This is a genomic window from Kiloniella sp., from assembly GCF_048270245.1.
Taxonomy (GTDB): Bacteria; Pseudomonadota; Alphaproteobacteria; order Kiloniellales; family Kiloniellaceae; genus Kiloniella.
Genome location: NZ_JBLWTH010000010.1, coordinates 57672 through 115342 on the forward strand (window position 1 = coordinate 57672; position 57671 = coordinate 115342).

Below are 57671 nucleotides of genomic sequence, written 5' to 3' on the forward strand. Positions count from 1 at the left end.
ATCTTTTTTTACATCTACCTAATTTTATAGTTGATTAATTAATTGGTACTTAATAATATCATCTAATAAATTAGATAGATGAGTGTAAAAACGCTCTGCAGGGGGACATCGTGAAAAGATCGCAACTGGATTTGCATCGGTTTGAGAAAGTTTTGGCTTTGCTGGACTCAGCCGTCGAAGGAGAGGCTCTTGCCGCTCTGGGACGTGCCAAACATATGCTCGCGGGTGCAGATATTAGCTTTCGAGAGCTAAAGGTGGGGATCTCCAGTTCTCAAGGATCAGCTCAAGAACCTGCGCAAGGTGGTGATTCCACCCAAGTGCAAAGGCTGGAGCAGGAACTTGAATCTTTACGATGGTCCCTTGCTCGGCATGAGCTGCAGGTCGCAGCACTACGTCAGTCGGTGGAAGAAAAATCCGTCACAATCCAGAGTGAGCAAGCAAAACGCCATGCTCAGGAAGGAGAGTTGATGGGGTTGCGACAAGCTCATGCCGTGCAGATGGAAGAGGCCTTGAACCGCAAGGAAGAGGTTGAAAAGTTGACAAAACAGCTGGCGCAATATCAGGCCTTTGAAAAGGAAACCGGTGTTGGGCCAAGGGCTTCCTTGCGTCAGCGAATGAAAGCAACTGCTGATGCGCCACAGCATCCCCAGCAGGTTCGTTCATCTAAGTCGGATCGTCGAAAAGGTGGAACTCGACGTGATGATACGGCCAGGTTACGATCGTCAAAGGTGGCTTCGGATGCTGTAGAACAGGCGGCTTTTCAGTTTGTTGGTGGTAAAGATAGATCTGTCGGCAAAGAATACCGTTGGGCGCGTCTGGAAGACCGGCATCAGGTTATGGCGGTGGTAACAGAAGTCGGAAATGACGAGGCGGAACTCAACGCTTTAGAGCGTGCAATGGGCCTGCGGGCGGAAGCTTGAATACAGCGTGTAGATTAGAATTATGGCTTCCAAGGAAAAAGATGGCGGTTCGACGTCAGTAAAAACAAGTGGCAATAGAAGGGGCGATTTGGCGAAATCAAAAGGACAATTCGAATCTCTTCAAGAGAGCTTGCGCCAGAGTGTCGCCCAGATGGAACAATGGGGTAATTGGGCCCAGGGCCTGATCGAAAGCCGTGATGATGAAATTGCGGCTTTGCAGGCGCGCGTCGATGCGCTTGAGACACGTTTGTTACGAGAAACGGGTGATGAGCCCAGATTGACCAATGCGCAAAAACGCGAGGCGATAACGGCTTATTTGACCGATCCGGAGCGAACGAACTGGTCCGATCGAGAAATTGCAAGACAAGTGGGAACTTCACCACAAACGGTCGCAAATTGGCGACAGCGGTTGTCTGTAACCTCGCGCCGGGGGCAGGACCGTACGGTCATTCGCGGCGGTAAAGTTTTTAAAATGCGTACGGATAACATCGGGCAAAACAAGAGCTAGGTAATAAAGGCGAGGTAAAACTGCTTTGACCGCTAATTCCTTGAATCTTATCTTTGGGTAGTTGCAGTTCATCTATGGCGGTAAAAGAATTGAAATCACCCGGGATACCCTGTTGATCTATTGCAGTTTTTAGTGACAATCAATGGTCTGATAGCCAGTTGTTTGCCAGATGTTCAGCCTGTCTGATTTGTTCAGAAGTAAGTTCGGCAGCTATCTCTTTCATCTTTTGTGCCGCTGTTTCATGCCCGTTAATATCGGCAAGCTGAAACCATTTATAGGCTTCGACAAGCGAAGGCTCTACGCCAGTTCCAGATATATACTTTTCTCCGATCTCAATCATGGCTTTTGTATATCGTTGTTTTGCGGCCTTGAAGAACCAGTCCAATGCTTTGTCTGGGTTAACGGGGGTTCCGCGGCCCTGACTGTGCATAACCCCTAGATTGTGTTGTGCTTGGGCGACGCCTTGTCGGGCGGCCAAAAGGTACCATCGAATAGCTTCGCGGTGATCAAAGGTGGTGTCTTTCTCTTTGTCTAGTAAAATGCCCAGACGTAATTGCCCGGTTAAGTCCCCCTGGCTGGCGGCGCGTTGATACCAATAGATCGCCTGATCAATATCATCGTCAGGGTCATCCACACCATCGTGATAAAAGACGCCCAGATTGCGTTGGGCTTCGACCATACCGCCTTCTGCTGCGCGTTGAAGCCAGTTGAGAGAGGCTTCCATGTCCTTGTCTATGCCAGATCCGCCCTCGTAAAGGACGCTGAGATAGTACTGGGCCTTTGCATTTCCTTGTTCGCCAGCCTTTATCAAAAGCTCTATGGCTTTTTCGTATTCTCCGGCGCGGTAAGCTGCAATCCCGTCTTCGTAAACACCTGCTGCCGATATTTGAGGCGCGATCAAAAGCACGCCCGCTAGCAGAGGGATGCATAAAATTAGACCGAGAGGGGAGGAGAGGTCTGGTTTCGGGATCATCGGCTTTTTTAATCCAACTTGTCCTTTTGCTCTAGTATCTATCCTGTCTTAAAGCGCGGTTAAATGTGGTGCAGTCTTCTTTGGTGTGAAGTGAGTATAGCAATTGTTTTTCTTCTTTTTGCATTAATTTTAACTGGTTCGGGGCAATTTGTTTTTACGCGGTTCGATAGGTGCTTTTGTCTGTATTGATCCTTGCTGGGTGCGGTCGGTCGATTGCGAGAGGCAAAAAGTTATTTAGATGATATTTGACAATGATCGAATTTAGGAATATTTCTCATATATGGGAAATGTCGAAGGAAATAATCAAGACAGACTTCTTGCTGATCGGTTAAAGGTCTTGAGAGTTGAGCGAGATTGGTCTTTGGATGAACTTGCCGAACGAAGCGATGTCAGCCGGGCAACACTGTCCCGCATGGAAAAGGGTGATGTCAGTCCTACTGCTGCGGTATTGGGGCGGTTGTGTGCGGCATATGGCATGACGATGTCGCGGTTGATGATTATGGTTGAGGATGATTTTCAACCGTTAATTCGGCGAGATGATCAGATAGTTTGGCATGATGCGGTAACAGGATTTGAACGTCGTTCAGTCTCGCCACCATCGGAACGTTTGAATTGCGAAGTTCTTGAATGCCGGCTATTGCCCGGTGCCGAGATTGCCTATCCTGATTTTTCAAAAAATAATCCAGCCCACCAGGCGTTAGAACACCATCTGGTTTTAAGGGAAGGGGCGCTTGAGATAACCGTAAATGAACAATTTCATTTGCTAGAGCCTGGGGATTGCCTGCGCTACAAATTACAAGGGCCTAACCAATTTCGCGCCGATGAAGCAAAAGGGGCCTTATATACACTCGTCATTTTGTAGGGCTTGTTTTCATGGGGTTTTCTTCGGTGGGAAATTCTATCAACGATATCTTAATTCTAGAAATGGTGTTGGAAATAATGAAGAGTGAAAATGCTTTACTGTGTCTCGACCTTGAGGGGTTTGACCTTCACGTTGAAGGGCTTGCTGAATTGCTGAAGACCTGTGTTCTTGACGGGGCCAGTGTTGGTTTTGTTTTACCATTTTCGCAAAACGAAAGTCTGAGTTTTTGGAACGATCATGTACGTCCGGGGGTTGCCAGCGGTCAGACAGTTTTGATGGTTTATTTTGTCGAGGGGCAGGTGGTCGGAACGGTACAACTGTGTAGCAGTGCGATGCCCAATCAGCTTCACCGGGCTGATGTGTCAAAGCTTTTGGTTTCTCCGTTGTTCAGAAAAAGGGGCATCGCAAAAGCATTGATGGCAGAGCTTGAGACACAGGCCGTAGCGCGTGGGAAAAGCCTGATTACGTTGGATACACGAACAGGGGATAATGCCGAGCCGCTTTATCATCAGCTTGGCTATGAAACTGCTGGGGTTATACCAGGTTATTGTCGGGATACACATGATGCAGATCGCTATGACCCTACGACCTATATGTATAAACGTTTAAAAATATAGTTTATTTATCGTCGCGGGTACTCTGGGGCGGTAAAATGAGTCGTTAATGAGGTGAATAATACAGCCATGGGGGGAAGATATTTGGATCTGACTGATTGTTAAATAGGACAGTTTTGTGTGCTCTGTTGAGAAGTTGATCCCATATTTTGTTGTGTATCATAAATATAATAAAAATAATTTCTTTTTAAAATAATATGTTAGGGGATGGTTTTTTTAATTGAGAATCATTCTCATTGCATTGTCATAATTACGTCTTATATTCCCTGTAGATATACCTGCGCTGGTAATGAGGTAAAAGAGTTCTCAAAGGCTTTTACGGTTACTAGCAGTCAATAAACAAATTGATGTTTATAGTCACCTTGCTGAATGGGGGATTAAATGAGTAAGCGTAAACCGCCGAGGATTTTGACGGTTGTTCGTAAAGAACAGCTTTCACCGCATATGTTGCGTGTGACACTTGGTGGAGTTGGCCTACATGGCTTTCCTGAAAATCAGGAAGGGGCACATGTAAAGGTATTGATTCCACAAGACGATATAGATCCTGCCGAGTTCGTGGCGCAGGTAGAGGATGGGCAGCGCCCCGTGATGAGAACCTATACTGTGCGTCAGCATCGTGTTGAGGAAAATGAACTCGACATTGATTTCGTTATTCATGGTGATGGTGGCCCGGCAAGTAATTGGGCACAAGGCGCATTGCCAGGGGACTATATCGGTCTTTTTGGACCTGGCCCTAAAAAAATGACTTACCTGGATGCGGATTGGTTCTTGCTCGCGGCGGATATGACCGCAATTCCGGCTGCCGCTGCTGCTCTTGAAGCGCTTCCCAAAGATGCTGTGGGTACAGCTGTTTTTGAGGTAACTTCAGAGAGTGATCGCCAGAAGATCGACGCACCTGATGGTATTGATATTCATTGGTTGGTTCATGATAACCCGACCGTAAGAAGTTATCAGCAAAGTGATTTTATCAGAAAAATGCGATGGCGCCCAGGATATCCCAGTGTTTTTGTCGCAGGGGAGTCTGGTGTGGTTAAGGAATTGCGTAATCATCTTTATCAAGAACGCGGCATTCCAAAAGAAGATACCTATATGTCCGCCTATTGGAAAATTGGTCTGGAAGAGGATGCACACCAAATTCAAAAGCGAATGGCTGCGGCTTAACTATAGATTATAATACAATAGAAAGCCCGAAGCAGAATTTGTTTCGGGCTTTTTTGTGTCTGTTAAAGAGGGACACGTTTTGATCTTTAGCTGGTTGGTTTAGTTTCTGGAATTGCCGTTGTGAGGGGGACGATACTCGGACTTAAGGCGGGGAAGTGGTAGATGCGATGCCACTTTTTCGAGTATCAGGTTTGGCTGGAAAAAGGATTGTTTACTCAAAAAAATGGCTCTTGTTGAAATTGTCCCCCTGACAAAATCAACAAGAGCCAAAAGGCTGGCAAATAAATGCCGGCTGGGTAAGGCAAATACAGGGTGTACCGATAAATGCTATCGGTGATGTACTAAAATAGATCGCTAAGTCAGCGAGCAATAGATTATTTGCAAACAAGCCATGAATATAATTGGCCATAAAGAATCAGGCTGAATATGTGCCTTAATACGACCCCCGAACTGACAGGCGTGGTGCAATAAAACGCGTTGTCAGTCCGGGGGAAGTTGCTTGCATGAGTATTAAAACCTGATTGGCCTGAAAGGTGTGAGTGAAAAGAGCGTGAAAAAGTATTCACGGGTAAATTTAGCCGGGGTAAATTTAACAGAGGTAAATCTAGAAGGAGTGTTCTCAAGATAATTCCAGAAAGCTTACCTGCCGGGCAGCTTACCCAAATGCCCCAGTCATATAGACCGTTTAATGGGTGTATAATGAAAGGTCATGCAGTAAATCTCCCTGTAATAGAAGTATGGGTAATAGAAGTATGGGTAATAGAAGTATGGGTAATAGAAGTATGTTGAGCATATTCGCTTTTTTGCGATGTGGTCGTTAACCATAGGTGTGGTGAACTTCATCGTAAGATCTGAGTAACGTGTGAAAATCTTCAAGCGTTAAGGTGGTCAATCTGGAACAAGGTCAAACCAGGCTGCGATAACGATGTGGTGAGAAGACCTGCTTTTACAGAAAGAAAAGTTGGGTTTGGAAAAATAGCGAAGAAACGGGGAGAAAAAGCAAATCCCGATTTCTGAGATAGATGGTGCGCAGTGCGAGCGCTTCAGAAATCGGGATAAGTTGCTTGCGTGAATGTATTGAACACTTTTCTGATTGAAATGTGGAGTGAAAAAAACGTGAAAAAAATCAATACACTTATAGGGTGTGCATGGGGGCGACTATCTGGTTGATTCAAAGACAGGATCTTGTTTTATGATAAACAATTATATTGTATTAAATGCTCGTAATACAACAGTGTAGTGTGTAGTTTTTATGCTAGATTTGTGTGGAATCGGTTTGATATATGTGAAGTATTTGCCTTGATACTATTTAATGTGTTTGATTTTGTGGTTTTGTGAGGCAGGGATACCTTTCCAAGTTTGCTTTGTCTTCGCTAATTATGTCCAGAACATTACGCCTTGTGGAACTCTTAACTTCTTCTCTCTAGATATATACGCGGGCTTTGTCGAGGGTAAGGCCCAACCAAGTCGAACCTGATAATATGTTGTTGCTGTCGACACTGGGCACCCTTTGACCCTTTATATGATGAATTATTCTGATCAAAATCCTCCTGACACAATGTTGTCAGTAGGGGTGGGGTATCATCTGTCTGTACAATAAGATTTCGTGAGATTTTGTAAAATTTTTTCCTGATAAGGCATAGGATATAGGCCTAATCAGGAAGGGTTATTAATAAGAACCAAGAGGGGAAAAGTATGTCAGATACAACAAATGAAAATGGTCAAGCCATGACGGGCGGATGTTTGTGTGGCTCTGTAAAGTTTACGGCAACAGGTGTCGGTGGAGATCACGGTGTTTGCCATTGCGGTACCTGCCGAAAATGGTCAGGTGGCCCAACCATGGCGATCCATGTCGAGGGCATGGAGTTCGAAAACGAAGATAACGTAAAGTCCTATGTTTCTTCTGATTGGGCAGAGCGTGGATTTTGCCAGAACTGTGGCACACATCTGTTCTATCGCTTGCGTGATGGCAGTATGACTGTTGTATGGGCGGGGGCCTTTGATAAAAATGATGGCTTTTCACTCGCCAACGAAATCTATATCGACAGCAAGCCGGCAGGATACAACTTTGCAGGTGACCATCCCCGCATGACAGAGCATGAATTCCTGAAATCCCTCGGTATGGTTGAATAGGGATATGCTTGAATAAGCTGCATGCAAAAGGGCTGGTGACTTCTAGGTAGTTGCAGATAATTTATTAAATAAAATTTTGGAGAGGGGCCTATGTCTCCTCTCTATTTTTATTCGTCTTTTACCGAGATATCGAAAAAGTCGTCGTCTTCAGTTTTAGATGGGTTCTTAAGTAAGGTTTTGGGCTTGGCACGCCCCGTTTCTTCGCTTAATGGCAGACGGTTCTTGAATATGCCTTCGATACGCTGACGCAAGAGTTTGGGCGATACCGGCTTAACCAGATAATCGTTGGCGCCAGCCTGTACGGCTTGTTCTACGTATTCGCGCTCTGAATGGGCTGTGAGCATGATAATCGGAATGTCAGCTATGTTCTGGTCATTGGAGGAGCGAATTTTTTTGACGAGATCTATTCCGGAAATAGGTTTCATCGTCCAGTCAATAAAAATCAGGTCCGCTGGCTTCCGTTGCAAGAGTTTGTAACCGCCGGCCCCATCACTTGCCATGCGGATATCCCGTACTCCTAAAGATGTCAGGATCGATTTTACAATGCGTTGGATAAAGGGTTCATCATCTACGATACAGCATTCCAAGTTCTTAAAATCCAGTTTGTAACCCACGTTTTAGCCTCTTATCAGGATTGAACGGTCATCGTATGTTATTATCTATGGTAGTGTAATTCCAGTGCTTTATGTTTTTCTTTTTTTTAGATCTGGAGTGGGGCGCTTTCATGTTATGAGCCTGCGCTTTAACAGGGTTGTTTCGCCAGCCGTCACGATCAAAACCATTTTAGTTTTTTGAATATATAGATCTGTATCGAAACGATTAAAATCAGCAGACCACTGAAAAGCCAAAAAGCATTTTCGTCTCCTCCGCCAGGTATTCCCCCGACGTTGATCCCCAAAAGCCCGGTTAAGAAGCCCAGAGGCATAAAAATCGCTGCGATGACAGACAGGGTATACATGTTTTTATTTAATTTATCTGACAGATTATTGATAAGCTCGTCTTTGATGACCTGTGCGCGTTCGCGAAGTGCGTCAAGATCTTCGACAAAACGGGTGACGTGGTTATAGCTTTCTTGAATAAGGCGTTTATCTTGGTTATTTAGCCAGCCAAGATCTGATCCGCGTAACTGTAAAATGGCATCTCGTTGTGGGGATATATAACGGCGGAGCATGATGATTTGCTTGCGTATGCTTACGACCGTTCCACGCAAAGATTTATCCGCCTGTTCCATGATGACTTCTTCCAGATCATCGACCTGTTCATCCAGATCAATCAGGATTGGTTCCATCCGTTCCGATAAACGGGCAATTAAAAAGGCGATGAATTGCCCAGCGCTTTTTGGGCCTTTGCCAAGTTTGATTTTCTCTTGGATATCTTGAACGGCCTTAAGCTGTCGTTTCTGGGCGCTGATAATGCGATGGCTATCAATCCATAACCGGATAGAGATCATATCGGTCGGATCTGCATTTTCATGTAGGTTTACACCCCGTAAAATCACCAGTGCGCCTTCGCCAATTTCCGTAATCCGGGGACGAGTTTCTTCTGCGGTAAGGCTATCGACGATGAAAGGGTCAAGATAAGAAATTTCTTTTTCCAGCCACGGTTGCGTATCGGGGTGGTTAAGGTCCAGATGTATCCAGGCAAGCTTGTCATCCCTCAACTTTTGGCTGATGACATCAGTATCAAATATTTCCTGACCACCACCTTTACCGTCAAAATCGTAAGACATCAGGATATGTTCATTCATGTCGTTGCCTTGTTTGTTGCATACAAAGTACCGGATATGCTGTTCTATCTGATGACACGCGGGTAGATTCTGCCGCAAAAAAAGATATCTTTAGTCTTATGTTATTAGAGTAAAAAGACAATAAATATCTAACGTCGAAGATCAAATTGGCTTTATAGCTTCTCTTTTCCTTCACGTTCTCTTTTACGTACGGCGGAACGGTGGACGGTGTAAAAGGTTGAGCCGACGATGATGCTGGCGCCGAGAAGTGTCCAGAGGGTGGGGATTTCTGCGAAAAAGAGAATACCGATCCCGGTGGCAAATAGTAGGCGTACGTATTCGACTTGGGCAACAGTCACGGCTTCTGCAACGCGATAGGCTTGAATGTAAAACCACTGCATGGCCGATAGTAAAGATGCGATCAGAATAATAACCAGGACTTCGTTTAGGGTCGGGGTGGTCCAGTACCACCAAGCAGGACCAGCCATAAACAAGGTCACAAGCAGGGACTGATAGACCATGATTGTTGAGGGTTTATCTATCTGAGAAACTTTGCGTAGGATAATCATAATCGCGGCGACAAAAAAGGCCGAAATGATTGCCAAAATCGCGTAGATATTGAACTCCCCTGTGTCGGGACGAACAATAACGAGTACACCGATAAAGCCGATAATGGTGACCGACCAACGGCGAATGCCGACCACTTCGCGCAGGAACACAATGGCAAGCAAGGTCGTGAACAGGGTGCGAACAAAGCCAATGGCTGTTACCTCAGCCAAGGGCATGTAGACGACAGCGGTGAACCCGGCACTCATGGCGATAAAGGAAAAGGCCCCGCGTAAGAGATAGAGCTTCCAGACGCTGGTCTTAAATGCTTTGGGGCCTGACTTTATGATGATTGGTGCAACCATCATCAGGGCAAAGAGTTGGCGGATGAAAAGGATTTCAAAAACAGGCACCCGCTGCCCGATAACCTTGATCAAAGCCCCCATAATAGAGCCGCTTAGGGTCGCGAGAAGAACAAGAATGGCCCCGCGAATATTACCGGGAATTTTCTTCCATCGTCCCGAACATTCAGGAAGGAGATCTTCTACCCAATAGGTTGATATGCGTTCGGGTACGAACTGCATGGTGACAAAAATCCTTTGCTATCCAGTCCCGTCAATACAGAACGGCGGGGTGGACGTGGTGGCCTGTAATACACAGGTCTTGGTGGATTGACAGCCTGTAAGGTGAACAATGTCAGATCTTTGTTAATCAAAAGTTGGCTCTGGTAATTGTGGGGCAATCGTAGGGACAACAGTTGGGTTTGACAAAGACTGGTTCTGATCAAGCGGATTAGAAAGAACCAGTACAGGCGCCAGTAGGGGCGTATGGACAAGATGGTCTGTTTCTTAAGTAAACAAACAAAAACTCTGCATGGGGGGCAGAGCTTAATGACGCCATAGCTTGCGCCTCTTTTGATGGGGATGCAATGGCGATTTATTTATGGTTGAGAATTTTAAATCAAGCCGGGGATTGTTCTACGCAAATCTTGTCGCTCTCGGTATGGCTTAAGGGCTCTTTGAGCAGATCACAAAAATTTGGCGTGCCAAGGGGAGAGTTTGTTTTAAAGTGTCGGCAAGTATTACAAATGCCAAAAGGCTTGTTCCCGTCGCTTCTGAGTTTGACCAGTAGAAGTTTTTCCAGCGCGTTTCTTATGTTGTTCTGATCATTGGCGGGAAGAGTGGTTAGCACGTCTTGAAAGGGCAGAAGGGCATCTTCCTGAACAAGGTTTTCGCCTTTTCCTGTTAGTTCTAAGGTTACAGATCGTTTATCTTGTGGGTGTTGGGTTTTAACAACAAGCCCCTTTTTTTCGAGTGACATCAAGGTCTGTGATATTGTGCCTTTTGTTGCGCCCAAATAGGACGTCAAGGCGCTGGGATTGCGAGAAAAGCAATTTGCTTGATCCAGATAACGTAAAGCATCCCACTGTGCGGGTTTGAGTCCCCCTGCGTGACCATCGTGATTAATCAAACGGGAAAGGCGGGATAATAAGCTGATAAATTGTCTCGGTTTACTCATTCCTTAATAGTATCGACTAAAAACAATTGTTGCAAGTGGAGAGAGGTGTGTTATATGTTTTGTTGTATCGAGTCGATACTATTTGTGATGGAGAAGAAAATCATGACAAACCTTATTGTAAAAAAATTCACTTATCTGGCATCTCTTACATTCGTGGCGGGGACGTTTATGGGGACAGAGGTAATTTTCGGCACTGAAGCAAGGGCACACGATATCAAAAGCCCTGTAAGTCAGGATATCACACCACCCTTTGATATCATTAAGGCCTCTGCTAATACGGACGGACGTTGGGCGACTTTCTTGATGGAGTTGGCTGGAAAGACCGGAACAATCACACCAGAAGCGACAGGTGCGTTTCGTGGTTCATCTGTTTTTGCATATGTCTGGCCGACCAAAATTGATCCTTCAGGTGTCGGATTTACACCGAGTTCGGGTATTTTGGCACTGGCGATTACATCACATCCTGATTTTGATGATACCCCACTTTATGATGAAAATAATGATGGCGACCCGGCAAATGATGGCAAAACCTGGCACGCCCATTGGGCCGTTTTGACCCAAGACAACGACTGTGGAGCCGGGTTCAAGGTACGAGAAATTTCGCCAGGGCAAGATATTGTACCTGCAACTATGCCCGATCTACCGATCGCCTTGGATGCACCCGGACAAAGCCCGATCCTTTTTGATAATCAGCTCAAGGTAACTTTGCCTGTAAAAGGTGCCGAAGGGGCACAATTCGACGCAATGACGGCTATCCTCAACGTATCGGAAGAGAATAGTGATCATCCCTTGCTCTGTGTAAATCAGGCGCATGATGTGGCATCCGGTGATTTGTCATTCCCCGGTATCATCATGAAAGAGGGAGAGGCAAAACTGGTTTCCAATTAAAGCAACTTGGATTGAACATCGAGAGTTTATCGCACATACCCTGCCAGAAAAGGAGAATCGCGTTTTCTGCGCAGGGACTGCGATATAAGAAAAACATGAGGCTTAGAGGGCAATTTTGGTACAGGTGGGTTGGTCATATACAGCAAAACTAAAATAAAAGCCGGAATTAGAAATTAGGAGACAAAATGCAAAATATATTGCGGAAAGCACCGGAGCTAGAGATATCGCAATGGATGAACACGGCATCTGATATTACGCTAGAGGGTTGTTTGGGAAAAGTTGTTTTGATCGAAGCTTTTCAAATGCTTTGTCCTGGGTGTGTAGAACATGGCCTGCCTCAGGCTCAAAAAGCTTATCAATTATTCTCTTCAGACGACCTTGTCGTTTTAGGGATACATACTGTTTTTGAGCATCATGCTGCGATGGGGCCAGAAAGTCTTAAGGCCTTTTTGCATGAATATCGGATTACTTTTCCTGTTGGGATTGATGAGCCTTCAAAAAGTGGTCCTATCCCTAAAACCATGGCGTGTTATCAGTTACAGGGGACGCCAAGTTTAATCTTAATTGATCGTCAGGGACGGCTTCGACGTCAAAAATTTGGCGCGATGTCAGACTTACAACTTGGGGCGGAAATCATGGCCTTGATCCAAGAAAAACCAACTAAAACTGATCAAAGAGAGCGTCAAAGCCACGACCATAGTCAGCGTAAAAAATTAAAGGGATCGGGTGAACAAAAAGGCACCTGTGATGAAACAGGGTGCCCTGTATGATGCCCCGATCCTATTGAGTGTTATAAGTATTTGAAAGGTAATGTAAAAGTAGAATTATATAATTTCATCCTCATCAAATAGGGGGTCTTGTTCCAGTTGGGTGGTCAGGCTGTCGATTGTCGCCACGGCGTCAGCATTGTGGTTGATCTTGGCAATGTGGACGATGCCGTCTCCTTCGTTGATGACGGGCAAATTTGTTCGTCCGATAATCAAGCCTTCTTCCGATGACAGAACTTCGGTTTCTATCTCGCCAAAGGGGTCGGATACAACGCCCAGAATATCGCCTTTTTTGATCTCTTCGCCCGCACTTTTGAACAGACGTAAAAGACCGCCAGCAGGGGCGCGAACCCACGAACTGGACGAGGACAGGATTGGTTTAACCTTTGCTTTGGCCGAGCTTTTTGCCGGGAGCATTTCCAAATGTCGCATAACCCTGATAATACCAGCGGTGCCGACACGCGCCGCCATTTCGTCAAAGCGCAAGCCTTCACCAGCCTCGTAGACCAGGATGTCGACACCTTGTTCTTGTGCGGATTGACGCAGAGAGTTTGGGCGAATTTTTGAGGTCAGAATAAGCGGCGCGGCAAAGGCCTTGGCCAAGGCCATGGTTTCTGGCTTAGAGGGCGTAAGGCGAATTTGAGGCAGGTTAGTTCGGTGAAAAGATGCGGAATGCAGGTCAATACCCACATCTGATCGGGCGACAATCTCTTCCATAAAAATATTGGCCAGACGGCCAGCCAATGATCCTTTGGGCGACCCGGGAAATGATCGGTTCAAATCGCGCCTGTCTGGCAGATAGCGCGAATGGTTCATAAAGCCAAAGGAATTGACGATGGGGATCGCCAACAAAGTGCCCCGTAGTTTATTCAGCCCGTTAGTCCGAAGTAATCGCCTGACAACCTCTACGCCAATGACTTCGTCGCCATGAATTGCCGCGCTGACAAACATTGTTGGTCCCGGTTTTCTACCATGAATGACATGTACAGACATGGAAACAGGGGTGTGATCAGAAAGGGTGCTGACCGGAAGATCGATAGTTTGGCGCGTGCCTGCGGCGATGGTGTATTTGCCAATCTGAAAAGGGGGGCGTATTGGCATTATCCTTTGCCTTTTGTTTTTGTCTGACCGGGTTTTGCTTTCTTTTCAAGAAATTCGATCACCTTGCCAGCAATATCAATTCCCGTTGCTTTTTCGACGCCTTCCAGACCGGGGGACGAATTGACTTCCATAACAACAGGCCCATGGTTGGCACGCAGCATATCAACGCCACAGACATTGAGGCCCATGGCCTTTGCTGCACGAATGGCTGTCGAGCGTTCTTCCGGGGAAATCTTGATCGGTTTTGCACTGCCTCCGCGATGAAGGTTGGATCTGAAATCGCCTTCGGCACCTGTACGTTTCATCGCGGCGACAACCTTGCCCCCAACAACGAGTGCGCGAATGTCTGTACCGCCTGCTTCTTTGATGAATTCCTGAACCAGTATGTTCACTTTAACACCACGGAAAGCCTCAATAACAGAGGTTGCAGAGCGATCACTGTCGGCAAGAACTACACCGATGCCCTGTGTTCCTTCGAGAAGCTTGATGACCAAGGGGGCGCCGCCTGCGAGCTTTAAGACTTCGTCGGTTTGTTTAGGGTCATGGGCAAATGTTGTTACGGGCAGACCGATGCCATCACGCGCTAATAGCTGCATGGAGCGCAATTTGTCTCTGGATCGTCCGATCGCAACTGATTCGTTCAGGGGGAAAACGCCCATCATTTCGAATTGGCGTAAAACAGCGGTTCCGTAAAAGGTGACTGAGGCACCAATACGGGGAATTACCGCATCGTATCCTGTTAGCTTTTCGCCGTTGTAGTATATTTCAGGGCGGCGAGAGGCGATATTCATATAACACCGCAGGGTATTGATAATATCGAGTTGATGCCCTCGTTCTTCAGCGGCTGCTTTCAAGCGCTGGTGCGTATAGAGGTTGGCGTTCCGTGCCAACATCGCAATTTTCATGATTTTACTCCATTTTTAATGATATGGATTTTGTGTCTATCTATGGCCATACCTGATAGGGGGGCCTTGTTTTTTCTTACTCTTGTCTGGGCAATATGTAGCCGGGGCGTCCCGAGAGATAAGAGCGCCCGGCGTTTAACAGAAAGCCTTTATCCCTTATCGCTGTACGCCCGATAATGACCGGAAACCGCATGGATTGCCGACTGGTGAGAGAAACTTCTACAGGCCAGCGCATTTCCCCCAAGGTCAGGGTTGTTTTAACGATGTATCGTTCTTCTGCCACGCCACCAGTGTTTTTAATTGGGCGTCGATCAACGATTTTTGCAGAGCACCGAATTCCTTTTTCACAGCCAATGAAGGGGATAAGGAAAGAAACATAATCGATCCCATTTTCATCAAAGGGTGTGATTTCTTCTGCATGAAGTGCAGAAGTTCGGGCGCCCGAATCAATCTTGGCTTTTACATGTTCTATATGAAATTCTGGCAGTCCAACATACTCGCGCCAACCAATTTCAGTAATTCTACGTTCTTTAGATTTCATAGCTCTGCATTTCACTACCAGCTTAACAGATTATTGACAGCCAAGAAAGTTTCCTGAATAAATTCTTATGCTAACTCCGTAGTGTAAAGACGTGGGGTTGTATAGCTATTTTATGTTCCTGAGTGAAATATACCCATGTTTTATGAAACAAAATCTGGGCTTCATGAAATAAACGTGGGTTTCATAAAATAAAAGCGGGCGACGTTCTCGCCACCCGCTTCGTAAATTCCCCGCTTCGTAAATTCAGGCATGTTACAGCCTGATTTTATTCAGCAGCGTTTGTGCGCTTACTCCGCGGCGCTTTTTTCGGCCTGACCAGGGAACTTTTTTATTTCCCCAGATTTTAGACGGGACAAGTAACTGTTGAGTTCCCGCTTCACGATTGGCATCAAGAAATAAAGCCCCGTGATGTTCACCACGGCCATTGCAAAGATTGCTGCATCAGAGAAATCGATAACCGGGCCAAGGCTTGCTGCGGCACCGATAATGATAAAGATACAGAAAATAACCTTAAAGGTCAGCTCTGCGCCTTTGCTTTCACCAAACATATAGGTCCAGGCTTTCAAGCCATAGTAAGACCAGGAAAGCATGGTCGAGAAGGCAAAGAGAATAACCGCAAGAGCAAGGACATATGGGAACCAGCTAAAGGCTGATTCAAATGCAGCAGAGGTCAGTGCAACACCGGAAACGCCCGTCGCTGTGACGATTTTTCCACCCTCGACAATATAGTTGCCTGTTTCCGGATTTACGGTGAGCTGGCCTGTAATGATGATCACAAGCGCCGTCATTGTACAGATAACAACTGTATCAATGAAAGGTTCCAGCAAAGAAACGACACCCTCTGTCACTGGTTCTTTTGTCCGTACAGCAGAGTGTGCAATCGCGGCAGAACCAACACCAGCTTCGTTCGAGAAAGCTGCCCGTTTAAAGCCCTGAATCAAAGCACCGACAAAGCCGCCAGCGACACCTAGCCCGGTGAATGCGCCTTCAAAGATCTGGCCAAAAGCCCAACCGATCTGGCCTGCGTTCATAATAAGGATGATCACGGCTGCACCGACGTAGAGCACGCCCATAAAGGGAACAATTTTTTCGGTTACGTTCGCGATGGATTTGATGCCGCCAACGATAACTGCAAAGACCACACCGGCAAAAATAAGGCCTGTAATCCAGCCGGGGTAATCGCCGACAATGCCTGCAATTTGTGCATGTGCCTGGTTAGCCTGGAACATATTTCCGCCACCCAGTGCACCGAGGATACAGAAGACGGAAAAGAGAATAGCCAGAAACTTGCCGCCGGGAAGACCGCGTTCGGTAAAGCCCTTTGAAATATAATACATGGGGCCGCCAGATACGGTGCCGTCTTCGTACTCGTTTCTGTATTTCACCCCAAGTGTACATTCGGTGAATTTTGATGCCATGCCCAAAAGCCCGGCAAGGATCATCCAGAAGGTTGCGCCGGGGCCACCAATACCGACTGCGACCGCAACGCCCGCGATATTACCAAGACCGACGGTCCCGGACAGGGCTGTTGCTAATGCCTGAAAGTGACTGACTTCCCCTGCGTCATTGGGATCGGAATAATCCCCTTTGACAAGCGAAATCGCATGACCAAAAAGTCTGAATTGGACAAAGATAAAATAGAGACTAAAAACGGATGCCGCAATAACAAGCCACATCACAATCCACGGAAAACTTGTGCCTGGGAACGGCGCAAAGATGAAGTTAACAAACCATCCAGTTGCTGCGGCAAAGCCTGTGTTGATCGCAGCGTCTAATCCCCCACCTTCTTGTGCAAAGGCGGTCGTTGTTGTGCTCATAAGGGCGAACACAGGCATGAGAATTTTAAAAATTTTATTCATAAGTGCTCTCCTTATCCGACGACTGTTACGGGAACGCTGGCGTGCATAACAAGGTTGGCCGTTGCTGTGCCAAAGACACGTTTAACAAAGCCACCTTCTGATGAACGAGCGACAATAATTTGTTCAGCCTTTTCTTCGACGGCAACAGCATCGATAAGTTCAGCAACGTCACCATGACGCACAATGCCCCGTGCGTTAATGCCGTCGGCTTTTAAGGATGTTACAGCAGGATCGATAACGCGTTCCATCGCCATTGATATTTCTTCTTCGCGGCGTTTATGCCGTTGGGAATTTTCTTCGGCGGTTTGGAATGTATAAGGTGACCATTCAATCACATAGACCACAAGTAATTCACAGCCACCAATAAGATTAGCGAGCTTTTTAGCATAGGCGAGGGCACGGTTACCGGACTCTGTGCCATCAAGTCCTACAATTAATGTAGCGGACATTTGATTCCCCTCTGGTTTTTACTGTTCTATTTGGGGCTTTTACTATTCTGCGAAGCCCCCCTGTTTAATGTTTTTGTTTTTGGATCCTAAGATCACTTGCTACCTTTTTTAGGTAACAATTTGGTAACCATAACCTAAAGGTGAAAAAAATGCGATAGTTTTACAATCGATTGTTAAAGAGGGGTGTCGGGAGGTTTGTTTTAATACTTCGTTCTTAATCGAAGCATTTTGAGATTGAAGCACCTATAATTAAATAATTCGGGCGAAAAGATGTTGTTCAATTATTTGAAAATAAAGGCCAATTATTGTGGTAAAACAAAAACAACCTGTTCTCTTTATCGAACTGGGCTTTCTTTGTCTCTTGGCATTGTTGTGGGGATCATCTTACTTATTCGCGAAGATCGCGGTAACGGAGATTCCGCCATTGACGCTGGTGGTTGTTCGTGTCGGGGGCGCCGCAATTTTTCTGGTGATTTTACTTGCTTTGAAACGAGAACGGTTGCCAAGGGATAGCCGAAGCTGGCGCATGTTGTTTGTTCAATCATTTCTTAGCTCTATCGCAGCATGGACGATTTTGGCGTGGGGACAGCAATATGTGGATAGTGCCCTTGCCAGTGTGTTAAATTCGACCTCTCCTATCTTCGTCTTTTTTATCACTTTATTGTTTACCCGCCATGAAAAGATAACGGGGTTAAAGCTTTTTGGAGCAACCCTTGGGCTGTTTGGCGTTCTGTTTATCGTTGGGGTTGATGCTTTAGACGGTTTGGGGCAAGAAGTTCTTGGGCAAATTTGTGCCGTTGGGGGCGCCTTTCTTTATGGCTGTGCCGCAATTTATGGAAAACGCTTTACCCATCTTAGTTCCTCGGTCATTGCCACGGGGACAATGCTGTGGGCGACGATTGTTTTGGTGCCTGCCAGTCTGATTGTGGATAAGCCATGGTCTTTGACACCTTCAGTGGAAGCTATTGGATCGTTAGCCATCCTGTCTATTTTTTGTACCGGCGTTGCGCTTCTGATTTATTTTCGGTTGATCAAAACCTTGGGTTCTTTAGGTGTCGCCAGTCAGGCATATTTACGTGCTGGTTTCGGGGTTATGCTCGGAGTGGTTTTTCTAGGGGAAGAAATTTCTTTTATTGTGGCCATTGGAATTCTGGCCGCCGTTGTTGGTGTGGCGGCAATTAACATGCCGGTAACATGCCGCCAAAAATCACGACTATAAAAATCATGCGGGCAAAAGCTGCGAAATTAGGGGGGCAGACCCTAAGCTCTAGAGGCTTGAAAGGCATCGCGTATCGCCTGAGCCATCCCTGCTTTGGTGTTGCATTCGCGTTGTGTGTTTTGCCGGAGGACAATATTTGTGCTCTGAAGTCTTGGAAAGCCTTCTTCTGCGGTTAATTCTCGACAATCTGGCGGTATTTGGCCTTCGGCGACAATCCCGACTGCAATGCCTGATGATACCGCAGCTTGTAAGCCAAATGTACTGCTGCTGACATAGGTGATTTTATAATCTTTATTTTGTTGATCCAGACAGGCCAATGCCCATTCACGCCACCAACATTCACTATCGTACACAGCCACAGGCATGGGAGTACATTCGTGTTGGCGATATGTATCTGATGTAATCCAAACGATCGGATTGTTCAGAAGAATTTCACCGCCAGTTTTGGTGGCTTCTTCGTGAAGAATAATAAGGTCAAGTTCCCCCTTTTCCATCCCCTTGTTAAGTGCTTCTGATTGTGCGCAGCGCACGGTTACTTCTGCTTGGGGGTGTGTTTTTGCAAATCGAGATAGAACAGAGGGGAGAAACGTACCGCCATATTCTTCTGGGATACCAATTCTGACGGTGCCCTTCAGAGGATCTGTTTGTAATGATGCCGCGGCCTGGTCTAATAACGACAGTATGCGTTTGGCATCTTTAACCAGATGTTCACCAGAAGGGGTAAGGGTAACGCCCCGTGGACCACGATCGAATAATTTCTCGTTGACGATTTCTTCCAATTTTTTCATCTGAATGCTAACGGCAGACTGTGTTCTGCTGACAATTTCTGATGCTCGGGTGAAGTTTTTTGTTTCCGCAATCGCAACAAAGGTGCGGAGTAAATCGCTTTCAAGGTGAGGAGGCATAGCGTATATCTCGGAAATACAGTTATGATAATTTTAAATGCCTATCATATTAACTATGAATTTCAAAAATGTCTATTGCGGTCTTATATTCAGTAGTAATTGATATAAGGAATAGGTTCGATGGTACATAAACTTGAAAATACTTTTGGGTCTCAATGCGTGCCAGTGGAAAGTTTATGGGGATCACGGTTTCGGTCTTGGTTCCTTGCACGGCGCAAGAGAAATGCACGAAAACGAGAAATTCATAGACTCTTGAGCTGTGACGAGAAGTGGTTGAAGGATATTGGGGTGTCTCGTGTTCAGCTGGTTGGTGAACTTGGCTATGACCCCAGAGAATTACCAAGCTTGGCAGGTGCCGGCGAATACAGGTTCATGCATCCGTCACATAGCCATAATTCGCGTCGGACAGTATAAATCGCTCTGTCTTTATAAAATACGTCCATAGTCTGTTCTGGTCAGGCCAGTGTTTGATTTCCAAGGTTTGGAAAGTAAACTGGATATCGATCTTCTCTGGATGGCTTTTACCAAAGTTGAAGACGGCTGTTCAGTTCTGAAAAAGCATCTGCTATCGATCTTTTTAAGGCGCGTTCTGTCTCTGAATTTTGTAACCAGGGAGAGACGGCGAAATAGAAGTTAGTCTTTTGGTCGAATTCTTTAATTTCACGCCAGCAAAGGTTTCGATTTTTTTGACAGAACAGCTCTGCAATCAGGACGTTCCCAATATAGAGTGCATCAAAATCTTCGGCCATCTGCATGGCAAGGGTGGAATAGGGTGTTTCCAAAAGGTTTTGTACCTCAAGGTTATAGCGACGCATGATTTCCTGATGCTCTGGATAGCAAGGGTCCGTTTTGGGGACCGAGATCATTCTTTGTGTGTCCAGATCAACGGGGCTGAGAGCGTTATGGACAGCCAGTGGATGCGTCTTTGGCATGACACAGACTTGCCGAGCGGAAAGAAAGCGTTGGTTTTCTATCGATCCATGATCCAGTGGTTTTGTATGAAACGCAACATCGGCCCGGTTTTCAACGAGGGCTGAAACGGACTCTTCAATCGATGCCGAGGTAACCTGAAAATGCATTGTATTTTGCCCGGATAAGCGGGTCAAAAGATGCGGCAACACTAATGAACAGTTGGAAAAGGACGCGCAGATGCGTAAATGGCTTAGCTGTTTGGTTTGTCCTCTTCGCCACTTGCGAAAGGTTTTATCAATCCCAGCCAGCAGGCTTTCTACGTCATCCAACAGGATTTTTGCTCGTTCAGTGGGAAAGATGCGTCCGTTCTGGCGAATGAAAAGCTCGGTTTCAAAAGCGCTTTCCAGTCGTTGTATGTGCTGACTGACAGAAGGCTGCGTTACCCCTAGTTTTTCGGCGGCTTTGGTAATACTTCCTCCTTCCATTACAGCGGCAAAAGCCTCTAGAGATTTTAGGTGTGCGAGTTTGCTTTCTTTTAGGTTTTGCATTTTTGTTTACTGTCTTCGTCGATTATCTTGTTTGATTTTTCAAGGTGTGTTGGGCTTTTGATGATATAAAAATTTGCCTGTGACAAAATTATTGGCGACATTGCCAAAGGAAATCAAAGGGCGCTATGCTATTAAAACAACCTATAAGGTTATAAAATTAATTTATAAGATTGTCGGCCATAGTGCAAAGCTGTAGCCGTTATCTATTATGAAAACAGAACGTATTGGCAAAGTTATTTGTTGGTGATCTGTTTTCGTAACCTTGTTGCTGACCCCAAAGTCTATAAATTAAAGCTATGATATCGGCTTTATAATATTTTGGATAACATCTTGGATTATATTCGGGATAATATTTGGGGCAGTATCAGGGCGTTATGCACAAGACCTGTTTATTGCAGAAAATAAATATAATCACAGGGAAGAAATTTATGTCGATTAGTCCGAAAAAGGTCGCACTGGCATTTGCCACTACCTTACCTCTCTATAGCGTTATTGGCGCCTCTGTCGCTCAGGAAGCTGTGCAACCCGAGGCGACCCACGCTGTTGTAGAAAAACAGTCCGTGAAATCCCAAAAGTTCATGGTAGCATCGGCCAATCCGATTGCAACACAAGCCGGTTATGAGGTGCTGGAACGCGGTGGGTCCGCTGCGGATGCCGCAGTTGCTGTGCAGTTGATGCTTAACCTTGTAGAGCCACAAAGCTCTGGCATCGGGGGCGGTGCCTTTATGGTCTATTGGGATGCCAAAGCAAAAAGCCTGACGACCTTTGACGGCCGTGAAAAAGCACCAATGGCCGCAACGCCAGACTATTGGTTGGGGGCTGATGGACAGCCTGTTGGCTGGTTTGATGCGGTTGTTGGCGGTCGTTCTGCTGGAGTGCCGGGCACGCTTAAACTGATAGAAACGGTACACCAGCGTTATGGTAATCAGGATTGGGCTGAATTGATTGAACCAACCCGTGCGCTGGCACAGGGTGGGTTCCAGATTTCGCACCGCATGGCCAATTCTATTGCTAACGCTGTTGGCAAACGCAAGCTGGAAGCTATGCCCCATACGCGGGCTTATTTCTTTGATAAAAATGGTGAGCCCTTAAAAGAAGGGACATTATTACGTAACCCTAAATTTGCGGCTGCGCTTGCGATGATCCAGAAAGAAGGTTCGAAAGCTTTCTATGAAGGTCAGATTGCCAAAGACATTGTCGAGGCGGTGAAAACAGAAGAAAACGGCGGCATTCTTACCTTGGAAGATATGAAGGCTTATAGCGTTGTAGAGCGTAAACCTGCCTGTGCGTCATATCGTGGGTATGAAGTATGTGGCATGGGGCCACCGTCATCCGGTGCGCTGACCGTTGGACAAATTCTATCCATTCTTTCTAACTATGACATTCCGGCCATGGGACCGGGTGCTGAAAGTACTCATCTATATCTGGAAGCAGCCAAATTGGCCTATGCTGACCGTGGGCTTTATATGGCGGACAGTGATTTTGTGAAGATGCCCGAAGGGTTATTGGACCAGAGCTATCTAAAAGAACGTGCTGCTTTGATCGATCCGGCAAAAACAATGGGCAAGGCAGATGCCGGGACGCCGCCGTGGAAAGAAGCAAGTATTTATGCACCGGATACGCAACTGGAACGTCCGGGAACCAGTCACTTTTCCATTGTTGATGCCGACGGTAATGTTATTTCGATGACCACAACCATTGAAACTGGTTTTGGATCTCGCGTGATGAGCAACGGCTTTCTTTTGAACAACGAGTTGACCGATTTCTCTCGTGCTCCAGAAAAAGATGGCAAGCCGATTGCCAACCGTGTTGAAGGGGGCAAACGTCCAAGATCTTCTATGGCACCAACCATTGTTCTAAAAGATGGCAAGCCTGTTCTGGCTATCGGATCACCCGGTGGATCGCGGATTATCAACTATGTGGCTCAATCCATCATTGGCATTCTGGACTTTGGCATGGACCCACAGGTTGCCATCAGCCAGCCACATATCGTCAACCGTAATGGGGCAACAGACGTGGAAGAAGGCACAGATGCTGTTGCGATGGTCCCCGCGCTGGAAGCCATGGGGCACGAGGTTAACGTGCGTGATCTGAATTCTGGTCTTCATGCAATCCAAATTCTTGATGGAGAGCTTGTCGGTGGTGCGGATACCCGTCGTGAAGGCACCGTTCTCGGGGATTAAGTTTTCTCGGGGATTAAGTTTTTCTGTAGTGTGGTATAGATCAGGCCCACAGTCTATTGCTGCGGGCCTGATTTTTGTCGTTAAATAAGTCAAAATTGATATATATTATTGAAATAAATATTACTCCTCGTTGAAATTAACCTTTTACTTACCTCCTCTGTTCATTATGCAGCTAACAGGTGAAAAAGTACTTTATAAAAGTACGTAATAATAAGAGCGTAATGTTCAGGTAAATAACTGAACTGCTTTGTTTTAAGCGGTTTGGCGGGGGTAAATAGTATTTATATGAGTTGGTTCAAAGCACTTTGTTCTATTGGGTGTTTTCTTGTTTGTTTGGGGGGGAGTAATGTTTCCAATGCAACCCATTCTGCGAGTGGTCAATCTAATCTAAGATGCTTTTCCGTAGGGGAAGGTCTGTCTTCGAGCTTAGTGTCAGAGCAAACTTTTGATCACGACGGTTATTTATGGGTTGCCAGTTCAAATGGCTTAAATCGTTATGATGGCTATGACTTTAAGGTTTTCACGCACGACATAGAAGATCCCAATAGTTTGGGCAGCACGTTTGCGCAGAGCACAATGACAGATCGTGAGGGGTTTATCTGGGTCGGGTCTCATAAGCTTAGCCGATATGATCATAAAAAAGGGACCTTTAAGAATTTTGATGTTTCCAGTCAAAATAGTATTCATGCAATTCATCAGGATCGTTCGGGGCACCTTTGGATTGGTGGTGTCGGGTTTGGTCTGCGACAAGTTAATCCTGATACTGGTGAACTGCTTCAGGTTTTTATAAATGAACCGGATAATACAGATTCTATCGTAAGCAATACAATTCATCGTATCATTAATGGGCAAAACAATGATTTATGGCTGGCGACAGATAAAGGTCTGGAACATTTAAGTATTGATACTGGTGCGTTTACTCACTTCTCTTTAAGCAATTCTCTTGCCAGTGTTTCAGATAATTATGTACGTGATCTTCTTTTGGGATCCAATGGCAAACTTTGGCTAGCAACAACTCAAGGTGTTGTTGTTTTTGATCCTGAAATAAATAACTGGGCTCATTATCAATATTCAAAATTAGCTTCCAATTCGATCGCGACAAATGATGTATGGTCTGTGTTTGAGGATAGTCAGGGCAATATCTGGATTGGTACAGATAAAAACGGGGTGAACAAGTATGTTCCTGCAACAGACAGTTTTGAACATTATCAGGCTGGTACAGGGCGAAATCTGATACCCAATGGGGCTATCTTTGATATCAAAGAAGATATGAACGGGGCTTTATGGTTAAGTATTTTTAATAATGGAGTGTGTCGTTTTAGCGTGCATGACCTTAAGTTTCAGATTTATCAGTCAAAGCCTACAGCACCTGAAAAAGGACCTGCTTTTGATAATCTTCTTGATATACATGAAGATAAAAATGGTCTGATCTGGATCGCGACAGATGGTGGTGGGATAAGTATTTTTGACCCCGAAAACCAGTCATTTCGCCATTTGAAACATAATCCAGATGATCGCAATAGCCTAAGCAGTGATTCTGTTATCAGCATAGCAGAAAGTAACGATGGCATTCTATGGTTTGGCACATGGGGTGGGGGACTTAATAAATACGATCCTGTTCATGAAAGGTTCATTCACTATAAAAGTGACGGCCTGAACAAAGGTGGTCTTTTAGGAAATAATATTTTTGATATTCGAATAGATGATCAGGGAACTTTATGGCTTAGCGTTTGGGATAAGGGATTACAGCGCTTTGATCCTGTTCTTGAAGCATTCACTGATTATAGCCTTGATAATGACAAAGCACCTTTCAACCTAAAAAATCGGCATATTAATCTGCAACACAAGGATAAAAAGGGACGGTTATGGGTTGGAGGGCATGACGGGTTGGAGATGTTTGACCCAGGCAAGATGCAAGTCAGCTCAGTTAAGCTCAATGAACAAAATGACATTTATGCCGTCAGCGAAACGGATGATGGCGTTTTATGGTTTGCAACTTCCACGGGGTTGGTTGGGTATAATCCAGAGACCAGTTGGAAAGAGACCTATGGCATGAAACAAGGCCTGCCAGATAACTTTATCACAGGGATAGAAAAGGATGATAAGGGATTTTTCTGGTTAGGTACTCGAAAAGGTCTGAGCAAGTTTGATCCAAAAACAAAACGGGTTGAAAGTTTTGGTATTTCTGACGGGCTTCAAGGCTGGGAATTCAACCGCTTTAGCCATCTTAAATCCAAAGACGGTACCCTCTACTTTGGCGGAACTAAGGGTCTGAATATCTTTAACCCAGGGTACTATTATAAAAATAACAGAATTCCCAAGGTTGACATTACTGACTTGGAACTCTTTCAAAAATCTGTCCCTGTTTCGAATGAAGGAATTCTTCCTGAAAAGGTCAGCTTTATGACAGAAGTACAATTGTCGCATGAACAGCGGGATGTTACCTTTAAGTTCACGGCATTGGATTTTAGTGCGCCAGAGAAAAACCAATTTAAATACATGCTGGAAGGGGTTGATCAAGACTGGAACTTGGTCGGGAGTGATCATCGACGAGCGCGTTATAGAAACTTAAATCCCGGTGATTATGTGTTCAAGGTTAAGGCTTCGAATAATGATGGGGTTTGGAATGATCAAGCTACGTCATTGGCTGTTGTTATCTCGCCGCCATGGTGGGATACGGCTTTTGCAAAAATGTTTTTTGTGCTTCTTGTCGCTGCGCTTGGGTATACCTTTCATTGGGTAAGGTGTTCACGTAATTTAAAACGCGAGAAAAAACTGGAAAACCTTGTTCAGGAAAAAACAGAAGAGCTTGAGAACTTTAACCGCTTTTTGGAAGACCGTGTTGTTGAGCGAACAAAAGAACTGGTTTCTGCAAAAGAAAAAGCAGAGATTGCAGATTCATCAAAAAGTGCTTTTTTGGCAAATATGAGTCACGAACTAAGAACGCCTCTGAACGCAATTATTGGATTTTCTCAAATGATGCAGTCAGAAGTTTTTGGGACATTGGGGAATGATAAATACCGTGAATATATAGAAGACATTCATCAGTCAGGCTCACATTTATTGGGGTTGATTAATAATATTCTGGATGTGTCTCAAATAGAGACAAAAGATATTATCCTGCATGAAGAACCTGTCAGATTAGACGATATTTTGAACGACGTTTTTTCAATGCTGTCGTTTTCGGCAAATAGGAAGAAACTGAATTTAATTTCCGAGTTATCCCCTAATTTACCGCTGCTGTATGCGGATAAGGTGCGTGTTAAGCAGATTTTATCAAATTTGGTTTCGAACGCTATAAAGTTTAATCATGATGCCGGTGTTGTCCGGGTTTTCATAAGCGGTGCCGCGCAAGAACAAATTGTAATTAAGGTTGAAGACACTGGCATCGGTATTGAAGAGAGCAGAATATCCGATGTAATAAAAAGATTTGGACAGGTTGAGTCCAGCTTAAGTCGGGTAAATGACGGTATTGGTCTTGGGCTTTCTATTGTGAATGACTTGTGTAGCCTTCATCAAGCTCGATTTACTTTGAAAAGTAAGCTCGGGGAAGGGACTATTGCGAGTGTTATTTTTCCAAAAGAACGAACTGTACAAGTGAAAGATCCAGAAAAAGCGGGATCTTTAACACAGCTAAAGAAAAGATTTTCTTGATCCGTGTCATTGATGAGGCCCTATAGTCCCTGATAAAATAGTTGTCATGGGCTATAGGGTCTTTGTTTATGTAAAAACATCCAAGCTGTTTTGAAATGCTGGGTATCTATTATTGCCTCGCATATGGACAGTTCAGGGTTACACAAAAAGCGATAGCCCGAAGGGGAATGTTTTTTTAGCGATTAACCCGTGTTTTTAGAGTTCAACCAGGGGAGTGTTATGGAAAGTTTTACACCTGTATCCGCATTGATCGGGGGGATTCTTATCGGTTGTGCAGCCATTGTCTTGATGCTGTTCAATGGTCGTGTTGCGGGTATCAGCGGCATCCTGGGCGGGTGTTTTCCCATAAAATCGGGGGAAACGTCCTGGCGGATTTCTTTTCTCGTTGGTCTGATCGTTTCACCGCTTTTATATAGTTTATTCATGGGGGAAATCCCCGAAATAACTTTTTCTATTTCTACACCGCTTTTAATTGTTGGTGGTCTGTTGGTTGGTGTCGGTACGCAATTGGGAAGTGGTTGCACCAGCGGGCATGGGGTTTGCGGTATTTCTCGTTTCTCTGTTCGTTCGATTGTTGCGACGTTGATTTTTATGGTGACAGCGGGCCTAACTGTTTTCTTTATCCGTCATGTTCTAGGCGGCTGATTATTAGCTTGTTGATGCGGGAGTAAATTATGAAACAAAGTTTAGTCGCCTTGATCGCCGGGCTCATTTTTGGCCTTGGATTAATGGTTTCGCAGATGATTAACCCCGCTAAGGTGTTGGCATTCTTGGATGTTGCTGGGAATTGGGACCCAAGTCTTGTAATTGTCATGGGGAGTGCGCTTTTGACGACAGGAATTGGTTATAGGTTAGCTTTTTCCAGAAAAGGCCCTTTATTCGCGATGGATTTTAAACTGCCAGCAAAGACGGACATTGATGTGAAACTTATTCTTGGTGCTGGGTTGTTTGGTGTTGGTTGGGGAATTGTGGGCCTTTGCCCGGGGCCGGCTATAACCGGGCTCTTGCTTGGTGGGTCTGAGATTTATTTGTTTTTGCTATCCATGATTGTGGGTGTTTTTAGCTTCAAAGCCATCAAGCGATCCATGATTGGCAATTAATTTTGTTTATATTGTGGGGCGTTTATAGTCTACCGCATCAAAATCCACATTGACTATCTGTTCATGATTTTCCACTGATGTTTTATCGAATAGTGAGCTTTCAGATGCTTTTTTCTAATTAATTCGTTAGGAAAAAATAAAATAGTCTTTATATTTTCTAGCTGGTTCCTTTGCGAGCTAGATGATGTCCTGTAAGGTTACTTTCTGTTGGTGTGTGAATTGATTTGAGTGTTGTTTATGGTCTTATAAATAGTATTTTGAATTTGTATTATTTAGGGCTTCATGTGGCAGGAAAATCGACCAGGAAACAGTCTGTTTATGAATATTTATCATAATCAAAGTTTTCTAATTGAGAACATATGCGTTTGTATGATGTTATTTGAGGTAATTAACACTCTGTGAAGTATTAAAACCTATAATAGTGAAGAAGTGTGGTTTGGTCTTAGTCTTAATTATATGAAAGAGACGTCAAATTAACACTGTAAAAACGAAATCCTTTTGTTGTTTGATTTGCAGTATCTTGTTCTTGTTGTGGAACGGGACCTGTAAAGCAACGGAATTATACGTCAGTGTTTTTGATTTTGCCCCCTTTGGTGAGCGCGATGATCAGGGAAATATTGTTGGTGTTATTCCTGATATTTTAACAGAAATCGAAAAAGAAACAGGACTGGTTATTAAAAGAAAAATTGTGCCCTATAAGCGGATGATACACGAGCTAAAAACAGGTGATTGTGATTTTTCAATATTTTATCGATCACCTTCCAGTGATGAGATTGCATCCGCAGAAGTACGCGTTTTTGCCCTACGTAATGTTGTGGTCGGGAAGGTTGGTACGGATTTGCTGTGGTACCAAGACCTATTTGAGCACACAATCGCAGTTCCATCTGGTGCGCGGTATTTTCCTAAATTCGACAACGATCCAAGATTAAAGAAAAGCTATACGCGTGGTTTTTCTTCTGCAATAAAACAGTTTTTGACTGGTCGTGTTAGCTTGATTGTAGGTCCCGATGCCTTAATTAATTATCATCTTCAGAAAGAAGGAAAAAAAACTGATATATTGGGGGAGGCATTATTTCTGAATTATCGTGCCGCGTGGATGCAAATTTCTCATCAATCGCCAAATATGACGCCAGAGATCCGTGAAAAAATTATAAACGGAATCAAAACCCTACACAATAAAGGGATAATAACTGCGATTATGAAGAAACATAAGGTATATAATCGAAAATACCTAACAGAGTGATATGGTGGCGGAGCCTAGTCGTTGGGTATAAAGCCGGATCTCTGCCAAATGACAGGCTATGAGATCCGGCTTTTTTTTAGTTGCTCAACAGATGGTTCCCGTGGGGATTGTCGATGACCATTTTCCACTCTCCATTTGCCTGTTGGCGGAGGACCGCGACAGACAATCCGGTTTCGATAATATCCTGACCATCAGGTGTTTGGCCGTGCATGGACCACGGGGCAATATGCAAGGCGATGTTGCCGGAAACGATAACTTCGTGACCGCTATAGGAAAATTTTGGGTTCAGGGCTTTAAATTCGGCAAAGATCTGTTTGGACACATTGCTGTCGGTAACGGCCGTGCCCGGCTCAAACATAATGGCGGCGTCTTTTTCATAGGTGGACATAACGATGTCCAGATTTCCCAGTTCAAAGTTTGACGTCATTTTCTGAATGAGGGAGAGGACATTTTGTTCCTGATTGGTCATTTCCTGATTTGAAGCATTGAGGCTCGTCATTGTTTTTAATCCTTTGGTTTGGTTTTTTGGTTCCGCGATAAGCGGGGAAGAAAGCAAGCTGAGACACAGGGCTGTGACAAAGAATAACTTTGTGCGCAGGGCATGCGAACAGGCTGCCTGAAGAAAGGGTTTCTTCAACATGGGAACTCCTGAAGGTTGAGCGTAAACTTGGTCTAGTTGTTAATGGGGGATATCGTGTCTTGGGTTGTTTAGGGTAAGCACAGTTGTAAGTTTGTCAGCAAAATCTTGAGGACTTGAAAAGGTCGGTGTGGCGCGCTGTAGCTTGATAGTTTGCAGTTCTGCTTCCAATGCCTGTACATCTTCGATAACAGCGATGTAATCGGGGGCATTTTGCAAGGCGTAGGCTGGGGAGCTTCCTGATCCTTTTTCCGGAATACGTCCCAGTTTTCTCGCCGCGGGCAGGCGGCGGGGGCAACTGCACTTTGCTTTGCTGTTGGCAATTCCGCAATTCCGAGAGGTAAAGTCGACAACTTCATTGCGCGCTCGGGAAAGGCGCTTTCGATAGTTTGCTGTGCTGAGGTCCAGTATCTCGGCAGCTTCTGACTGTGGGAAATCCAGAATGTCGCCAAGAACATAGGCAAGGCGGTGTTTTAGATCCAGACAGAGCAGCATAGCCATTGTGCATGAAACCCGTAACTCGTTAAGCCATATTCTGTCTTCACCAGATGCCATATTCGGAGAGAGGGTATCTGAAGATGAGCTCTTGGGATCAAGGCCACTTTCCAAATCTTGTTTGAAAATGTCAAAGGTCAGGCCAAGTTCTTTGTCGCGAATCTTTTTGGCATTGATCAGATAGTTGGCTGCAACCCGATAGACCCACGTTTTAAAGGCGCTGTTCCCTTCAAAGGTTGAAAGTTTGGTGATGACAAGGATAAGGATTTCCTGTGTGGCTTCCTGGGCATCATCTGGGTTGACCATCATACGCATGGCTAAATGATGGATTTGATCCTGTATTTCTTGCACCAGATTTTTTAAAGCTGCCCGATCCCCCGCTTGCGCGGCAGATACTAATTGTTCCAAAGTCGTTTGCATCTCGCCAGTGTCTCTTTTTTGTTGCTCTATTTAATTAGACAGCAAAACAAACCAAGGTGTGACAAATTATTTTTCTTTTTTTGAATTCTTATAGATTTAGCCAGAGTCAATTTCTATTTGTAATTTTTAAAAATATATATTTATCAGTTGGTTAGTGTGTAGATATGTTAATGTGATTTGTCATGTTTTGACATATTAGGTCAAATGTCCTATATGATTAGGGCAATCGTCCTAATATGTGGTTTGTCGAGAAGTAAGCAGGTTGACCCAATCGCGTTATGATGTGGAATAAGGCTTTTTAAATATGAAAAAACTAAAAACACGGGATCATATTGTCGAGGCTGCGGACCAACTGTTTTATCAACAGGGTTATGAGCATACGTCTTTTGCCGATATTGCCGATGCGGTGCAAATTTCGCGGGGTAATTTTTATTACCACTTCAAGACAAAGGATGACATTCTCGAGGCTGTGATCAAGGCACGCATGGATAAAACCGGGGCGATGATGGCTTTGTGGCAACAGAATGGTTCTTCGCCCCAAGATCGTATCAAGTGCTTTATTCGAATTCTCATAACTAATAGAGATAAAATTCTGAACTACGGATGCCCTGTGGGAACGCTGACGACAGAGTTGGCAAAGCTTAATCATGCTTCCCGGCCCGAAGCCAATGCCTTGTTCACTCTCTTTCGTGTTTGGTTAAAAGACCAGTTTGTCCAGATGGGGTGTGAGGATGAAGAAGCAGACGAACAGGCGATGCATCTACTCGCTAGATCGCAAGGGGTGGCAACACTAGCCAGTGCTTTTCATGATGCAAAATTTATCGGTCAGGAAGTCACACAGATGTGTAAATGGGTGGAAGATTATATGCCTGCCTGAAAGAGCCAGATTGTCCATGGTCCAGAAAAATAAAACGATGATGAGAGAAAGCGATCAAAAATGTTTATCGTGTTACTGAAATTTTCAACCGAAAAAGCCAAAGCGAGCCAGTTTATGGATGAGCATAAAGCCTGGATCAAACGGGGCTTTGACGAGGGGGTGTTTCTGATGGTGGGTAGTTTGAAACCGGGCGCTGGCGGTGTCGTGCTTGCCCATAACTGTTCGTTGGAAGAGCTGGAAAGGCGGGCTCAGGAAGATCCCTTTGTTGTTGAAAAGATCGTTAGCGCAGAAATATTGGAAATTGATCCTGCAAAGGCAGATGACAGATTGAGCTTTCTTTTAGCGTGAGGAGATGGCGGTATGAGTGAAACAACTATAGGGCCTGATGGAAAGAGCCGTTGTCGGTGGAGTGATGCTGCGCCAGAGTTTATCGACTACCACGATAACGAGTGGGGTTTTCCCGTCGGGGATGATCACAAGCTATTCGAAAAGATCTGTCTAGAGGGATTTCAGTCTGGTCTGAGTTGGCGTACCATATTGGCCAAGCGCGAGAATTTTCGCAAAGCGTTCCACAACTTTGATTATGACAAAGTTGCGCAGTTTACGAATGAAGATCGAGATCGCTTGTTACAAGACGCAGGGATCATTCGTCACCGCGGCAAGATAGAGGCCGCGATCAATAATGCAAAGCGTGCTCAAGAACTTGTAAAGGCCGAAGGATCATTAGCTGCTTTTATCTGGCGGTATGAACCACAGGAAGATGATCTCGCTGAACCTCAAACCCTCACGACATCACCTGCGTCGATTGCGTTATCAAAGGATCTCAAAAAACGGGGATGGAAATTCGTGGGGCCGACAACGATGTTTGCTTTGATGCAGGCCATGGGGTTAATCAACGATCATGTGAAAGGCTGTACAACGCGAGAGAAGGTAACAGAAGCCAGGAGGGCTTTTAAACGGCCGACTTAATGAGTATTTACTATCAGAAACGATGATCTTTTTAAAAGACATAACAGATATAAATAAACCTATCTTGTCGGGTTAATGTTGGGAATGCTTTGTGACGTTATGTTTTATTTAATGCTGCAAGTACCATGTTCTTAGCGGCATCACCTGCGGCTTCGATGTAGCTGGGATCGCGGTGAATAAGCATCGTTGAAAAAGCGCCATCCATTATTAATATAATGTGACGTGCTAATTGGTTAGGGTGCTTAATTGAGGTTTCGGTAAATTGCTCTGCCAACCATGCTTCAAATTTTTTCTTATGCGCTGCACCAATTTTTATCGCAGGATGTCCGGGCATATTGGCGAGTTCGGCAGCGGTACGTAAAAAACCGCAACCTTTCCATTTCGGGTGCCGAGAATTTTTTGCGAGATTGATAAAAATGGCTTCAATCTTATCGGATAAATCTCCTTCGGTTTCTTCAAACCACTTTGCGAATATTTTTAAATTTGGCTGATCGCGAGATGCCAAATATCCGGTGACCAATTCATCCTTGCTTTTGAAGTGATAATAAAGAGTTCTCTTTGTTATCCCGGCTTTCTCTGCAATGGCATCAACACTAACAGCACGAATACCTTCGCCATAGAACAGTGAATTTGCAGCGTTTAATATACGGTCTTTTGTTGTTGGAATATCTTGTTTCATATCATGTATACTAACCAGTGAGTGTACATGATTGTGTGAGACAACTAACCTTATGTCAACAGTTATGAAAAGAGAGGTTAGTGGTGATGACAGATAGTGTTTTATATGAATTGAAAGGCAGAGTAGCTCTTTTAACGCTTAATCGGCCAGATAAACTCAATGCGCTGAATTATGAAATGATTGATCGCTTAATGGTGTTATTAGATGGCATAGAAGATAATGATCATGTTCAGGCTGTGATTATCACGGGAGCCGGCGACAAGGCTTTCTCAGCCGGAGGAGATATCCATGAATTTTCTCAATCAATAAAGCTGGGACCTGAAATTGCTGTTAAGGAGTTTGTCAGGCGAGGACAATCGATGACGGGGCGCCTTGAGGCGTTCAGGAAGCCAATTATTGCTGCTGTGAACGGTATTGCATTTGGTGGTGGATGTGAGATTACAGAAGCTGTGCATATCGCAATTGCCAGTGATCAAAGTGTTTTTGCAAAGCCGGAAATAAATATAGGTATTCCTCCGACTTTCGGTGGTACGCAACGTTTACCTCGATTAGCTGGGCGAAAACGTGCGCTTGAACTTCTTCTGACTGGTGATAGCTTTAGTGTCGAACATGCGTATCAGATGGGGTTAGTTAATGAAATTGTGCCTCATGAGGATTTATTAGCATCAGCCTATAGTATGGCTGAGCGCATTATTCGACATTCTCCGCTTGCTGTATCTCGGATCATTACGGCTGTTACTCGCGGTATCAATTCTACGATTACAGAAGGGCTACAAATCGAAAGTGAACAATTTGCGAGGATGGCAGTAACTGAGGATGTTCATGAAGGTTTAAGCGCTTGGATAGATCGGCGTGTTCCCGAATATAGTGGTCATTAAAAAAAAAGGGTAGAGTGCAAGTGTTTATATTTTTTTACTATTATTAGAGTATACCCTTATGAGGGAAAAAGATACCGTTGCCCTATTGAAGTTTTTACGTGCAAGTGAGCCGCTGAAATCCACCTTACGAAGTGGATTTACAGCGTCAGGGCGCAGGGAAAGTACGGCGGAACATACTTGGCGACTTTGCCTTATGGCGATGTTGCTGGAAGATGAGTATCCAGAACTGGATATGCTCAAGCTTTTGAAAACTTGTATTATTCATGATCTGGGGGAAGTCATAAATGGTGATATCCCTGCTATCGAACAATCCGCAGAACACAATAAAAACGAACAAGAGCGTCGCGACCTTGATGAACTTACTTCTGTATTGCCAGTGCGCTTGAAAACTAAAATCATGGCCATGTGGGATGACTATGACCAGGGGGGATCAAAGGAAGCTCAGCTGGCGAAAGCACTGGATAAGCAAGAAACTATGTTGCAACATCTGGAAGGGAAAAATTCGAAAAATTTTGATTACAGGTTTAATTTGACCTATGGGAAGAAACAGACGAATTTCTATGAAACAACCCGCGCGTTTCGGAGGCTTATTGATGAAGATACCGAACAGGTGATTAACAGGAATGGAACCTGAATATCTCCTGTCCGTGCCAATCGAATTCTCTCTCTTCTTTAAGTTTAACAGGTTTCAAACTGACACTTATGGCAAGCTATTATAATGCTCGATTAATTTAGGCATTTTTTCCTGCCTTACTTGTTCAAGTGTCGTCCAGATTTTATCAGCCATTTGAGGGTCCGTATTATAGAACTGATGGCTGATCATCATATACCAGTCATAACTGGCAAAGGGTTGTTCTATTTTGATTAATTTATCATTTAGGCCATGTTTTTTTACAAGATTATTTCCAACTGTACTTTCCACAATATAGGCATCCAGATGAGCCTTTGCGACGAGTGCTAATCCCTTGGTGGGTAAGTGGCGTGTGTTCGCTGTTATGTTGTGGTCTTCTTTTAGCTTTTTGACGACAGCATAGCCGATGGGGGCGCCGATTGATTGGTTAAAATTACTGAATCTTGTGCCGTCCCAATCAAATTCACTCCCTTTCCTTTTGAATAGGCTATAGGTCACGCGACGGAGACGCCGTTTGGGATCAGGCTTGTTACTGATACTTACCCTGACGGGCAAATAGGGATATCGGCCGATAATTTCGCGTTCTTTCAAGTGAATGGAGGGAAAGATAGCATCAACTTTGTTCTGTTCAATAAGCTTGAGACAGCGTTTCCATGGGCGTCGAATAAATTGGGCCTTAAACCCGTTTTTTTTGAGTGACGCATCAATGATTTCAACGAGGATGCCTGGGTTTTTCATGGGAAAGGTTGTTTTGTCACCCATAGAGTATGGCGGGTAGCTTTGGTTTTCAGCGCAGACAACAAAAGGTTGGTCTTTTGCCCAAGCAGTTGTTTTAAGCGGGACGATGAGAAGACTTGTGACAACGGCCAGTTTGGCAGCTAATGCCAAAAATATTTTGCAATTCACTTTTCACCCCCTTTCTGCCCCCGCTAAAAGGTACTGTATAGATACTAGCAGATAAGAAGTTTAAAAACTATAGGAAGCAAGAAGAAAGCTGATCTTAGAGTGAAGGTAAAAAGGTAAGTGTGGCTGAGTTCGATTGTTCTCTTTAACTGACTAAGATTTGATGGTTAACCGGTATAGGCAGCGCCCAGCATGCACTTATCGTATAGATTTTCTATATTTGCCAGATATCTGGTGACTGGGCAATAAAATGGAGAGCGGGATAGATGAATGGGCTCTCCATAAAAACAACCCTATCAATAATATATATCTGCTAGAGAAAATACTTCTGGGGTTAAATATTTTAGGTCCAAATATTATGAAGCAAGTAATATCCCATGGGTTAGAGCGGGGTTACATCAACATAAATCTGATAATCCTGAATAAGATCGTTTCTTATTTCTAAAACCGTTGCAAAGGGAAGTGAGAGTTTGCTTTGGTCCAACCGTTTGTAATGCACTTCGCCCTTGCAGATAATATCATTGCTTTGTGCCCATATGCGGTCAATTCTATGGGTCATTGTATCAATTATTTGAAAGAAATTATCATTCACTTCAAGTACGGCTTTCTTGCCCCGGACAGGATCAAAATTACCAAGCTGAAACCGAAGATCCTCAGCCAAAAAGGTACTCAGTTTCGATGTGCTTTTTGCATCCACAGCCTGATACAGTTCGGTGATTAGATTAGTGGCTTCTAATGTCGAGATTTCTGTGGCCGACAAAGGTGTTTCTAATACGAGGCTTGTCATTGTTTTCTCTTTTGCTTTTGCTTTTGCTTTTGCTTTTGCTGTTGCTGTTGGTGTGGGCCGAGGCCGATTTTAATAATTATTTTTGATCCTATTCAGGGTACTTAAGGCGTGTCATAGAGGTTTCGTTCAGCAGGATCGTTGCTGTAATATTGGATGAATTCGAATTGGAAACCTTCGGGATCGACAAAATAGACCGTCTTGCGAAATGGGTGGTCTCCGCCCAGAATGTCGATTTCAAATCCCTTGTTCTGAAGGCGTTCGATAATACCCTCGACGTCATCAACTTCAAAACCCAGATGAGCGAGGCCGGGGGTATGCCCAGATAGTTCGCGGTTTTCACCTTCGCCGTTATCGTTCAGTGTGATGTAGGTGGTATCGTCCCCCACATGTAACCAGCGACGGGGCTTTCCCTTCCATTTCATTTCGCCTTGGCCGCGCACAGCCCATTTTGGAAAGGCTGTTTGGATGAATTCCAGAGTAGCTGCCAAGTCGGTTACAACTAGATTGGCGTGTTCAAAGCGTACCATGGGGTCTCCTTTGTTTTTAAGTTTATGATTTTAATTTCTTTGGTCGCTAAATGTGACCATGAAAAGGAAAGTCTGTTGTATCTGAATTTAAAATAGGGAGTTTCTTTTAGTGATATAATGGGTGTTTTTGGAAACTGACTGGTGAGTTTAAGTTGACAATTTTTATGTATTCTTGGAATAACGATGGGCGAAATGACAACCGGTGGAATGAAGATGGAAAGCATGAATGCGATACCTGTGTTTGTGGCAGTAGTTGAGGAGGGGAGCTTTGCCGCTGCTGCCCGACGTCTTGGGGTTACAAAATCGGCGGTGAGCAAACGAATTTCCCTGCTTGAAGCCCATTTGGGCGTACAGCTGTTGCATCGATCAACGCGCAAATTGAGTCTTAGCGAAGCTGGGGAGCAATATTTTGCACATGCAATTCAGTCATTGGCAGCGGCACAGGATGCCGCAGATGCCGTTGCACAGCTTCAAGGGGCGCCACAGGGGCGATTGAGGATCAATACGCCAATGTCTTTTGGTCGCTTGCATATCGCCCCGCTTATCCCAGATTTTCTTGCTGCTTATCCCGGGGTTGGCGTTGATATGGTCATGGATGACCGAGTTGTTGATATGGTCGAGGGCGGCTTTGATCTGGCTATCAGGGTACGAACTTTGGAAGACAGTGCCTTAATTGCGCGAAAACTTGCGCCTTGCCACAATCTTTTGTGTGCTGCGCCTAGTTATCTGAAAAAGCATGGGACCCCAAAACACCCACATGATTTACAGAAACATAATTGTTTACAATATGCCTATGCCAATAAAATCCACACTTGGCGGTTTGAGGAAACAAATAATGGGGATGTTATTAATCTGGATGTAACCGGCAGTTATCAGGTTAATAATTCAGAAGCTCTTCGTGAAGCACTTGTCGCAGGTGTTGGCATTGCACGCCTTCCGACCTTTATTGCCGGTGCTGATATTACTGCGGGACGCTTGGTGCCGCTGTTACCCGACTACAAACTTCCCAGCCAAATTATATACGCGGTCTTTCCTGAACGTCGTCATCTTCCTGCTAAAGTCAGGGTTTTTATTGATTACCTCGTTGAAAAAATTGGTGGAGATCAGCCATACTGGGAAACATATTTTAATTTATATTGAAAAGATTAACTCTTATAGTGCTCTATGAAACGAAGCTTGGTGTCGTTCAAATGCAATGAATTTTCTTTGGAGATAATTTTTAGTGAATTTCTTTCGTATCATACTGGCGATTATATTTTTGGGTGCCTTTTCACCGGCAACCGCGTCAGAAAATACAGGTTCACTTCGATTGTGTTATGAAAATCGAGCTCAACCACCCTATTATATGGGGGATGATGCAGTTGTGCCACTGCATCAACGAGGCGTTTATGTTGATATACTCGCCAAAGTAGCGGCTGAGCTCGGTATTTGGATGCAATTGGTACGGCGTCCTTGGAAGCGTTGCCTGCGATTACTTGAATTGAACGAAGTCGATGGTGTTCTGGGAGTATCTTATCTGGCGGAGCGAGAAGCTATAGGACGTTATCCGCGAGTGAATGGCGCACTTGATCATAATGCGAGATTGGCGATGAAGAGCTATTCTTTTTATGTTCGAAGAGATCACCAGATACCATGGAAGGGCGTGCTGAGCGAGGTTGAGGGATATTCTGTCGGAGTGCCTCTTGGTTACGCAATCAGTTCAAGATTAGTAAAAGCAGGTGTGAAGGTTTCAGAGCAGTCTCATACGGAATTTCTTCTGGAAATGCTGAAACATAAAAGGATTGAAGCTGTTACGACCTTGGCCGGAGCGGGGGACTTTCAGATACGTGAAGATCCTGAAAGATATAAAGATATTGTCAAGTTATCACCAAGTTTACAGGCCCAATCGTATCATTTGTTGATTGGATATGAGTTTTATGCCGATAATCGGGAAATGGTCGAAAGAATATGGGATCTTATTCCTTCCTATAGAACAGAAATTAATGCGAAATATGGAATAACGGATTAGTTAAGGGCATATGGGTTAGTTCTCAAGGGCTTTCACATAGCGTGTGACCGATCGTTCCTCCGCGAGCTTTCCGTCTTTACCAATTGTCCGGCCCTCAAAGGCGCCATGTACGGTGTCAAAATCGAAATCGGCAACTGAATTTGCAATTTCTCGCACCTTGCTGGCAGGCAATGGAATATAGTTTGGATAGCTGCGCATAAAGCTGACGTGTTTACGGTCCGCGACGACCTGCATGATGTCCCCGGTAAAAAGGAAGCCTTTGTCCTGTTGCCAATGGAGAAGGGTGCTGCCTGCGAAGTGACCGCCGCATTTAATCAGGGTAACATCTGGGTTCAATGTTAAGCTGTTTCCTGTCCAATGATTAATGGCGGGGTGAGGTTTTTGAACCCATTGGGCATCATTACGGTGAAGGTAAATAGGGGGATGATCAAAAGCATCACTCCAATCGCTCATCGCTGTGTAATAATGAGGATGCGAGATTGCGATAGCCGTAAGTCCACCCCGGCTTTTGATCCAGTCCATTGTTGGTTGATCCAGAATGGCAAGGCAATCCCACAGAATATTGCCATGGGGCGTTTCTATGAAAAAAGCACGCTGCCCAATTGCTGCGCGTGGCGTTATTTCAAAGCTATGTAAACCCGGAAAATGTTCCGTACGCTTTAAGCTGTGTCGGGCCTTCAATTGAGAGGATGTTATCCACTTCTGCCCTGTTTCGGGGACGTACTGGCGTTCATCCTCACAGATCGGACAGTGTGTTGGGGGGCTTGTGGATCCGGATTTTGTTCTGAATTTTGTTCTGGGTACTGTGTACCGCAAGTGACGCAGAGGTATTCTGTCATGTCGGCCCTTTCCATATCGCTGTTATATATGAAATCAGGGGGAATACCTTTTAATAATGATCCCATTTTTACAAAATGAATATTTTCTACAATCTTGCTTGCAATTAAAATCTAAACCTTGCTCTATGGTTTAATATTTATCAAAACTGGAACAGGTCTATGGCCCCAAAGAATCAAATTTCCGGGAATAGTGGTCCGTCTGCAAACATTGAAAATGCAGGGGTTGACCCGAAAGAGAACTTTAAGGGTGCGGCCTTTATGGTGGTCAGTCAGGCGGCGTTTGTTTTCAATGATGCTTTGATGAAGCTGGCTTCGGCTGATCTGTCTTTGTTTCAGACAATTTTTCTGCGTGGGCTTTTTACGACGTTGTTTCTGGGGCTTATTGCCTGGCGAACCAAAGCACTATTTCATTCGGTTTCAATTGCGGACAGAAAAGTTTTGGCCTTTCGAATTTTTGGTGAGGTCGGGGCAACGCTCTGTTACCTGACGGCTTTGTTTAACATGCCGATTGCCAACTCAACGGCAATTCTACAGGCCCTGCCATTGGCTGTTACTTTGGGGGCGGCACTCTTTTTGGGTGAAACCGTGGGGTGGCGGCGTTATTCCGCGATTGCGGTTGGCTTTATTGGTGTTTTGATCATTGTCCGACCGGGGGCAGAGGGTTTTAACGCTTATTCCTTCTGGGCCTTGGCTGCGGTGGTTTTCATTGTCATGCGTGACCTTGCGACCAAGAAGGTCTCTAACGCGGTTCCTTCTATCTACGTTGCCCTGTTGACATCTATCTTTTTAACCCTGACGGCTGGGGTCTTGCTCCCCACATCGGGATGGCAGCCCGTTCAGGCAATATCCTTGGGATACCTGACCGGGGCGGGCTGTTTTGTCATGGTTGGTTATCTGAGTGTTATTATCGCCATGCGCCGGGGCGAGACCGCTTTTGTATCCCCCTTCCGCTATACAATTTTGCTTTGGGCGATCTTGCTCGGGATCGTTGTTTTTGGGGATATACCCGATTTCTGGACAAATGTCGGTAGTATTATTCTGGTCATTACGGGTGTCTATACCTTCTATCGTGAAAACAAGCTGAAAAAGCGGGCTGAAGCCCGAGGTGGGCAAAACATAAAATCGTCCCAGGATGATGATGATAACGGTGCGGAGCAAACCATCTGGCCGGAAAAGATCAAAGATCTGGAAAAGGCCGAAGAAATGATCAATCGATGAATAAGTTACTGGGGTGATAAGTTCCCAGTGCGATAAGTTGTTGTGGCGAGGGGAAAGTTTAATTGAGCGGGCCAAGCAAGAAAGCGGATCAGACAAACAGTAAAACATCAGCTGATGAGAACGAACCTGGTAAAGCTGTTGGGAATAATATTGTTGCCGAGACAATTGCGCTTGATGCTGCAATAACTGAAGCCACGGATGAAGGTGATCGCGGGGCTAAGGGAAACTTGCGCGGGGCTTTGTTGATGTCTCTTGGGATGGCAGCCTTTATTGGTAATGTGACGCTGATGAAGCTTGTTTCTTTTGACCTGACCTTGTTTCAGGCGATTTTTCTCCGTGGGTGTTGTGCGGCGTTGGTTTTAGGGGGCTTTGCCTGGTACCGAAAAGAACTGTTTGTTTCTTTAAGCGGGCAGGATGCCAAGGTTTTGATCATCCGCGTGATCGGTGAAATTGGTGCATCCCTTTGTTACTTTATGGCCCTTTTCAATATGCCGGTTGCCAATGTAACGGCGATTTTACAGGCCTTACCCCTGGTGATCACTTTGGGGGCAGCGGTCTTTTTGGGCGAAACGGTGGGGTGGCGTCGATATGGCGGTATTGCACTGGGCTTTGTTGGCGTTCTGATTATTGTTCAACCGGGAACCGATGGGTTTAGTGTCTATTCACTATGGGCGCTTGCGTCGATGTTATCGGTCGCGATACGAGATCTGGCCACTCGAAAGATATCATCGGGGCTGCCATCTCTGTTCGTGGCCTTTGTGACAATGGTCTCGGTTACGCTGGTTTGCGCTTTGTTATTACCGACCATGGAATGGAAAGAAGTCACGGGCGATACAATAGGACTTCTGATGGGGGCAGCCTTTTTCATCATGCTGGTTCATATCACCCTGATCCGGGCAATGCGCGTGGGCGAAGTCGCCTTTGTTGCTCCCTTTCGCTATACCGTGATGGTCTGGGCGCTGTTGGTCGGATACTTTGTTTTTAATGAACCACCAGATACGGCAACCGTCGTTGGTTGTAGCCTGTTGATTATCACTGGTCTTTATTCTTTCTGGCGTGAACGCAGGGCTAAAGGTCTATGATCTCAGTATTTCAAAGCGTGTTTCGTTAGAAAATTAAAAATCTTCGGTATGGCAAACTTTATCAGCAAGGATGGTTAGCCAGGAAATGACTTCGCGGCTTTCTGGTGAAAGCTTGGCAGTTTCCAGTTGTTCGTCGCTTGCGTGTATCTTCAGGTCATTCCACTTCTGGCAAAAATCACTGAGGTCTCTTGGCTTGAGAGTGTCCTGATCGGGTACTATTTGTGGGGTCGGTTTATGACGTCCGGTCACACTTTTATTTCCTATTCTATTTTATTAAGTATTTGCTTTATATCGCCTATCTTTGCCTCTTGGTGAGGTTTTTGTCGCTAAGGTTATAATGAGCTTTGATCAAGTTTTAATCCGCCAAACTAAAATTGAATTTTTATATAGTGTATTATGAAGCAGTTATGAGATCAGGTAGCGTCCAAAAAGCGTGAAAAAAACGTAAAAGGTTTTTTAACTTTCTCTACAAGTGGTAATCTCTGTGAACTTAAAAGGGTAATTTAGAGGCATCGGTCTGATGCTTCTGATAAAGGGATAGGGTCTGGGTATAAAAATGCAAAATAACCCGGCAGCAAAAACACTTAAACTGCGGCTTTACGGCACCTTTAGCGCCGAGTGGTCCGATGGTAGCAAGCTTAATGTACGTAGTGCAAAACTGCGGGCAATGATTGCACTGTTGGCAATGGCGCCGGATATGACACGAACACGTTCGTGGCTACAGGATAAGCTGTGGTCGTTATCGGGTGTGGAATTGGGCCGTGCAAGTTTACGCCGGGGATTGAGCGATTTGAAACGGGCGATTGGCCCCGATTTTGACAGCCTGTTTGTTGTTTCCCATGATAATATTGGCCTTAATCACGATCTGGTTGAGCTGATTGGCACATCCGCCGAAGGTGAGTTTCTGGAAGGGTTGGAAATTGCCGAAGGTGGTTTTACATCATGGGTAAATGAACAACGAAGTAACCGCCCACAACTAAGCTCTGCGTTAGAGTTTTTTAATCCGTCGGATAAAACTGGCATTTTGCCGGCTGTCGCTGTTCTTCCCTTTTTGCAAAGTTTCAAGCGGGACGGTGAAAATGTTCTGGGGGATATGCTGGCCGAAGAAGTCTCGCGCGCACTTTCAAGATCACAGTTGATCGACGTTATTTCCCATCTGTCCTGTCGTAATCTGAATATGCGCCTTTTAAATCTGGCAGATGTCCGGCGGGCGTTGAATGTCGAATACGTCATTCACGGCAGCTACCGCTTATCTGGTGAGCGCTTTCATCTGGATGCTGATTTTCTGGATGCTGACAGCGGGCGTATTATCTGGTCGCGGCAGTTTTCTGCAAAGATGTCAGACTTCCTTAATGGCGGGCAGGAAATCGTCGCTGATATCTCTCGCCAGATTGGGCAGTCCATTCTATCTACGTCTATTGAGTTGGCGACGAGCAAGCCGCTACCAGAAGTGGCCAGCCACGCATTGCTGGTTTCAGGCGTTGCATTGATGCATAGGTTAAAACTCGCAAGTTTTGCCAAGGCCAGACCGTTAATTGAAGAGATTATCCGCAAATCACCCAATCATGCGTCTCTCTACGCTTGGTTGGGTAAGTGGTATGTTCTATCTGTTCATCAGGGGTGGAGTAGTGACCTTAAAAAAGACAGCCAGATTGCTAGGGATTGTACCGCTAGAGCCTTGGATTTAGATCCTGATTGTTCATTTTCTCTAGCCGCAGATGGATTAGTGCATAGCAATTTGCTGAAAGAATTTGATGCGGCAGAACGTAGATTTGATAGAGCAACAGAACTAAACCCTAATGATGCTTTGGCTTGGTTGCTCAAGGGAACCATGCACGCATTTCGTGATGAAGGAATGAAAGCTGTTTCCTTTACCAAAAGGGCTTGCTCATTGTCGCCCCTTGATCCTCAAAAGTATTATTTTGAGTCTTTAACTGCAACAGCTTTAGCTGCTGATCAACAGTACGATTTAGCGTTGGAATATGCCGAAAGTTCTCTAAAGGAAAATAGAAGGCACAGCTCAACATTAAGGGTAAAAACAGCTGCATTACATTTTTTGGGAAGAGAAGTTGAAGCGCAAGAGGCTGCAAAAGAACTATTGGTTTGTGAACCAAACCTTACAGTCAGCGGGTGGTTGATGAACCATCCTGCTGCAAATTTTAAAACAGGCCAAATGTGGGCAGAGGCTTTTCGAAAGTCTGGTGTGCCAAGCAACTAAACTACATTTTTGATGAAGCAAGGAACTTATTATGAGTTCAGTTTCTAGATAAAAATTTTTTAACAGGAGCTAGTAATGTCAATAAATTCAACACAATCTGGCATGAGCGGCATGAGCGGCATGAGCGGTATGAGTGGCATGAGCGGTATGAGCGGCATGAGCGGCATGAGTGGCATGGGCGGGATAGCAACAGGGGCATATTTAACGTCCTCTGATGCTATTCGCGATCCTTGGAATTTACCTGAGCCGGGTGTTGAACCACCACATATTCGTGCCGATCAGGCTGCTAATCTCAGCCGTTGGTCACCCCGTGTTCGTGCATCGACCATTTTAACTGACTTAATCTCTCGCCTGTCTTTTAAAGGGGATGCTGATGAAGGAGCTGTTTCAATATGGTTTCAACATGATCACCCTCACGGTGGGTTGGATCACGCGCCGCATCCTTCATATTCAAAATTGGCAAAGCTATCTCGACCAAGTGAAGAGGTCTTTCGATCTCAATTGGAATATGTACGGAACTATGCAGATCAACGTGCAGATCGGGCAGGGGAAATATTAGCGCAAGTTGGTTATCCGACTGAATTTTTCACCTCTGTTGTTCCTTTGAATGCGGCTACTCATACGCATACACTTCAACTAATAAGCCTTGTCCAACAGCTTGCATCGCATGTTGTGCTTAGAACCAAGCACAGCTTGGCTTGCCGGCGTCCGGATATCTATTCGGCACAAATTCAGCCGATTATTCCAACACCGGGGCATGGGACGTTACCAAGCGGTCATTCTACCGAAGCATTCACGGTAGCAACCGTTTTTGGGGCGCTGCTGGATGATACGATTATGTCGTTTCAACAAAGTCCTTCGATTAGGGAATTATTGCTTTCTGTTGCCGAGCGCATTGCAGTTAACCGTACTGTCGCGGGGGTGCATTTCCCGACGGATAGTACAGCTGGGGCAGCGTTGGGGACGACGCTTGGGCATTATTTGTTGCAGCTTGCCAGCGGAGAAAATGGCGATATTGATGCCGTCGAATTCATAGGGAACAACGCCACAGGTGATTTTGACAAATCTGTCATTGCCTTGGGCGATGGGGATAGTGACCCGGTTGTAAAGTGGGGTACGTCCGAGGTTCATGGAGAGCCGGATAACCTGTTCCGTTGGTTGTGGCTCAAAGCCAAAAGCGAGTGGGAGGAAGCACCCGCTGCGGGAGGCAGCAATGGCTGATACCTATCGGTGGCAGGACGATGGCATCAAGGCCGTTGATCCCTATGAAGACTGGCTGCTGGATACGGGGGCAGGCTATGGCTTTCCCTTTGGTCCGCCAAATGAAGCGCACTGTTATACCGGCACCGAAGCGTCGGAAAACTTTGCTGCGGGCGATGAAAATCCGGATGCGATTTACCCGACACTTTACCGTCCGGGGGGTGAGCAGCCTAGCTTTCGTCCTTTTGTTCTGAGGGAAAGTACCGTTGGTCGACAACGTTCTTCTGGCCGTGCTTTTGAACATTCAACTGCGCGAACCACAGAAATCAAACGCCGTATAGGCGTTCCGTTACGAGCCGCTAGTGTTAATCAGAGCTATGCGCCTGATCAATCTCCTGATCCATCCTCGACTTCGGGGCAATCTTCTGTATGTACGGGTGGTGGTAGTTCTGGGGCAAAGGTTGTGATCGGCGTTATTGATGATGGTATTGCTATCGCCAATCGTCGGTTTCAGTCAGAACTTGGCAGCACACGAATTGATTTTGCGTGGGTGCAGGATGGTGATGCGGAATCTGGTTCAGGTTCGGACGTTGGCTCTGTTACTAGCTCTGGCGTTGCTTTTGGCCGGGAATATACCAAGGCTGATATCGACAGTACCTTTGCCCAATACACAGATGCATTGGGCGCAACCAATGAAGCCGCGCTTTATCGGGCGTTGGGATTGGTGGATAGCCGCAAGGTAATGCCAAATTCACTGGATGGTAAAGCAGCACACGGCACACATGTGCTCGATCTGGCGGCCGGGGCGGATTACGAAAGTATGTCATCAGATGCTTTAGACGAGGATCGGATTATAACGGTACAGGTGCCCGCCGCTGTGACTTGGGACACGTCGGGTATGGGGCTGGACAGTTTCATTTTGGCGGGGGTGCATTACATTCTTGATCGTGCAGATCGCATTGCGCCGAACCTGCCTGTGGTGATTAATTTCAGTTACGGGATTTTTGGCGGTCCGCATGATGGGACGTCAATGCTGGAAAAGGCAATTGATGAAATTGTCACCGCCAGAAACGACCGTGTTGCGCCGACGTCTGTGGTGTTGCCTTCGGGAAATCATCATTTGGAACGATCTCATGCTGTGATTACAGATGATGATTTTAAGGTTGGCGATTGTGCTGATGATACAGCCCCAACCCCAGCCACCGCGTACTGTGACCTGCCCTGGCGGGTACAGCCTAATGACCGAACATCCAGCTATCTGGAAATCTGGATGCCAAACTCGGGCTATGACGACGGAGACATCGAGGTTGAGGTTATCCCGCCGATAACAGAGGAAATTCCCTCGCAAAAACTAACAGGCGTTGTGGATAGCGCCGTTGTTCTGACACGGGGGGCAAGGGCCATTGCGCGGTTGTCGTATGACAGGCACACACCTTTGTCGGAAGATGATGAACGCGGACGTTTTATGCTAACCCTTGCGCCAACAGAAGTACGCCCAAAAGAAGGTGTGGGAAACGCTGGGCTAAAGGCTGCACCGAATGGTCTGTGGATGGTGCGGGTGACCAAGCGGTTGGGTAAGGACCTACCGGCATCAATTCACGCCCGTATTCAACGCGATGCTTCGCCTTTTGGGTATCCTGCATTGGGGCGGCAATCCTATTTCGATGATGGGGCCTATAGGGTCTATGATCGCGAAGGGAAGCTAGAGGTACAGGATAATCAATCCATCGTGAAACGCGCTGGGGCTTCTAATGGTCTTGCGACAGGTGAGGTGCCTGTTGTTGTTGGTGGTCATGTCGAAGAAACGGGGCGGGCGGCCCTTTACAGCGGTTATCAAACCACGGACGCCAGTCTGCCGGAACAATCCACCAGTCCTTTTGTTTCTGCGGAAAGCGATCGCAGTCCTGTCTTTCGCGGCGTACGGGCATCAGGTGTTAATTCTGGTGTGTCCGTTGCGCTAGACGGCACGTCAGTTGCGGCACCCACGATCACTCGTGCGATTGCAAATGCCTATAAAACAGGTGTTGCAACCGACGCGGTTGATGAGCTTCAGGCACAGGCAATTGCCATTGAAGCAACCCGGCAGGCCAAGGGATACTTTACGCCACTTGATCCCGATCGACAGGGCGTCGGACGTTTTCCATTAGGTGAAATTTACGGCAGCTAGATGTTTGTTCTGTCTGTTTGTTTGCCTGGGATACAAACAGCATGGGCCTATGGAGAACTCAATTAGAAAAGCTTGTAAAATGGGCGACGTAGAAGGGCCGGGGAATTTCCCGGCCCTTGTTGTTTGAAGTGCGGATGATTTAAATAACCGTTTTATTGAGGCTTCGGTAAAGGTCAGTGCCTTCGCGGGCAAAGTTATTGGCATTGTCAACGGCACTGGTGATTGACACCAGATTTTCGTTGACCTCACTGACCGCGGTTGCGGCTGATTGCATGCTAGATGCTATTTCGTGAGAAGCAGATGTTTGTTCTTCTACCGCACCGGAAACGGCTGTGACGCTACTTTCTACGGAACCCACGGCATCGCGGATGCTGTTTAGGTTTTCAACCACGTTATCGCAGACAGATTGCATGCCAATGATTTCTGATGAAATCTGTTCTGTGGCGGTGCCGACCTGATTGGCCAGTGCCTTGACTTCGGATGCCACAACGGCAAAGCCTTTGCCTGCTTCACCTGCGCGGGCGGATTCAATGGTTGCGTTTAGGGCCAACAGGTTAATTTGTCCGGCAATGTCCTGAATAACACTGACAACACTGTTCATAGACAGGGCCTGCTCGGTCAGTTTTTGGGTGAGCTGATCGGCATTGGTTGCTTCTTCAATTGCTTTTTTTACATCGTTTCGCGATGTGTTCATGCTGCGGGCAATTTCACTGGCTGATGCCTGAAACTCTTCGGATGCAGACGCAACGGATTGAACGGTTTGTAGGGTGTTGTTCGATGCGGAACTGGCCGCTGATGACTGTGCATTTGCATTCTCAACGGCTTCGAGAATTTTCACGAGGTTATCATCAACAAGCTTACCAACCCTGGCTGCTTCTTGTCGATCTGCAATCTGTTGAGTGATATCAGTTGCAAACTTGACGACCTTAAACGGGTTGCCATCGGGGTCAAGGATTGGATTGTAGGATGCCTGTATCCAGATCTCTTTCCCGCCCTTTCCGATGCGTTTGTATTCCGCCGTCTGGAATTCACCCCGTCGCAGTGAGTCCCAGAACTGTTCGTATTCTTTGGAATTTTTGTACTCTTCTTCAACAAACAAGCGGTGGTGCTGTCCCTGAATTTCACGCAGTTCATAGCCAACGGTTTTGAGGAAATTTTCGTTGGCATCAATGATGGTACCATCCAGATTAAAGGAAATAACCGCCTGTGATTTATTCACGGCATTGATCTGACCTTTGTAATCAGAATTTTGCAGCGTTTGTTCAGTAATGTCGGTGGCGTATTTAATAACCTTGGTGACTTTTCCTGATGCATCGATTATGGGGTTGTAAGATGCTTGGATCCAGATTGGTTTACCGCTTTTTGTGATCCGCTTATATTCAGCAGCCTGAAACTCTCCCTTTTTAAGGTTTGCCCAAAACTGTTTGTATTCAGCAGAGCTTTTATAGGCAGGGTCGACAAACATGCTGTGATGTTTGCCTTTTATTTCTTCTAAGGTGTAGCCCAAAGCACCAATGAAATTACGGTTTGCTGTGATAATGGTGCCATCGACTTCAAATTGAATAACAGCCTGAGATTTATTCAGGGCATTCAAAATCAACGTCATTTCAATTTTGTTTAACTTATAACTTTTTGGCTGATCCGCCGTTAACCGGGAGTTTTTACCAAACGAGAACATACGGGGTAATCCTTTCTAACTCTCAGCTATAAAATCTTAGAGAGCAGTCTTATTTACAGTGAAAAATATCAATGCGAGATAATATTTTTAACCAGGTTATTCGGCTTGTTGATAGTTAGTGTTTAAAGGTTAAATTTTGCTAAATTTTTTTGGCCTTAAAACCTGTTTGCAGCCTTGGGTTTATGTCGGGTTATGATCGAGATGCTTACCGTTGAAATTTCGGGCATGATCGCTTCTTCGTTCTGCTTAAAACTAAGTGTTTGGTTGCGGCATCTTTTATGCCCCGTATTCATTGCTTTGATGAAAATTTTAGGGTTTTCAAAACATAAAAGTGACCTCTATATCATTTATTGGGCGGCGGTCTGTTCGCCGACAGCCTGCGACACTGCGGTTACACGACCTTCGACCGATGCTACGGCGTTGCTGATACTGTCCAGATTAGTGTTAACTTCATTAACGGCCATTGCAGCGGTTTGAATATTTGATGCAATTTCACTCGATGCAGCAGTTTGCTCTTCTACGGCACCAGATACAGAGGTTACACTGCCTTCGACGGATTCAACGGCACCTCTGATACTGGTTAAATTTTCCACCACGCTGCTGCAAATTGATTGCATGCCGCTAATTTCAGACGAAATTTTTTCTGTCGCACTCCCGACCTGATTGGCTAGTGCTTTGACTTCGGATGCGACGACGGCAAAGCCCTTTCCGGCTTCTCCGGCACGTGCGGATTCAATCGTGGCATTTAAGGCAAGTAGATTGATTTGCCCGGCAATATCTTGAATAACACTGACAACGCTATCCATCGACAGGGCTTGTTCTGTGAGCTTTTGGGTGAGGTCATCTGCTGTGTGGGCTTCTTCGATTGCCTTTCTGACGTCATCTTGTGAAGCTGTCATGCTTCTGGCTATTTCCGTTACAGAGGCTTGAAATTCTTCAGATGCAGCGGCAACTGATTCGACCATTTGCAATGTTTCTGTTGATGCTTGGGCCGCTGAAGATGACTGGTTATTTACGGCAACGACTGTTTCCAGTATTTTCCCTAGGTTTTCATCGACGATTTCGCTGACCTTGGTTGCCTTTTCCCGATTGATAACCTGCTGGGTGATATCGGTAGCAAATTTGACGACTTTAAAGGGTTTTCCATTCGGATCAAAAATCGGGTTATAGGACGCCTGTATCCAGATTTCCTTGCCACCTTTGCCTATTCGTTTGTATTCGGCTGTTTGAAATTCTCCGCGCCGCAGACTTTCCCAAAACTGGATATATTCATCTGATTGCTTATCTTTTGGATCAACAAACATACTATGATGTTGGCCCTGAATGTCTTCGAGATTGTAACCAACTGCGTTTAAGAAATTATCATTTGCATCAATAATGGTTCCGTCCAATTCAAACGAGATAACGGCTTGTGATTTCCCGATCGCGCTAATTTGACCCTTGTAATCTGCATTTTGCAATGTCTGCTGGGTAATGTCGGTTGCATATTTGACGACTTTAACGACTTTTCCTGATGAATTCATGATCGGGTTATAGGATGCCTGTATCCAGATTTCCCCTCCCCCTTTGCTGATGCGCTTGTATTCTGCAGACTGGAACTTTCCTTCGTTTAAGTCTGCCCAGAACTGTTTGTATTCGGGCGAACTTTTATATGATTCCTCTACAAACATACTGTGATGTTGGCCTTTGACTTCTTCTAGCGTGTACCCCATGGCCGCGAGGAAATTTTTATTGGCTGTAATAATTGTACCATCTGTTTGAAACTGAATAACAGCCTGGGATTGGTTTAAAGCTGATAGGATAAAGTCCATTTCCGCTTTGTTAAACTTACAGTTTTTTGGGCGATGATCGACAGGGCGAGACTTTTTACCAAGTTTGAGCATATCTGTTTGTCCTTTGCAGCCTGTGCCCTTTTCTGGGCAAGGCTTGTTGTAAAGGTATCATGTACATGGCAACACAACTTTTGATACCCTGTGAGAGCTGTACCAAACGCTAAGATGGTAAAGGCAGATAATTAAAATTTCCTGAACCTATGAGGGCTAGGTCTGTAATTTTTTATCCCTGTGCGTGTGTTTGTTTTTGTGGTGAAGGGGGCAATAAAACAGAAAAAAATGGTGATTTTTAATGTAAAAGGTGGGGCCCATCATTAAGGGGGATATGATGGGCCCCGTTAAGTAGGGCCAGAATAATGCGAGCCCATACTTAATTAGATGATTTAGCCCTTCGTATCTTCTTTGCAGAACGAGAGAAAGCTAAATTATTACTTATTTTCGTCATATAAGCCTGAAATATGGAATATCAAGCAGGAAGTAAAATTCCTGCCTTACTTCGTTTTGCCACCATGACCAAAATCAGTGCTGTGACCCCACAGAAGCAAAGGGCAAAGACCATGTGCATCACAGTTCCGTCATAGAGCCGACCGGCCGAGACAGAAACGGCCACGGCAACCAAACTAGAGATAGAGGCAATGACAGATGCGCCCAATCCAGCCATTTTTCCAAGGGACTGCATCGCCATGGCATTGATGTTGCCAAAGAGAATGCCAACCCAAAGGAAAATGAAGAAGCCATTGATCATAAAGACTGCAAAGGGCGGAATTCCATCATAAGGTAAGGCAAAGAAAAACAAAGTTGCGGTAAAGAAAATCAGAGCACTGAGAGCAAAAACCACCATCCTGTGCATGCCAAAGCGCATGACCAATTGTGAGTTGATCAAAGAAGAGAGAGCAACAGAAGAGGCCAAAACAGCAAAGTAGAGCGGGAAGTTATCGACCACACCATATAAGTCTTCGAAGATCGACTGGGATGTACTTACATAGACCAGCAAGGCCCCGAAAATCATACCGCCAGAAACCGAATAACACATGACTTTGCCATGCTTTAGAATACGACCCGTGGATTGCATTAATTTTTTTGGTGAAAGTGGTATCCGGTTTTCTTTTAACAGTGTTTCAGGCTGACGAATGATCAACCAAAATCCAGTTGAAACTGAAAGAATAAGAAACGAGAAGAAAATATATCGCCATTCGGCAATGGCCAAAACCATCTGACCAAAGGCGGGAGCGATCATCGGGATCATGATGAAGATGACCATAATAAAAGACATGATCCGTGCCATAGCTTCGCCTTCGTATTGATCGCGGATCAAAGCGCGGGTGGCTATTTTGGGACCTGATGCACCGATACCCTGGATAATACGGCCAAGGATCAATACCTCAAAGGTAGAGGCCGTCATTGCGACAATAGTGCCGCCAACATAAACACCGACACCCAGTAAAATTGCCCCTTTACGGCCGATGGCATCGGATACTGGACCGATAAAAAGTTCACCAAAAACCATCCCGAAAATAAAGAGAGAGATGATTAGCTGACTATCAAGCGGATCGGAAATGGCAAGGTCTGCACTAATTTGTGGCAGGGCAGGGAGCATTGCGTCAATGCTTAGCGCTGTAATAGAGGTGAGCAAAGCAAAAAGAATAACAAACTCGGGTAATTTTAAAGGACTTTTATTCATAATAATACGTTCTGATCTTTATGGTTTAAGACCTGAAACACCAACAAACAGTCTGATGGCATCGTCAGGTCCGGGCCGAGGCTAATGCCGTAAGGCTCGTTGTACTGCGGGACGGTCTTCCATGCGTTGGAAATGCGCATTGACGCGCGGAAAAGCGGTGATATCAACACCGTCACCTTCCAGCCAACGCGCGATGGTATAGAGATAGGCGTCACAAATGCTGTACTGGTCACCCAGCACCCATGGCTGGCCGAGATATGTTTCTTCAATCATCGTAAAGAGAGCAGACATGTTTTCAGGTACTTTAGCGCGCATGTCATCCTGTGAACTTTGGTTATTTGCCCAGCGTGCGCCGCGAAATCTGTGCGCATGGGCAACGTGAACCGTTGAACAGAGAAAGCTGTTGAACGACTGCATCTGGGCGAGGGCAAAATAATCGGACAGCGGGGCCAGATTTGCTTCTGGATACTGTTGCGCCAGATAAAAAAGGATCGCAGGTGTTTCAGTTATGACACCGCTGTTGCCTTTAGAGTTTACAGTTATATTTTCTTTTTCAGATATAAGATTTGGTTCTTTTTCAACAATGAGAGCTGGCACACGTCCTTTGGGGTTAAGCCGCAGGTAATCCACTTTATGCTGTTCGCCATCCGCAAAGGATATTGTTTTGATTTCGAACTCTGCATCTGTTTCTTCCAGTGCGATGCAAGAGGCCAAAGAACAAGCACCCGGTGCGTGAAATAGTGTCAACATAGGAACTCTCCATTTTGTTACTCTAACTTGCCAGAGTAACTTTCTTTAAGCTGCTCTTTTGCCTGATCGCAATGTAAGGGCAGTGACTTGGTTAACAGCATGCAGCCGCCCGGTTTTGAGCCGGGTTAAGCACCTTCTAACAAGGGAAAATCCGTGATCAAAACAGTGATCATCCGTCGCTGTGGCATTGGTCATTCGCGGTGGGCCAAGGAAACAGAGTCCAAGCTTTACCCCAAAAAAAGCAGAGCGCCGGAAGGTTTATGTGTTTTAGGTTCTGTCCGGGTATCCGTATCTGGTACGATCTTTTCAAGACCCCTTGGGGTCTTGTTAAGTCTCAGTGCTCGATATCTGATGTTGGATATCCGGTCGTTTTCTGTGTGAGCTACAAAAAATGATTCTGTGGTCACACAGTTACTTTATGTGAAATGTGGAAATATAAAACCACCCCTGTGAAACGAGGTCAAGAAAGAAAATTAGCCTGTATGATTGTAATGGTTTAATGCTCTACATCCTGTTGTTGGTGTTGAGTTGCGCGAAGAATCAAAAATAAATATTTTATCTAAAATTTAACGTAAAAAATGTTGTTAGCTTGCATAAAATATCTATAGGCTGCGTGGAACTGATGACGGGGGTAATCAGGGTGGGTTATTGGGAAATGAAAACCCGGTAGCTTATTAACTCAGTACCAGAGTAACCCGGACGTAGGTGAGGTTCAGTGAAAATAAGAAATGCCAGAAATCGCCAGTTTTATGATTATTGGCAGGGGTTAAAGAAATCGGATGGCTTTGATATGCCGAACCGAAGTTCCTTTCGTCCCGAGGATATTCCTTCACTTTTACCCAATATTATTGTTTACGAACTGATTTCCCGGGATGATATCAAAATCCGTTTACAGGGTACTGCGATCAACGAACGTTTCGGGCATGATATGACCGGGGGGAATTACCTGGATTATGTCGAAGATGATCGCAAGCGGATTGCATCGGATGCTTTCTGGTTAATGGCTCAGCAACCGTGTGGTATCTGTGCCGTTTTGGAGCATGCGTTATCTAGCGGACGCAATGTTACAGTTGAATCAATTGGCTTTCCGCTGCGGAATGATATCCCCAACCTTGATGGTCGTGAAGCAAACCCCATTATTATTTATCAAAGTAACGAAATTGATGATCTGAACCCATTGGAATTTCAGTCTGATGAACGTTTGAAACTAATTCTGGTTGTCGAGCGGCAAATCATTGATATCGGCAAAGGGGCACCTGTATTTATCGATTAGCCCTTAATTTTATTGAAGAGCCTTATGTTTTCGGGAACGACAGCCCAGTTCCTTCTCATTTTCTTAATATAGTCAGCTGTATTCGTTAAATAATTCTGCTGTTTGACCCAATTTTATGTTACTCAGATTGGGGAAGACTGTAATTGTGTGCGCAGTAAAGCGAGGGGGCGAAAGTGGATATTGTTCAATGGCTTGATTATGCCGGGGTCGCGGTGTTTGCCGCAACGGGCGCTTTGGCAGCATCACGTAAACAGTTGGATCTTATCGCGTTTTTATTTCTCGCTGCCGTAACGGGCATTGGGGGTGGTACCTTTCGCGATGCAATTTTAGGGCAAACACCCGTTTTCTGGGTACGGGAACATACATATCTTTTGATTTGTGCAGGCACAGGCGCGTTGGTCTTTTTCACAGCACACAGATTTGAATCTCGGTACAAGGTTTTGTTGTGGTTGGATGCTATTGGTATGGCGGTCTTTTCAGTAAAGGGCGCTGAGATCGGGTTTCTGGCAACCGGGTCGTCTTCTGTTGCTATTGTGACCGGTATTTTGACCGCAACTTTTGGCGGAGTTTTACGTGATATTATTTCTGGCGAACAATCTGTTTTGATGCGGCGGGAAATCTATGTGACTGCCGCGTTATTTGGGGCCGTTGCCTGGGTACTGTCTCATCATGCTGGGCTTGAGAACGTTGTTGGATCGATCCTTGGTTTCCTTGTTGCTTTTGTCATTCGTGGCGGCGCGCTCTATTACGGGTGGAACCTGCCAACTTATAAAAGCAAGCCGGGCCGCACGATGGAAGAAATTGAAAAGCTCTGATCCCGGTCAAATTCTCGTGGGGGTCAAATTCTCGCGGGTGTCATCTTCTCGGGGCCACAAGCTCTCTCAGGAGGCCACAAGCTTTGGAGTTAGCCAACAATATCCCGCAAAATATATCCAACGCCGTAAGAAACAATAGCGGCGAGGCCGCCTATTAAAAGCGTTTCACTGCCGGATCGCCACCACGGGGCCAGTGACCAGCGACTTTTGATCATGCCAGTGGTAAAGAATGCCAAGGCAGTCATTCCACAGGCCAGAGCGAAGGCGTTTGGCAGGGAAAGGATAAAGGGGAGTAAGGGAATAGACCCTGCGATAAAGAAAGCCCCAAAGGTGGATAACGCAGATCTTAACGGGTTTCGCGAGGTTGGGGAGATGCCGTATTCTTCAGTGATCATTGTGTTGATCCAAAGTTCTTCATTGGATGTTATCGCGTCGGTGGCTTCCTCTAATGTCGTTCCGCTTAATCCCTTTGCGGATAGAATTTGACGAATTTCTTCGCGTTCTCCATCGGGGACTTGGCGAATGTGTTTACGTTCTATTTCGCGCAGGCGTTCGGTATCATCCAATTCAGATTTGGTTGCGCTGTAGTTACTTGCGGCCATGGAAAAACCATCCGCCAGTAAATTGGCAACGCCAAGTATAAGAATGACCCGGACGGAAAGCTGTGCGCCGATCACCCCGGACACAACAGCAAAGGTGGTTACGGCACCATCAATGCTGCCATAAACCCAATCCTGTAGGTAACTTGCCTTGTGCCCTTTAGCAAAGCGTTCACGTATGGCTTCTGATGAATGTTCGTGCTCTAGTGTCATAATGCTTCCAGTCCGGTGTGGTCAGGGTGAAATTTATTTCAGCTGATTGCCGTGCTCATTATTTTAAAGACTCATCATAATCTACTATTTCATAACTTTCCTTGATTCAGGGCATTATTTATCGAATCGTTTATTGTCTTGTTTGACAATAAACTAAGGTAGCTTTATATATTGTCAAAATTGATAATTTACAGTGATGAAGTCAAATGCCAAGACCTAGTATGAAGTTGGAAAGAAGAGAAGAAATTTTAAAAGCCTATGAGACGTGCATTGCGCTTTATGGGGTTGAGGGAGCGACACAGAAACGTATCGCCGAAGAAGCGGAAATTGCCCGGCCACTTTTACGTCATCATGTGGGTAATAATGATGAGCTCTTAATTGAGGTGGTTAAACGCTATACGGATAGGTGCCGTACAAGCATGCAAGAATTCGCGGCCTATCCCTTTGCCAATCAAGACGAATTGTTGGCCGTTTTATTTTTAGATAATTCAGATTTAACAACTGCGACGGACACAATGATCGCGACGAACCTTATTGTCGTTGCGCAGACACACGCGCCAATAAAAGAGCTTATGAAATCGTGGTTTGATGATGTCCATCATAGCTTTGAGTTGGTTTTATCCAAGCTTTATCTCAATGTAACGAATGGCCTTGTTACGACTGTAGCGACCGGATTAATCGGAATCTATTTTAACCTAGATGCTTTATTTCCCATCAAAAAGAACGATGAAAATTTTCAGAAGAGTTCCTATGGGGCCGCAAAACTATTGCTTGGTGCTTTAGAAAACGAAAGGGAGCTTTGATATGGATTTCTGGACTCACTTATTTGATGAATGGACGCTGTATGAATGGCAAAATCTGGTTGATGATTGGGTGTTTGTTTTTGCTATGGCCTTTTTTCTTTTTGAAATTGTCAGACTGTTAATCAAAAAGAAGATGACCTGGGCGACTGTTGGGGATTGCTTTACGAATTTCGCGACTTTGTTTGCCCATATCGGTTTGATTACAATGTTTGCGGGTATTTATCTGGGCGCTTTTTATCTGATCTATCCGGATTACA

At 45.3% G+C, this 57671-nt stretch carries 57 protein-coding genes (1 of these 57 only partly in view); 32 read left to right on the forward strand and 25 right to left on the reverse strand.

Annotated features, from left to right (window positions below):
* The first annotated feature begins 110 nt into the window (after window positions 1-110).
* Window positions 111-920: a hypothetical protein gene (locus ACN0W5_RS17675; RefSeq protein ID WP_417455405.1), complete on the forward strand. Its 810-nt coding sequence runs from the start codon at window positions 111-113 to the stop codon at window positions 918-920.
* A gap of 22 nt (window positions 921-942) precedes the next feature.
* The gene (locus tag ACN0W5_RS17680; protein ID WP_417455406.1) at window positions 943-1428 is read left to right on the forward strand and encodes a hypothetical protein; all 486 of its coding nucleotides are present in this window, start codon (window positions 943-945) and stop codon (window positions 1426-1428) included.
* 139 nt (window positions 1429-1567) lie between these two features.
* Here the strand turns inward: ACN0W5_RS17680 and ACN0W5_RS17685 are convergent, their stop codons facing one another.
* On the reverse strand, window positions 1568-2401 hold the full coding sequence (locus ACN0W5_RS17685) for a tetratricopeptide repeat protein (protein ID WP_417455407.1): 834 nt from the start codon (window positions 2399-2401) through the stop codon (window positions 1568-1570).
* 280 nt (window positions 2402-2681) lie between these two features.
* Here ACN0W5_RS17685 and ACN0W5_RS17690 point away from each other — a divergent pair, with 280 nt between their 5' ends.
* The 4 genes from ACN0W5_RS17690 (at window position 2682) to ACN0W5_RS17705 (ending at window position 7171) form a co-directional block, all read left to right on the forward strand.
* Window positions 2682-3263 (forward strand): helix-turn-helix domain-containing protein, encoded by a 582-nt coding sequence (locus ACN0W5_RS17690; protein WP_417455408.1) that lies wholly within the window; start codon window positions 2682-2684, stop codon window positions 3261-3263.
* Window positions 3264-3274: 11 nt separating this feature from the next.
* On the forward strand, window positions 3275-3880 hold the full coding sequence (locus ACN0W5_RS17695) for a GNAT family N-acetyltransferase (RefSeq protein WP_417455409.1): 606 nt from the start codon (window positions 3275-3277) through the stop codon (window positions 3878-3880).
* 378 nt (window positions 3881-4258) lie between these two features.
* Entirely contained in the window at window positions 4259-5038 is a 780-nt protein-coding gene (locus ACN0W5_RS17700; protein WP_417455410.1) for a siderophore-interacting protein, read from the forward strand.
* Window positions 5039-6733: 1695 nt separating this feature from the next.
* Window positions 6734-7171, forward strand: coding sequence for a GFA family protein (locus ACN0W5_RS17705; RefSeq protein ID WP_417455411.1), 438 nt, complete (start codon window positions 6734-6736; stop codon window positions 7169-7171).
* A 107-nt stretch (window positions 7172-7278) separates the two neighbouring features.
* On the opposite strand, the gene ACN0W5_RS17710 is transcribed toward ACN0W5_RS17705, so the two are convergent.
* The 4 genes from ACN0W5_RS17710 to ACN0W5_RS17725 form a co-directional block, all read right to left on the reverse strand.
* Window positions 7279-7785, reverse strand: a complete 507-nt coding sequence (locus tag ACN0W5_RS17710) for a response regulator (RefSeq protein WP_417455412.1) — start codon at window positions 7783-7785, stop codon at window positions 7279-7281.
* 158 nt (window positions 7786-7943) lie between these two features.
* Window positions 7944-8918 carry a zinc transporter ZntB gene (locus ACN0W5_RS17715; protein WP_417455413.1) on the reverse strand — a complete coding sequence of 325 codons (975 nt, stop codon included), beginning with the start codon at window positions 8916-8918 and terminating at the stop codon, window positions 7944-7946.
* A gap of 152 nt (window positions 8919-9070) precedes the next feature.
* Entirely contained in the window at window positions 9071-10027 is a 957-nt protein-coding gene (locus ACN0W5_RS17720; RefSeq protein WP_417455414.1) for a DMT family transporter, read from the reverse strand.
* 376 nt (window positions 10028-10403) lie between these two features.
* The gene (locus ACN0W5_RS17725; RefSeq protein ID WP_417455415.1) at window positions 10404-10961 is read right to left on the reverse strand and encodes a MarR family winged helix-turn-helix transcriptional regulator; all 558 of its coding nucleotides are present in this window, start codon (window positions 10959-10961) and stop codon (window positions 10404-10406) included.
* Between the two features lie 102 nt (window positions 10962-11063).
* Here ACN0W5_RS17725 and ACN0W5_RS17730 point away from each other — a divergent pair, with 102 nt between their 5' ends.
* Complete coding sequence (locus ACN0W5_RS17730; protein ID WP_417455416.1) at window positions 11064-11849, forward strand: hypothetical protein; 786 nt, start codon at window positions 11064-11066, stop codon at window positions 11847-11849.
* 185 nt (window positions 11850-12034) lie between these two features.
* Entirely contained in the window at window positions 12035-12619 is a 585-nt protein-coding gene (locus ACN0W5_RS17735; protein WP_417455417.1) for a redoxin domain-containing protein, read from the forward strand.
* A 54-nt stretch (window positions 12620-12673) separates the two neighbouring features.
* On the opposite strand, the gene ACN0W5_RS17740 is transcribed toward ACN0W5_RS17735, so the two are convergent.
* From ACN0W5_RS17740 to ACN0W5_RS17760, 5 genes are all read right to left on the reverse strand, one after another.
* On the reverse strand, window positions 12674-13717 hold the full coding sequence (locus ACN0W5_RS17740) for a succinylglutamate desuccinylase/aspartoacylase family protein (protein ID WP_417455418.1): 1044 nt from the start codon (window positions 13715-13717) through the stop codon (window positions 12674-12676).
* A complete protein-coding gene (gene rimK, locus ACN0W5_RS17745; RefSeq protein ID WP_417455419.1) occupies window positions 13717-14622 on the reverse strand; it encodes a 30S ribosomal protein S6--L-glutamate ligase in 906 nt (301 codons plus the stop codon). Before rimK ends, ACN0W5_RS17740 begins: the two co-directional genes overlap by 1 nt.
* 76 nt (window positions 14623-14698) lie before the next feature.
* A complete protein-coding gene (locus ACN0W5_RS17750; RefSeq protein WP_417455420.1) occupies window positions 14699-15163 on the reverse strand; it encodes an ATP-dependent zinc protease in 465 nt (154 codons plus the stop codon).
* Between the two features lie 287 nt (window positions 15164-15450).
* Window positions 15451-17022, reverse strand: a complete 1572-nt coding sequence (locus ACN0W5_RS17755; protein WP_417455421.1) for an alanine/glycine:cation symporter family protein — start codon at window positions 17020-17022, stop codon at window positions 15451-15453.
* An 11-nt stretch (window positions 17023-17033) separates the two neighbouring features.
* A complete protein-coding gene (locus tag ACN0W5_RS17760; protein ID WP_299371297.1) occupies window positions 17034-17471 on the reverse strand; it encodes a universal stress protein in 438 nt (145 codons plus the stop codon).
* Window positions 17472-17778: 307 nt separating this feature from the next.
* Here ACN0W5_RS17760 and ACN0W5_RS17765 point away from each other — a divergent pair, with 307 nt between their 5' ends.
* Window positions 17779-18690 (forward strand): DMT family transporter, encoded by a 912-nt coding sequence (locus tag ACN0W5_RS17765; protein WP_417455422.1) that lies wholly within the window; start codon window positions 17779-17781, stop codon window positions 18688-18690.
* Window positions 18691-18731: 41 nt separating this feature from the next.
* On the opposite strand, the gene ACN0W5_RS17770 is transcribed toward ACN0W5_RS17765, so the two are convergent.
* Window positions 18732-19595, reverse strand: coding sequence for a LysR substrate-binding domain-containing protein (locus tag ACN0W5_RS17770; RefSeq protein ID WP_417455423.1), 864 nt, complete (start codon window positions 19593-19595; stop codon window positions 18732-18734).
* A gap of 120 nt (window positions 19596-19715) precedes the next feature.
* Here ACN0W5_RS17770 and ACN0W5_RS17775 point away from each other — a divergent pair, with 120 nt between their 5' ends.
* Window positions 19716-20009, forward strand: a complete 294-nt coding sequence (locus tag ACN0W5_RS17775) for a hypothetical protein (RefSeq protein ID WP_417455424.1) — start codon at window positions 19716-19718, stop codon at window positions 20007-20009.
* Between the two features lie 107 nt (window positions 20010-20116).
* On the opposite strand, the gene ACN0W5_RS17780 is transcribed toward ACN0W5_RS17775, so the two are convergent.
* Window positions 20117-21055: a LysR family transcriptional regulator gene (locus ACN0W5_RS17780; RefSeq protein ID WP_417455425.1), complete on the reverse strand. Its 939-nt coding sequence runs from the start codon at window positions 21053-21055 to the stop codon at window positions 20117-20119.
* Window positions 21056-21483: 428 nt separating this feature from the next.
* Here ACN0W5_RS17780 and ggt point away from each other — a divergent pair, with 428 nt between their 5' ends.
* The 5 genes from ggt to ACN0W5_RS17805 all read left to right on the forward strand — a co-directional run bounded on the left by ggt (window position 21484) and on the right by ACN0W5_RS17805 (window position 29235).
* Window positions 21484-23238, forward strand: a complete 1755-nt coding sequence (gene ggt / locus ACN0W5_RS17785) for a gamma-glutamyltransferase (protein ID WP_417455426.1) — start codon at window positions 21484-21486, stop codon at window positions 23236-23238.
* A 285-nt stretch (window positions 23239-23523) separates the two neighbouring features.
* Window positions 23524-26892: a two-component regulator propeller domain-containing protein gene (locus ACN0W5_RS17790; RefSeq protein ID WP_417455427.1), complete on the forward strand. Its 3369-nt coding sequence runs from the start codon at window positions 23524-23526 to the stop codon at window positions 26890-26892.
* A 219-nt stretch (window positions 26893-27111) separates the two neighbouring features.
* The gene (locus tag ACN0W5_RS17795; protein ID WP_417455428.1) at window positions 27112-27537 is read left to right on the forward strand and encodes a YeeE/YedE family protein; all 426 of its coding nucleotides are present in this window, start codon (window positions 27112-27114) and stop codon (window positions 27535-27537) included.
* Between the two features lie 29 nt (window positions 27538-27566).
* Complete coding sequence (locus tag ACN0W5_RS17800; RefSeq protein WP_417455429.1) at window positions 27567-27992, forward strand: DUF6691 family protein; 426 nt, start codon at window positions 27567-27569, stop codon at window positions 27990-27992.
* Window positions 27993-28518: 526 nt separating this feature from the next.
* Entirely contained in the window at window positions 28519-29235 is a 717-nt protein-coding gene (locus ACN0W5_RS17805) for a substrate-binding periplasmic protein (protein WP_417455430.1), read from the forward strand.
* Window positions 29236-29311: 76 nt separating this feature from the next.
* On the opposite strand, the gene ACN0W5_RS17810 is transcribed toward ACN0W5_RS17805, so the two are convergent.
* Together ACN0W5_RS17810 and ACN0W5_RS17815 are read right to left on the reverse strand one after the other, a co-directional pair.
* On the reverse strand, window positions 29312-29875 hold the full coding sequence (locus ACN0W5_RS17810) for a YybH family protein (protein ID WP_417455431.1): 564 nt from the start codon (window positions 29873-29875) through the stop codon (window positions 29312-29314).
* A gap of 39 nt (window positions 29876-29914) precedes the next feature.
* A complete protein-coding gene (locus tag ACN0W5_RS17815) occupies window positions 29915-30787 on the reverse strand; it encodes an RNA polymerase sigma factor (protein WP_417455432.1) in 873 nt (290 codons plus the stop codon).
* 304 nt (window positions 30788-31091) lie between these two features.
* Between ACN0W5_RS17815 and ACN0W5_RS17820 the strand changes: the two genes are divergently transcribed.
* The 3 genes from ACN0W5_RS17820 to ACN0W5_RS17830 are packed head-to-tail and all read left to right on the forward strand — an operon-like array spanning window position 31092 to window position 32633.
* Window positions 31092-31664 (forward strand): TetR/AcrR family transcriptional regulator, encoded by a 573-nt coding sequence (locus ACN0W5_RS17820; RefSeq protein ID WP_417455433.1) that lies wholly within the window; start codon window positions 31092-31094, stop codon window positions 31662-31664.
* Window positions 31665-31724: 60 nt separating this feature from the next.
* Complete coding sequence (locus tag ACN0W5_RS17825) at window positions 31725-32012, forward strand: YciI family protein (RefSeq protein WP_417455434.1); 288 nt, start codon at window positions 31725-31727, stop codon at window positions 32010-32012.
* A gap of 12 nt (window positions 32013-32024) precedes the next feature.
* Window positions 32025-32633, forward strand: a complete 609-nt coding sequence (locus ACN0W5_RS17830) for a DNA-3-methyladenine glycosylase I (protein WP_417455435.1) — start codon at window positions 32025-32027, stop codon at window positions 32631-32633.
* Window positions 32634-32730: 97 nt separating this feature from the next.
* Here ACN0W5_RS17830 and ACN0W5_RS17835 read toward each other — a convergent pair whose 3' ends face one another.
* Window positions 32731-33312 (reverse strand): TetR/AcrR family transcriptional regulator, encoded by a 582-nt coding sequence (locus ACN0W5_RS17835; RefSeq protein WP_417455436.1) that lies wholly within the window; start codon window positions 33310-33312, stop codon window positions 32731-32733.
* 86 nt (window positions 33313-33398) lie between these two features.
* On the opposite strand from ACN0W5_RS17835, the gene ACN0W5_RS17840 reads away from it, so the two are divergent.
* Entirely contained in the window at window positions 33399-34190 is a 792-nt protein-coding gene (locus ACN0W5_RS17840; protein ID WP_417455437.1) for a crotonase/enoyl-CoA hydratase family protein, read from the forward strand.
* A gap of 58 nt (window positions 34191-34248) precedes the next feature.
* The gene (locus ACN0W5_RS17845) at window positions 34249-34824 is read left to right on the forward strand and encodes an HD domain-containing protein (RefSeq protein WP_417455438.1); all 576 of its coding nucleotides are present in this window, start codon (window positions 34249-34251) and stop codon (window positions 34822-34824) included.
* A gap of 66 nt (window positions 34825-34890) precedes the next feature.
* Here the strand turns inward: ACN0W5_RS17845 and ACN0W5_RS17850 are convergent, their stop codons facing one another.
* The 3 genes from ACN0W5_RS17850 to ACN0W5_RS17860 all read right to left on the reverse strand — a co-directional run bounded on the left by ACN0W5_RS17850 (window position 34891) and on the right by ACN0W5_RS17860 (window position 37038).
* The gene (locus ACN0W5_RS17850; protein WP_417455439.1) at window positions 34891-35727 is read right to left on the reverse strand and encodes a substrate-binding periplasmic protein; all 837 of its coding nucleotides are present in this window, start codon (window positions 35725-35727) and stop codon (window positions 34891-34893) included.
* 379 nt (window positions 35728-36106) lie between these two features.
* Window positions 36107-36511: a nuclear transport factor 2 family protein gene (locus tag ACN0W5_RS17855; RefSeq protein ID WP_417455440.1), complete on the reverse strand. Its 405-nt coding sequence runs from the start codon at window positions 36509-36511 to the stop codon at window positions 36107-36109.
* Window positions 36512-36612: 101 nt separating this feature from the next.
* A complete protein-coding gene (locus tag ACN0W5_RS17860) occupies window positions 36613-37038 on the reverse strand; it encodes a VOC family protein (RefSeq protein WP_417455441.1) in 426 nt (141 codons plus the stop codon).
* 183 nt (window positions 37039-37221) lie between these two features.
* Between ACN0W5_RS17860 and ACN0W5_RS17865 the strand changes: the two genes are divergently transcribed.
* Window positions 37222-38178, forward strand: a complete 957-nt coding sequence (locus ACN0W5_RS17865; protein ID WP_417455442.1) for a LysR family transcriptional regulator — start codon at window positions 37222-37224, stop codon at window positions 38176-38178.
* An 82-nt stretch (window positions 38179-38260) separates the two neighbouring features.
* Complete coding sequence (locus ACN0W5_RS17870; RefSeq protein WP_417455443.1) at window positions 38261-39046, forward strand: substrate-binding periplasmic protein; 786 nt, start codon at window positions 38261-38263, stop codon at window positions 39044-39046.
* A 15-nt stretch (window positions 39047-39061) separates the two neighbouring features.
* Here the strand turns inward: ACN0W5_RS17870 and ACN0W5_RS17875 are convergent, their stop codons facing one another.
* The gene (locus tag ACN0W5_RS17875; protein ID WP_417455444.1) at window positions 39062-39862 is read right to left on the reverse strand and encodes an MBL fold metallo-hydrolase; all 801 of its coding nucleotides are present in this window, start codon (window positions 39860-39862) and stop codon (window positions 39062-39064) included.
* A gap of 182 nt (window positions 39863-40044) precedes the next feature.
* On the opposite strand from ACN0W5_RS17875, the gene ACN0W5_RS17880 reads away from it, so the two are divergent.
* Both ACN0W5_RS17880 and ACN0W5_RS17885 read left to right on the forward strand, forming a co-directional pair.
* Window positions 40045-41103: a DMT family transporter gene (locus ACN0W5_RS17880; RefSeq protein WP_417455445.1), complete on the forward strand. Its 1059-nt coding sequence runs from the start codon at window positions 40045-40047 to the stop codon at window positions 41101-41103.
* Between the two features lie 62 nt (window positions 41104-41165).
* Window positions 41166-42185 (forward strand): DMT family transporter, encoded by a 1020-nt coding sequence (locus ACN0W5_RS17885; RefSeq protein WP_417455446.1) that lies wholly within the window; start codon window positions 41166-41168, stop codon window positions 42183-42185.
* Between the two features lie 33 nt (window positions 42186-42218).
* On the opposite strand, the gene ACN0W5_RS17890 is transcribed toward ACN0W5_RS17885, so the two are convergent.
* Complete coding sequence (locus ACN0W5_RS17890; protein WP_299375766.1) at window positions 42219-42434, reverse strand: hypothetical protein; 216 nt, start codon at window positions 42432-42434, stop codon at window positions 42219-42221.
* A gap of 307 nt (window positions 42435-42741) precedes the next feature.
* Here ACN0W5_RS17890 and ACN0W5_RS17895 point away from each other — a divergent pair, with 307 nt between their 5' ends.
* The 3 genes from ACN0W5_RS17895 to ACN0W5_RS17905 all read left to right on the forward strand — a co-directional run bounded on the left by ACN0W5_RS17895 (window position 42742) and on the right by ACN0W5_RS17905 (window position 47770).
* Window positions 42742-44403, forward strand: a complete 1662-nt coding sequence (locus ACN0W5_RS17895; RefSeq protein ID WP_417455447.1) for a hypothetical protein — start codon at window positions 42742-42744, stop codon at window positions 44401-44403.
* A 75-nt stretch (window positions 44404-44478) separates the two neighbouring features.
* Entirely contained in the window at window positions 44479-45624 is a 1146-nt protein-coding gene (locus ACN0W5_RS17900) for a phosphatase PAP2 family protein (protein ID WP_417455448.1), read from the forward strand.
* On the forward strand, window positions 45617-47770 hold the full coding sequence (locus ACN0W5_RS17905; protein WP_417455449.1) for a S8 family serine peptidase: 2154 nt from the start codon (window positions 45617-45619) through the stop codon (window positions 47768-47770). Before ACN0W5_RS17900 ends, ACN0W5_RS17905 begins: the two co-directional genes overlap by 8 nt.
* Before the next feature lie 139 nt (window positions 47771-47909).
* Here the strand turns inward: ACN0W5_RS17905 and ACN0W5_RS17910 are convergent, their stop codons facing one another.
* The 4 genes from ACN0W5_RS17910 to ACN0W5_RS17925 form a co-directional block, all read right to left on the reverse strand.
* Entirely contained in the window at window positions 47910-49448 is a 1539-nt protein-coding gene (locus ACN0W5_RS17910) for a methyl-accepting chemotaxis protein (RefSeq protein WP_417455450.1), read from the reverse strand.
* Between the two features lie 347 nt (window positions 49449-49795).
* A complete protein-coding gene (locus ACN0W5_RS17915; protein WP_417455451.1) occupies window positions 49796-51331 on the reverse strand; it encodes a methyl-accepting chemotaxis protein in 1536 nt (511 codons plus the stop codon).
* Between the two features lie 415 nt (window positions 51332-51746).
* A complete protein-coding gene (locus ACN0W5_RS17920) occupies window positions 51747-52961 on the reverse strand; it encodes a multidrug effflux MFS transporter (RefSeq protein WP_417455452.1) in 1215 nt (404 codons plus the stop codon).
* 81 nt (window positions 52962-53042) lie between these two features.
* Window positions 53043-53711, reverse strand: coding sequence for a glutathione S-transferase family protein (locus ACN0W5_RS17925; RefSeq protein ID WP_417455453.1), 669 nt, complete (start codon window positions 53709-53711; stop codon window positions 53043-53045).
* Between the two features lie 153 nt (window positions 53712-53864).
* Here ACN0W5_RS17925 and ACN0W5_RS17930 point away from each other — a divergent pair, with 153 nt between their 5' ends.
* From ACN0W5_RS17930 to ACN0W5_RS17940, 3 genes are all read left to right on the forward strand, one after another.
* A complete protein-coding gene (locus tag ACN0W5_RS17930) occupies window positions 53865-54092 on the forward strand; it encodes a hypothetical protein (protein ID WP_417455454.1) in 228 nt (75 codons plus the stop codon).
* A 334-nt stretch (window positions 54093-54426) separates the two neighbouring features.
* Complete coding sequence (locus tag ACN0W5_RS17935) at window positions 54427-54984, forward strand: PAS domain-containing protein (protein ID WP_417455455.1); 558 nt, start codon at window positions 54427-54429, stop codon at window positions 54982-54984.
* A gap of 173 nt (window positions 54985-55157) precedes the next feature.
* Window positions 55158-55799 (forward strand): trimeric intracellular cation channel family protein, encoded by a 642-nt coding sequence (locus ACN0W5_RS17940; protein ID WP_417455456.1) that lies wholly within the window; start codon window positions 55158-55160, stop codon window positions 55797-55799.
* Between the two features lie 89 nt (window positions 55800-55888).
* On the opposite strand, the gene ACN0W5_RS17945 is transcribed toward ACN0W5_RS17940, so the two are convergent.
* Window positions 55889-56611: a VIT1/CCC1 transporter family protein gene (locus ACN0W5_RS17945; protein ID WP_417455457.1), complete on the reverse strand. Its 723-nt coding sequence runs from the start codon at window positions 56609-56611 to the stop codon at window positions 55889-55891.
* Window positions 56612-56832: 221 nt separating this feature from the next.
* On the opposite strand from ACN0W5_RS17945, the gene ACN0W5_RS17950 reads away from it, so the two are divergent.
* Together ACN0W5_RS17950 and ACN0W5_RS17955 are read left to right on the forward strand one after the other, a co-directional pair.
* Complete coding sequence (locus ACN0W5_RS17950) at window positions 56833-57414, forward strand: TetR/AcrR family transcriptional regulator (protein WP_417455458.1); 582 nt, start codon at window positions 56833-56835, stop codon at window positions 57412-57414.
* Between the two features lies 1 nt (window position 57415).
* A protein-coding gene (locus tag ACN0W5_RS17955; protein ID WP_417455459.1) for a sterol desaturase family protein crosses the window boundary here: on the forward strand, window positions 57416-57671 show its beginning. 623 nt of this gene lie beyond the right edge of the window; 256 of the gene's 879 nt are visible here — the first part of the coding sequence; the start codon lies at window positions 57416-57418; its stop codon lies beyond the right edge, outside the window.

Coding starts and splice junctions, on each gene's coding strand:
- ACN0W5_RS17825 (WP_417455434.1), top strand. CDS start 31,725: ATGTTTATCGTGTTACTGAAATTTTCAACCGAAAAAGCCAAAGCGAGC.
- ACN0W5_RS17740 (WP_417455418.1), bottom strand. CDS start 13,717: ATGCCAATACGCCCCCCTTTTCAGATTGGCAAATACACCATCGCCGCA.
- ACN0W5_RS17895 (WP_417455447.1), top strand. CDS start 42,742: ATGCAAAATAACCCGGCAGCAAAAACACTTAAACTGCGGCTTTACGGC.
- ACN0W5_RS17905 (WP_417455449.1), top strand. CDS start 45,617: ATGGCTGATACCTATCGGTGGCAGGACGATGGCATCAAGGCCGTTGAT.
- ggt (WP_417455426.1), top strand. CDS start 21,484: ATGTCGATTAGTCCGAAAAAGGTCGCACTGGCATTTGCCACTACCTTA.
- ACN0W5_RS17725 (WP_417455415.1), bottom strand. CDS start 10,961: ATGAGTAAACCGAGACAATTTATCAGCTTATTATCCCGCCTTTCCCGT.
- ACN0W5_RS17950 (WP_417455458.1), top strand. CDS start 56,833: ATGAAGTTGGAAAGAAGAGAAGAAATTTTAAAAGCCTATGAGACGTGC.
- ACN0W5_RS17755 (WP_417455421.1), bottom strand. CDS start 17,022: ATGAATAAAATTTTTAAAATTCTCATGCCTGTGTTCGCCCTTATGAGC.
- ACN0W5_RS17810 (WP_417455431.1), bottom strand. CDS start 29,875: ATGTTGAAGAAACCCTTTCTTCAGGCAGCCTGTTCGCATGCCCTGCGC.
- ACN0W5_RS17685 (WP_417455407.1), bottom strand. CDS start 2,401: ATGATCCCGAAACCAGACCTCTCCTCCCCTCTCGGTCTAATTTTATGC.
- ACN0W5_RS17855 (WP_417455440.1), bottom strand. CDS start 36,511: ATGACAAGCCTCGTATTAGAAACACCTTTGTCGGCCACAGAAATCTCG.
- ACN0W5_RS17720 (WP_417455414.1), bottom strand. CDS start 10,027: ATGCAGTTCGTACCCGAACGCATATCAACCTATTGGGTAGAAGATCTC.
- ACN0W5_RS17680 (WP_417455406.1), top strand. CDS start 943: ATGGCTTCCAAGGAAAAAGATGGCGGTTCGACGTCAGTAAAAACAAGT.
- ACN0W5_RS17700 (WP_417455410.1), top strand. CDS start 4,259: ATGAGTAAGCGTAAACCGCCGAGGATTTTGACGGTTGTTCGTAAAGAA.
- ACN0W5_RS17915 (WP_417455451.1), bottom strand. CDS start 51,331: ATGCTCAAACTTGGTAAAAAGTCTCGCCCTGTCGATCATCGCCCAAAA.
- ACN0W5_RS17750 (WP_417455420.1), bottom strand. CDS start 15,163: ATGAAATCTAAAGAACGTAGAATTACTGAAATTGGTTGGCGCGAGTAT.
- ACN0W5_RS17880 (WP_417455445.1), top strand. CDS start 40,045: ATGGCCCCAAAGAATCAAATTTCCGGGAATAGTGGTCCGTCTGCAAAC.
- rimK (WP_417455419.1), bottom strand. CDS start 14,622: ATGAAAATTGCGATGTTGGCACGGAACGCCAACCTCTATACGCACCAG.
- ACN0W5_RS17820 (WP_417455433.1), top strand. CDS start 31,092: ATGAAAAAACTAAAAACACGGGATCATATTGTCGAGGCTGCGGACCAA.
- ACN0W5_RS17920 (WP_417455452.1), bottom strand. CDS start 52,961: ATGAATAAAAGTCCTTTAAAATTACCCGAGTTTGTTATTCTTTTTGCT.
- ACN0W5_RS17860 (WP_417455441.1), bottom strand. CDS start 37,038: ATGGTACGCTTTGAACACGCCAATCTAGTTGTAACCGACTTGGCAGCT.
- ACN0W5_RS17790 (WP_417455427.1), top strand. CDS start 23,524: ATGAGTTGGTTCAAAGCACTTTGTTCTATTGGGTGTTTTCTTGTTTGT.
- ACN0W5_RS17830 (WP_417455435.1), top strand. CDS start 32,025: ATGAGTGAAACAACTATAGGGCCTGATGGAAAGAGCCGTTGTCGGTGG.
- ACN0W5_RS17780 (WP_417455425.1), bottom strand. CDS start 21,055: ATGCAAAACCTAAAAGAAAGCAAACTCGCACACCTAAAATCTCTAGAG.
- ACN0W5_RS17865 (WP_417455442.1), top strand. CDS start 37,222: ATGGGCGAAATGACAACCGGTGGAATGAAGATGGAAAGCATGAATGCG.
- ACN0W5_RS17730 (WP_417455416.1), top strand. CDS start 11,064: ATGACAAACCTTATTGTAAAAAAATTCACTTATCTGGCATCTCTTACA.
- ACN0W5_RS17690 (WP_417455408.1), top strand. CDS start 2,682: ATGGGAAATGTCGAAGGAAATAATCAAGACAGACTTCTTGCTGATCGG.
- ACN0W5_RS17800 (WP_417455429.1), top strand. CDS start 27,567: ATGAAACAAAGTTTAGTCGCCTTGATCGCCGGGCTCATTTTTGGCCTT.
- ACN0W5_RS17900 (WP_417455448.1), top strand. CDS start 44,479: ATGTCAATAAATTCAACACAATCTGGCATGAGCGGCATGAGCGGCATG.
- ACN0W5_RS17770 (WP_417455423.1), bottom strand. CDS start 19,595: ATGCCTCCTCACCTTGAAAGCGATTTACTCCGCACCTTTGTTGCGATT.
- ACN0W5_RS17925 (WP_417455453.1), bottom strand. CDS start 53,711: ATGTTGACACTATTTCACGCACCGGGTGCTTGTTCTTTGGCCTCTTGC.
- ACN0W5_RS17715 (WP_417455413.1), bottom strand. CDS start 8,918: ATGAATGAACATATCCTGATGTCTTACGATTTTGACGGTAAAGGTGGT.
- ACN0W5_RS17735 (WP_417455417.1), top strand. CDS start 12,035: ATGCAAAATATATTGCGGAAAGCACCGGAGCTAGAGATATCGCAATGG.
- ACN0W5_RS17760 (WP_299371297.1), bottom strand. CDS start 17,471: ATGTCCGCTACATTAATTGTAGGACTTGATGGCACAGAGTCCGGTAAC.
- ACN0W5_RS17835 (WP_417455436.1), bottom strand. CDS start 33,312: ATGAAACAAGATATTCCAACAACAAAAGACCGTATATTAAACGCTGCA.
- ACN0W5_RS17840 (WP_417455437.1), top strand. CDS start 33,399: ATGACAGATAGTGTTTTATATGAATTGAAAGGCAGAGTAGCTCTTTTA.
- ACN0W5_RS17945 (WP_417455457.1), bottom strand. CDS start 56,611: ATGACACTAGAGCACGAACATTCATCAGAAGCCATACGTGAACGCTTT.
- ACN0W5_RS17845 (WP_417455438.1), top strand. CDS start 34,249: ATGAGGGAAAAAGATACCGTTGCCCTATTGAAGTTTTTACGTGCAAGT.
- ACN0W5_RS17815 (WP_417455432.1), bottom strand. CDS start 30,787: ATGCAAACGACTTTGGAACAATTAGTATCTGCCGCGCAAGCGGGGGAT.
- ACN0W5_RS17795 (WP_417455428.1), top strand. CDS start 27,112: ATGGAAAGTTTTACACCTGTATCCGCATTGATCGGGGGGATTCTTATC.
- ACN0W5_RS17775 (WP_417455424.1), top strand. CDS start 19,716: ATGGTACATAAACTTGAAAATACTTTTGGGTCTCAATGCGTGCCAGTG.
- ACN0W5_RS17695 (WP_417455409.1), top strand. CDS start 3,275: ATGGGGTTTTCTTCGGTGGGAAATTCTATCAACGATATCTTAATTCTA.
- ACN0W5_RS17910 (WP_417455450.1), bottom strand. CDS start 49,448: ATGTTCTCGTTTGGTAAAAACTCCCGGTTAACGGCGGATCAGCCAAAA.
- ACN0W5_RS17705 (WP_417455411.1), top strand. CDS start 6,734: ATGTCAGATACAACAAATGAAAATGGTCAAGCCATGACGGGCGGATGT.